The following is a 57,671-nucleotide window of genomic DNA, read 5'->3' on the forward strand; positions in this document are numbered from 1 at the left end:
GAGCATCAGCCCCGACAGCCCCTCCTGCGACTGCCAAACGGAAGTGATGTCGGAGGCAGCGCGCTCTCCCTTGAGGACCCCCACGAGGGTGTCGTAGAGACCGACCTTGTCGTAGAGGTAGTCCAGCCCCGCATCCAGATACTCCCTGTAGCGCCACGGCTGGTAGATCTCGCCGATAAAGAGCAACTGCGGGAAGTCGGGACGGAGCTTTCTGATGACCCAGCGCCAGAAGGGGACCGGCACCATCTCCGCCATATCGCAGCGGAAGCCATCGACACCGAGCACAGACCAGTAGTAGAGGATATGGTACATCTTGGTCCAAGTGTCAGGGACCGGCTCCTCGAAGTGTGTCTCACCGGTGTCGGGGTCGACGCCATAATTGAGCTTCACCGTATCGTACCAGTCGTCCCGAGTAGGCTGAGCGTGGAAGACATCGTTGCCCGTCGCCCGTGCGGGATACTCCGAGTAGGCGGTTGGCTCAGGTCCGTAGTCTGAGCCGATCACTAACATCTGATCGGTGAGGTAGTAGAAGTTGTTGTCCCGGTGGAATCGCATACCCCGATCGTCCTGCTCCCCGAAGTCCTCCTCCAGTGGTGGTCTGCAGTCCGAGTGGTACTGCCGAGCGACATGATTGGGGACAAAGTCGATGATCACTCCCAGTCCGGCAGCGTGCGTCCGATCCACCAGCCGGCGAAACTCGTCCCGCCTCGCAGCCGAGTCATCGGCCAAGTCGGGATCCACATCGTAGTAGTCCTTGATCGCATAGGGAGAACCGGCACGCCCCTTCACTACATCGGGGTGATCGTGCGTGATCCCAGGGTAAGGGGTGGTGGTGGCATGCTCGAGGATACCGGTGTACCAGATATGAGTAAAGCCCAGACCTCTGAGGTCCGCGAGTCGTTCGTGGGTGACGTGACTCAGCTTACCGCAACCGTTCTCCTCTATTGAACCACCGGGGCGATTTTTCCCGCTCACGTTGCCGTATAGCCGGGGTAGCACCTGATAGATCAGCAGCTTGCCATTATCTCCATTCATGACGATGTTGTCTTTGCGTACCACATATTATAGACTAACGCTTTATCACAATAGCCCAATACAGTGTCAAATGTAGCTATTTTCCCAATGATCCAAGGCAGTGACAGTGTCGTCTTGGCTGAGATAAGGGCACTTAACTTCTCCGAGAGCTTCAGTGACGCAAATATACCACCTCCACATAAGGGGATTGTCTCCTATGGTCTCTCCGGGTCTCTTTCTATCTATTAAGGACTAAAAATGTAGACTACGGAGACACTTTTTTTGAGTCCCCAGATAAGAAGAGAGGTCCCACAGGCAATCCTGTGAGACCTCTCGATAGATTAGTGAGTGTTCCCTAAGGGATCAGATCACTTGCTCTTCATGATGACTACGCGGTTCCAGGCGTTGATGTCATAGGGCTGTACGTCAGAGCCCTTGTAGTCGATCGTGATCAGCTCAGAAGGTACACCATACTCGTTGATGAGCTTGTCAGCAACGTTGCGGGCACGCTTCTCAGAGAGCTGCATGTTGTAGTCAGAGGTACCGGTCTGTACGTCTGCGTAGCCGGTAACGGTGATCGGGGTGTTGTTAGCCTTTACGTACTCAGCGGTGTTGTAGAGGTTGATCTCCTGATTCTTGTCGATCTTAGAGCTGTCGATACGGAAGTAAACGACATTCTCATAGCTCTGAGCTACAGCAGCGGGCTTTACCTCAGGGCACTCAGGGCAGCGTACGGGACGCTTGCTGAGCTCAGCATTCTGGCTGCGGAGGTCGTTGAGCTGGCTCTGGAGGCCATTAACGAGATCCCAGTCCATAGGCTGTACGCCATTGAACTCTACGTCACCTACGTTGAAGGTAAGACCACCGCGAACACCGGTGATGATGTCGCCATGACCAAAGCCAGGTACGAAAGTAGCCTGGGGAGCGATGGTCAGAGCCACACGCGGGGTGAAGTTGATATTGAAGTCAATACCGAGGTTGGCAGAGATAGCGTGATCGATCTCACCGAAGAACTGATCCTTAGCACCATTCACCTTAGTGTCAGTGAAGATAGCCTTGAAATTCTCATCAGATGCCTTCTGATCCACACCCATAATGTTGGAGCCAAAGTAACCCAGACCGAGGTAGGGCACTACGTGGAAGACACGATTGGCATCGTAGGGAGCAAAGTAATTGGTGATGTCGAAGAGGAAATCAAAGTGGGGGTTGATGGCGCGAAGCTCGATAGGCTTAGCGGCACCAAAGGCCTTGATGTTGTTGTAGTCGATAGCCAGACGGGTACCGAAGTAGGGGTTGTGCCACTGACCTACAGCGATGCCGGCGCTCCAGCTAAACTTGTCACCAAAGGCTGCGTCTCTCTGAGCCTTTACGACAGCACCATCCTTCCAGTGAGTGTAGAAGGGGACGTTGATGCCACCGAGAGCCTGGATGAACCAGTGGCTGCTGGTGGGCTCAAAAGCCACCTTGTTGGCGGGGGTCTCAGCGAGGTACTCCTCGTTGGACTTAACCTCCTGTGCGTTTACTGACATGCCGATGAGGCCTGCAGCAACTGCGGAGAGAGTAAGAAGAGTCTTTCTCATAATTTCCTAAGTTCGTTAGTGTATATTAATAATGTATGTTATCTATATTGGTTAGGCCTTCTCGCACCGCTCAGTCAAGAGCCAGCCTGAGGACTACCTGCCATTTCGATACAAAGGTAGTAAATAAAATCTTATTTCATCAAAATCGCTGTCCAATCGCTCAAATGAGAGACCAAATCAGGCTCTGGCACTCCTCCTACGAGACTTAAGCCCCTCTCCGTCTCAGGATCTCTGCTCTCAGGATCGCATCGCGGAGGGTCTGGCTCCTATCCTCAGTGTCGAAGAGTTTGCTCCCGAGACACTCCTCTGGTTCGTTAGCCACTGAGTGGGAGAGGTGCTCCATCTCATCCTGACGTCGCCGTAGGATATACTCGCTCGGCCTGAGCGTGCTGTGGTAGTCCCTCATCCGCATCGTCGTGTCGGTGGAGGCCGGGGTCATAGCAGGTCCTCTCATCTCGTCCACGACCGTAAGTACCGGTGGCATCTGCTTTGTCCGCTTCCTCCGATGAGGCTTCGCGGGCGCAGCTGCGGGCTTAAGGAGTTCGCTCAGCGTCTGCCAGAGACCACCCGACTCCACCTCCTTACCCTCCCCGGCCTTGCCCCTGACCTTTTCCTGAGTCGGCTTTCCCGTCCTCGTCCGATCGCGCTTCGGAGAGGAGAGGAGCTTACTCACTACGATGAAAGCGATGATGATCAGTAGCTTGTACATTGTCTCAGGCACGTCTATGTCAGTGATTACGATCCAAATTTAAGCAAAAGTAACACAATCCACAAAACTCTCCTATGCGTCTGATGCCAAAAGGGCGGAATGGTTTAAGCCCCCCACCCTTTTTCGTACCTTTGCGGTCGCTAAAGAGACGCTATAAGATGCAGACAACGAAATACCTATACTTAGAGACCTATGGTTGCCAGATGAATGTCGCTGACTCCGAGGTGATACGCGCTGTGATGCAGACCATAGGGTACGAGATGACTGAGGAGATCGACCAAACCGATGCGATCTTCCTCAATACCTGCTCTGTGCGAGAGAATGCGGAGCAGAAGATCTATACCCGCCTCTCCCAGCTGAGAGCTCTGCGGGAGAGGCTCGCCCGCCCTATCGTCATCGGTGTGCTGGGCTGTATGGCGGAGAATGTGAGGGAGGCACTCATCACCGAGCATCACGCTGACCTGGTCGCCGGGCCCGACTCCTACCAAGACCTACCCAATCTCGTCAGCGCCGCCGAGGCGGGTGAGCCGGCAGTCAATGTCACCCTCTCCCGCTCCGAGACCTACGCCGACATCGTGCCGGTAAAGCTCCCCGGGGTCCACATCTCAGGATACCTATCTATAATGAGAGGGTGCGACCAATTCTGCACCTACTGCATCGTCCCCTACACTCGGGGGCGGGAGCGGAGCCGGGAGGTGGAGAGCATCCTCACCGAGCTCGATATGATGCGGGAGATGGGCTATCGAGAGGTGGTGCTCCTCGGACAGACGGTTGACGCCTACTCCTACACGGACGAGGCAGGAGAGACGACCGACTTCCCACGTCTCCTCAGTATGGTTGCCGATCGGGCCCCTGAGATGCGGATCCGCTTCACGTCACCCAATCCCATGGACATGACCGATGAGACCCTCCACGCCATGGCAGCGCATCCCAATATCTGTCGCCATATCCACCTGCCCCTCCAGAGTGGATCCGACGCCGTACTCAAGCGGATGCGTCGCGGGTATGACGTCGCTCAGTACAAGAGGCGAGTCGAGGCGATCCACCGGATCCTCCCCGACTGCGCCATCACCACCGACATGATCACCGGATTCTGTGGCGAGACGGAGGAGGACTTCTGCGAGACCCTCGAGCTGATGGAGTGGGTCCCCTTCGACAGCGCCTACATGTTCTACTACTCGGAGCGCCCCGGCACCTACGCTGCCAAGTACCTCGCCGACGATGTGCCCGAGGAGGTCAAGATCGACCGGCTCAGCCGTATGATCGACCTGCAGCGCCGACTCTCTGAGGAGTCGAATAGGCGACAGGTCGGTCGGGATGTGGAGGTCCTCGTGGAGGGCTTCTCCAAGCGATCCAGAGCCCAGCTCTCCGGCCGCACCTCGCAGGACAAGGTGGTGGTCTTTGACAAAAAGGAGGGCATACACTTCGGTGACACGGTCCGCTGCCACATCGACGACGTCACCAGCGCCACCCTACTCGGACACCTCGTCTGACCGGCTGGTATACCATGTAATATAAGGAGATCTGATCCACGTGTGATCAGATCTCCTTTTTTTATGGATAAAAGAGGCTTGCCTCCTATCTTACTCCTCCGAGTCCTTCTCTCGGCGACGGGGGCGGAAAGAGCGGGGTCGCTCCTCACGGTCATCATAGCGTCGAGGCCGACGCTCCTGACGATCATCATCGCCTAATTTCGCGCGGAAGGCAGGCTGTCTGTCGTCTCTGCGGTCAGAGCGACGAGGGCGGAAGCCCTCCCCACCGGAGCGGCGCTCGAAGCGATGCGGACGATCCTCCGACTGCTCGCCATCCCGATCCCTATACGGGCGGCGCTCGAAGCGATGCGGACGACCCTCCGACTGCTCGCCATCCCGATCCCTATACGGACGGCGCTCGAAGCGACGCGGACGATCCTCCGACTGCTCACCGTCCCGGTCCCTATACGGGCGACGCTCGAAGCGACGCGGACGATCCTCCGACTGCTCGCCATCCCGACCCCTATACGGGCGACGCTCGAAGCGACGCGGACGATCCTCTGACTGCTCGCCATCACCAGCGGGACGCTTCCCATAGGGCTTGCCACTCCGGTGCGGACGACGCTCCCGGTCGCTGTCGAAGGTCTGATCATCCTTACGGTAACCAGTCATCGATCGACGGAAGTCCTCCTGCTCTCTATAGAATGAACCACGCTCCTCGAGAGGCTCCAGCTCTCCCGCATCCGACAGCTCCTGCAGATGCTCGTCACGCTTCCCTGCAAAGAGCTCGTAGCCACGCAGCTCACACGGGAGGGAGCCATTGTACAGCTCCTGCCTTACGGACTGCTTCAGCCCCACAGCGTCAAATCCCTCCTGACCCGAGGAGATGATCCACGCCTTCCAGCCCGAGAAGGCGTGCTTAAGCGTCGAGCCGATGGAGCCATACAGCCCCTCGACCGACTCAGGGCGCATACGCTCCCCATAAGGCGGATTCATCACGATGAGCCCGGTGTCGGCAGGTCGGTTGTCGAGCGTATAGGCATCGACAGGGCAGACATTGAGGTCAATGTACTTCTGCACGCCTGCACGCTGGATATTCGTCCGGGCGATGGCGATCGCCTTAGGATTGATGTCCGAGCCATAGATCTTATGCTTCGGCTCCACCTCATCCCAGTCCTCAAGCACCTCATCGAGTAGCGCCCGATCAAAGTCGAGCCACCGCTCAAAGGCAAAGTGATCCCTGAAGATACCCGGTGGCACATGCGCTGCCATCAGGGCCGCCTCAGTCAGGAACGTCCCCGAGCCACACATCGGGTCCAGCAGGACGCAGCTGTCATCCCATCCGGCACGCATCAGGATCCCCGCTGCCAGCACCTCGCTGATCGGTGCTGGTCCCTGCGCCACCCGGTAGCCCCGCTTATGGAGCGACTCCCCGGAGGCGTCGAGCGCCAGCGTGACCACCGTGTCAGCGATATGGACGTGGAAGCGCACGTCCGGATCCGTCACCGCGACATTGGGGCGACGATCGGCATGCTCCCGGAAGAAGTCCGACACCGCATCCTTGGCGCGGTAGGCGACAAACTTGCTGTGGGTGAAGACATCCGAGTAGACCACCGTGTCGAAGGCAAAAGAGCTATTGGGCTCTAGGAAGTCCCCCCAGTTCACATCATTATGCAGATGCTCGTAGAGCTCGTCCGCATTAGTAGCCTCAAATTGATCAATCGGGACCAGCACCCTCAGAGCGGTGCGCAGATGGACATTGGATTTGTAGAGAAGGCGCTTATCGCCCCTAAAAGCAACCATACGACGCCCCGGCTTAACATCAGACGCGCCCAGGGCTTCCAGCTCTTTACAGAGGATATCCTCCAGGCCCGCCATCGTCTTGGCGAGCATATCGAAGGTGCCCTCGGTATGACTTACACTCATCAAATAAGTATTCTTTGTTTATTATCCGGCAAAGGTACGAAGAATAAGACCGCTACAAAATGCCCCACAGCATAGCCCCTGCTGGGCACACACCGGGACCACCAGAGGACACCACTAGTCTAATGCCGGTAATAGATGCAGCTCTGACCGCTCTTAGACCGTTGTGTAAGAAAAGGACTTTCGGGTGCTAATTTCTATCATTTCATAAAGATTGGTAAGTTTGTGGGTGAGGGTGGAGGGAGTACTATCCGGGATATAAGTCAAAGACAACATACAACTTCGGTAATGAAAGATTTTCTCAAAATGGTGGGCGCATCCTGTCTGGGATTTGTGCTGGCCAATGTGGTAGTCATCATCCTCTCGATGCTGATCCTCGGGGCGATGATCGGTGGGATCACCGACCTGATCAAGAGCAATAAGGTCAAGACGGAGACGACCCTCTCCTCCGGCAGCGTCTTACTCCTCGACCCTGTGGGTGAGATAGCCGACACCTCCACGGACGATGCCTTCAGCTCGATCGTTGCTTTCGGTGGAGATGGCGACAAGAAGAGCTACACCCTCCCGGAGATCGTCCGCGCCATTGAGGAGGCACGGACGAGCTCTAAGGTGGACGCCATTGTGCTGAGGTTGGACCAGTGCTTCATGAGCTTCGACACCGCGCAGGCGATTCGTGATGCGCTGCTGCGCTTCAAGGAGGGAGGCAAGCCGATCTACGCTTACGGGAAGGCCTTTACCCTCGGTAATTACTACATCTCCTCCGTGGCAGATAAGATCTACGCTGGTCCGGAGGCGATGATGGCGCTGTCGGGACTGAGCTCGCAGATCCCCTTCTACACCGGTCTCCTGCAGAAGCTCGGGGTGAAGTTTCAGATCTTCAAGGTCGGCACCTTCAAGAGCGCTGTCGAGCCCTACATGCTCGACCATATGAGTGAGGCCAATAGGCTCCAGACGCAGACTTTCTTAGACGGTCTCTGGCAGGGGACCGTGAGCGAGATGGCCGAGGCACGTGGGATCGATGAGGCGGTCTTCCACCGCTATGCCGATGAGGGTCTCTTCATGAGCCGCATCGATACCGCCTTAGTGTACGGACTGGTCGACTCGCTCGTCTACGAGACCGACATCGAGCAAGTGCTCGCCTCCAAGATCTACGAGGATGAGGATGCGGACGAGCTGGACGAGGTGCGGGCAGACCTGGTGCTCAATGCACGCAAGCCGGTCAAGTCGATCAATAAGATCGCCATCGTCTACGCCGAGGGCAATATCGTGGATGGTCGCCCGTCCAATGACAACCCCTTCGCGACGCAATCCAAGCTGATCGACCAGCGCATCGCCGATAAGCTCCACGAGATCGCCGATGACGATGACATCGATGCGGTCGTCCTGCGCGTCAATTCCGGTGGTGGCTCCGCCGCACAGTCCGAGCTGATCTGCCGCGAGGTGATCCGGCTCAAGGAGCAGAAGCCGATCGTCGTCTCGATGGGTGGCATGGCCGCCTCGGGCGGGTACTACATCTCGTCCAATGCGAGCGAGATCATCGCCGGGCCCTACACGCTGACCGGATCGATCGGCATCTTCGGGATGTTCCCCACCTTCAAGGGCACGGCCGATAAGCTGGCGCTCACCTTTGACACCGTGAAGACAAATAAGATGTCAGACTTCGGAGACGCCACACGCGAGATGCGTCCGGAGGAGCAGGCGCTGATGCAGAAATATGTGGAGGAGGGGTACGACCAATTCCTCACCCGCGTCTCTGAGGGGCGTGATATGACGAAAGAGCAGGTCGACTCGATCGGTCAGGGTCGTGTATGGCTCGGGCAGGATGCCCTCCGTCTCGGCCTCATCGATAAGCTCGGCACCCTCGATACGGCTATTGAGGAAGCAGCCCGCCTCGCCGACCTCGACGACTACAAGGTGGTCGATATGGTGGAGAAGGAGGACTTCTGGGAGTCTCTCTTCGGCACCAGTCTGGAGACTCGCCTGCGGATGATGACCGCCAACCGGGAGGACCGCCTGATGGAGTACGCCGCACGGATGCTGGACAGCCAGGTAGGTGTCCGAGCTCAGGTGCCCTACGAGCTGCAGGAGGGTCTCTGGATCAGCAAGCCCCGGGAGAGCAGCCTGCTGCCGTCACTGCTGCGGTAAGGATAAGGAGAAGCATCGCTCATCGTGAGGATCGGAAGTCACAATATCCTACTCAAGGTCCCTGCCCTACTCTACGGGTGGGGCGTGGGAGTGCGCAACTTCCTCTACGATGAGGGTATGCTCAAGGGGTATAAGTCCTCTATCCCGGTCATATGCATCGGCAACGTCGCTGTAGGGGGGACCGGCAAGACACCGCACGTCGAGCGGGTGATCCGGATGCTCCGCGACGAGTATCGGATCGCAGTGCTGACGCGGGGTTATGGTCGCTCCGGCAAGGGTCCTGCGGTGGTCTCCGTAGACGATGATGCCTCCATGGTGGGGGATGAGCCGCTCCAGATCAAGCGGAAGTTCCCCGAGGTCATTGTCTATGTGGATGGGGATCGGAAGCGAGCCCTGCAGACCCTCGAGCAGATGCCGGAGGAGCTACGCCCCGAGGTGGTGGTGATGGACGACGGATTTCAGCACCGGGCGGTGATCCCCGCCTACAGCATCGTCCTCACAGCCTACGACCACCCATTCACGCGCGACAGCTTCATGCCCTACGGTACGCTTCGCGATGACCCCTCCTCTGCGGATCGGGCGGAGTCGATCATCGTCACCCACACCCCGGACGACTGCAAGCCGATCGACCTAAGGATGATGATGGGCGAGCTTCCGCTCAAGGACTACCAGGATGTCTACTTCAGCCGTCCCATGTATGGTGCGGCGACCCCCCTCTTTGACACCGATCAGCCCGGCCCGGCCCCGACCCCGGAGTCACGCATCTCCGCAGTCGCCGGTATCGCCGACCCGGAGCACTTCTTCGACAAGGTACGGGAGCTCTTCCCGGAGACGGAGGAGCTGATCGTGTACGACGACCACCATCCGTATGACGAGGATGATCTGGAGGAGCTCAGGGAGCTGATCCAGGATCCGGACTGCTTCCTCATCACCACGGAGAAGGATGGGATGCGGCTCCTGAGCCACGCTGACCAGCTCACGCCCGAGGAGCGCAGTCGGATCCTCTACCTCCCGATCGAGGTGAGCCTCTCACCCAAGCAGGAGCGGCGCTTCCGAGAGCGACTGCACCGGGCGATCAAGAATAATGGTCTCCACCTCTGACCCCACTCACCCTTTTTTACCCATGTCTACGACCATTCGGATAGTGAATAAGAGCGGACAACCGCTCCCCACCCACGCCACAGCCGGCTCAGCCGGGCTCGACCTCCGTGCCGCTCTCGAGGAGCCGATGACGCTGGAGCCACTCGACCGGGCGCTGATCCCGACCGGACTCTACTTCGCCATCCCGGCGGGGTACGAGGTGCAGATACGCCCCCGCAGTGGACTTGCGATGAAGCACGGCATCACGGTGCTCAATACCCCCGGCACCATCGACAGCGACTACCGCGGAGAGATCCGTGTGGCGCTGATCAACCTCTCCCGCGAGCCCTTCACGATCGAGCCGGGAGAGCGGATCTGCCAGATGGTCCTGGCGCGCTACGAGCAGGTGGAGTGGATCGAGACCGACCAGCTCGACGACACTGACAGGGGCGAGGGCGGCTTCGGTCATACCGGTCGTAACTGACAGCGTAAGACCTTTGCAAAAAGGTCTTTCGCCGAAAAAGCACCGCTTTTTCGGCAGGGACTTTGTAGAACACCCCAGATGCAAGGAACTGAGAGTGAGGGCGAAGGGAGTGTGCTTACGCACATGACCAAGCCCGAATCTCGAAAGTGACGCCGCAGATGGGGTATTATGCAAAGGTCTCAGAGTAGGAGATAGTCGGGCAGTCTGGTACCCTTTTTGCATACCAAAGGATGCCGACCGCCCCTCTTGTGTGCGGTCACGTAAGAGACAATAGTATTTTATCGAGATATGAAGGAGAATAAGAAGCATAAGAATGCCCCCCACCGGAAGGATCCGGAGGAGCAGGTAGAGGAGCAGGTAGAGCAGCAGGAGACCACCCCGACAGACGATGAGACCCCCACCCCGGAGCCCAAGGATGAGGAGGAGTCGAGGGTAGACGATCTGCTCGACAAGTACGCTGAGCTGCAGGACAGCTACCTGCGTCTGAGGGCGGAGTTTGACAACTACAAGAAGCGCACCCTCCGGGAGAAGTCTGACCTCATGAAGTATGGCGCCGAGCGGACCGTGGTGACGATGCTGGACGTGCTGGATGACTTTGACCGCGCCATCGAGAGCATGGACCAGGCGACGGATGTCGATGCTGTCAAGGAGGGCGTGCTGCTGGTGAGGGATAAGTTCATCAGCGCCCTCCGCTCCGAGGGCGTGCACGAGATGGAGGTACAGGGCGTCGACTTTGACCCCGAGCTGCATGAGGCTGTCGCCATGAGCGACGGCACGGAGGAGCAGAAGGGGAAGATCATCGACTGCGTCCTCAAGGGCTATGTGCTCAATGACAAGGTGATCCGCCATCCTAAAGTGGTGGTGGGCAAGTAAGAGATATGGCGACGAAGAGAGATTACTACGAGATACTGGGGCTCACCAAGGAGGCCTCAGCCGATGAAATCAAGAAGGCCTACCGCAAGACTGCCCTCAAGTATCACCCGGACCGCAATCCGGGCGACAAGAGTGCCGAGGAGAAGTTTAAGGAGGCTGCCGAGGCGTATAGTGTCCTGAGTGACCCGGAGAAGCGTCAGCGGTATGACCAGTTTGGCCACGCCGGTGTCGATGGTGCTGCCGGGGCGGGCGGCTTCAGTGGCGGAGGTATGTCTATGGAGGACATCTTCAGCCAGTTTGGCGATCTCTTTGGTGGCTTCGGCGGCTTCGGTGGCTTCGGTGGCTTCGGTGGAGGCGGCGGTGGCTACAGTCGTCAGATGCGCGGATCCGACCTGCGCATAAGGGTCCACCTGACCCTCGATGAGGTACTCAAGGGGACGACGAAGAAGCTTAAGATCAAGAAGCAGGTCCCCTGCGAGCACTGCCACGGCTCCGGAGCCGAGAGCCCGAGCGACGTCGTCACCTGCCCCACCTGCCACGGATCGGGCACCGTGATCCGGACCCAGGAGTCCTTCTTCGGTCAGATGCAGACCCAGAGCGTCTGCCCCACCTGCCACGGTACCGGCAAGGAGATCCGTAAGAAGTGCTCCCACTGCGCTGGTCAGGGGGTAAAGTCGGGCGAGGAGGTACAGGAGATCCACGTCCCCGCCGGCGTCGAGGACGGCATGCAGATGCGCGTCCGCGGTGGGGGCAATGCGGGCCCTAATGATGGTGTGAGTGGCGACCTGATCGTCGAGTTTGCCGTCCGCTCCGATGAGCGCTTCGTGCGCCACGGCAGCGACCTGCTCTACAGCCTCCTCCTGCCGATCGATGAGGCGATCCTCGGTGGCAAGGTGATCGTGCCGACCCTCGAGGGGGATGTCAAGGTGACGATCAAGCCGGGGACCCAGCCCGGTGAGATCCTGCGACTGCGCAATAAGGGACTACCCTCCGTCGATGATGCCCGGAGGGGGGACGAGCTGATCTCGATCCAGGTCCACATCCCCTCACGGCTCAGTGGCGACGACCGCAAGCTGGTGGAGCAGATGGCGACACGGTCGGCATTTCACCCCACGGAGGCGGACCGCAAAGCACACGCCTCCAAGCAGCGTAGCCGTATGGAGCTGTAAGGAAGGCCCCTCGCCAAGCGTCAGATAATCAGTACCCGGACTAATATCGGTAAAAGAAATTTCCCTCTCCCCGTAAGGCATCAGCGCATAGGGGAGTCGCTCCCTTTGGGGTCTGAAAAAGGTAGCTCTCGCTGCACGATAAAAGAATAAAGGCGGGCACCCTCCACACCGGAGGATGCCCGCCTTTTTCTTTTATCCTAATAGAGGGACTTTACTTCTCAATCGCTGCGATGCCGGGAAGTGTCTTGCCCTCGATAGCCTCGATGAGTGCACCACCACCGGTGGAGACGTAGCTCACCTCGTCAGCGAGGTGGTACTTATTGATCGCCGCTACGGAGTCGCCACCGCCGACGAGCGAGTAAGCACCGCCCTTCGTCGCCTCGGCAACCGCCTTAGCGACTGCCTCAGTACCCTTGCCAAACTTATCGAACTCGAAGACTCCCGCAGGACCATTCCACAGGATCGTCTTTGACTGGAGGATCACCTCACGGAAGAGCTCGATCGTCTTCGGACCGATGTCCAGCCCCTCGCGATCATCGGGGATGTCGTTGCAGGGGACCACCTCACTATCTGCATCGGGGGCAAAGTCGGTGGCTGCGACGCAGTCGGTGCCGAGTACGAGGCGGACACCATTCTTCTTCGCCGTCTCCTCGATCTCGCGTGCCACATCGAGCTTATCCTCCTCCAGGAGAGACTTGCCGACCTTACCGCCACGAGACTTCATGAAGGTGTAGGTCATACCACCAGTGAGGATCAGGTTGTCTACCTTGCCGAGGAGATTCATGATCACATCGATCTTTGTGGAGACCTTGGAGCCACCGAGGATGGCGGTGAAGGGGTGCTTGGCGTTATTCAGGATCTCATTGACCGCATTCACCTCCTTCTGCATCAGGTAGCCAAACATCTTGTGATCCGCATCGAAGTAGTCTGCGATCAGTGCTGTGGAGGCGTGAGCGCGGTGGGCAGTGCCGAAAGCATCATTCACATACACCTCGGCGAGGTCTGCCAGCTCCTTGACAAATCCCTTCTGGCTCGCCTTGACAGCCTTCTTGGCAGCAGCGGTCTCCTCCTCGGAGGCGTCCTTGGGGAGGCCCATCGGCTTGCCCTGCTCCTCAGCGTGGAAGCGAAGGTTCTCCAGGAGGAGCGCCTCGCCGTCCTTGAGCTCCATCGCCATCCGCTTCGTCTCCTCGCCGACGCAATCGGGAGCGAGCTTCACGTCCACACCGAGCAGCTCAGAGACGTGGGAGAGGATGTTCTTCATGGAGAGCTTGGGGTCGGCACCGGTCTTGGGGCGACCGAGGTGGGAGGCGATGATGAGACGACCTCCGTCGCCGAGGATCTTCTTGAGGGTCGGGAGGGCGGCACGGATGCGGGTGTCGTCCGTGATCTGAAGATTATCGTCCAGAGGGACATTAAAGTCGACGCGCACGAAGACGCGCTTCCCGCCGAAGTTGTAGTCTTGAATCTTTGCCATTGCTAAAGGGTTTTATTAGTGTATTGATCTCTTTCTTACTCCACAAATTTAATAAATTCTTGGTGAATCATCCGCGATCGCCCCGAGCTGACAGAGGGGAAAAAACGAGGGATGGGCGTGCTGCCTCCGCGGAGACGGCACGCCCATCGCTGTCAGTGTGGGGAGAGAAGGATCAGAGACCGAGGTCGGCGATCTTGGCGCTCATCTCGTTGGCGTCATTTGTCTTAAGCTCGATGGTCCCCTTGGGATTGATTAGGATCATCGTCGGGATCGCCTGGATGCCGTAGGCATCGGCAAAGGCGCTCGTGGAGTCAAAGACAGTGGTCCAGGTCATACCGAGCTCCTTACGAGCCTGAGTATTTGCCTCGAAGGTCTCATTGATACCACCGATGCTCACCACCTTGATCGTGGAGGGATGACCCTTCACGATCTCAGCGAGGTGTGGCATAGCAGCACGGCAGGGACCGCACCAGGAGGCCCAGACGTCGATGAGGAGGTACTTGCCCTCCTCCCGCAGCTGGCTCACGCGGATTTCCTTACCGGTCTCGTCGGTCATCGTCACATCGACGTAGGGCTGACCGGCGCTGGTCTTCTGCTCCGCCAGCTGAAGCTCATAGAGCTTCTTGAGGTCCGAGTCCTCCTTCACCAGGTCTCCCGCCGACTCGTAGAGCTCGACGAAGCCCTTAGCATCAGAGGTGGGATAGAGGGAGAGAGCCATCCGCCCCAGCTCGTTATCCTTATTTTGCTCAAAGCACTTACGGGCAATCTCTGCCACCCGTGTGGAGAAGCGATCCGAGACCTCGGCTCCCTTCTCGGAGATCTCAGGGGTCACCTTATTTCCGGCAGCCTTGTACGCCTCCTGGAGGGCGATGCTCTCGCGGGCGTAGTCTCCGTAAGCACTATTGTACTCCTCGGTGAGGGTCGCCAGCTGGCGATTCATCGGTGTGGAGGTCTCGTCGTAGGTGTAGCTCTGGCTGACGCTATCGGTGACGATCGTCGAGGTCCCCTTCTCGGAGAAGTAGCCGATGGCTCGGTCCCCCAGCTGGAGGTCATATCGAGCGAGGGAGACGGTGTCGGGGAGGACAAGCTCAAAGGCTCCTGAGGTTACCTGAGCGGAGTCGATCCGCTCACCATCAGCGTTGATGAGCGTAGCGTACTGCCCCTCGAGGCTCTGGGGGAGGTTGCTTCCCCTAAGGCGGGGAGCGGTACCCTCCTTAGTGCAGGCGATAGTGCCGGCTGCCAGTAGCCCGGCAGAGAGGAGCAGGAGTAAGGACTTCTTCATATTGTGTTTCTTATTATATAGGTGAGTCATTGAGGTGCAAATCTACCACTTTCCTGATTTACCCGGGTCAGAAGAGGGACTTTAGGAAAATATAACTACCTTTGCCCCCGCAACGAGAGAAGTCCCGTTGCCTTCGCCTAGGGGTGCCTGTCCGCAAGGGGCAGGCTGAGAGCAGACCCTCCGAACCTGTCCGGATCATTCCGACGTAGGAAAGTGCGTGATACCGACTGCCTCCGTGTAGGTAGTCCCCCATCATCAAGATCTGCTCGCCCACACCCTGTGGGCTTCGTGCCCGAGTGCGACACTTACTTTATCATCTTTATATAGAGCAGATACATGAATAATCTTATCTCCAGACTTCTGTCTGTCGGAGCTCTCAGCGGAGCTCTCCTCCTCGGCGCCAGCGCCCAGGATGTCTCACAGGAGTACGATCTGGATGCCGTGGAGGTCCTCGGCATCCGCCCCGGACAGCTCACCCCGGTCACCAAGCAGACGATCAAGCTCCCCGAGCTGAAGCTCCATACCACGGCGTGGGACGTGCCTACGCTCCTCCGCGGCACGCCCTCCCTCATGATCACTCAGGATGCCGGTACGATGGGCGGCTACACCGGCTTCTCCATCCGTGGCGTCGACCCCTCGCGCGTCAATATCACTGTCAATGGTGTCCCGGTCAATGACTCCGAGAGTCAGGCGGTCTTCTGGGCCAATATGCCCGACTTCGGCAGCCGTCTCTCCGATATCGTCATCGTCCGTGGTGCCGGGTCGTCCACCTTCGGTGCCGGAGCCTTCGGTGCGACGATGGATATGCGCATCGCCATCCCCGAGGCCGAGGCCGGTGGTAGTGTCTCCACCTACTGGGGCTCCTACGGCATGCGCCGCGATATGGTGCACCTTGCGAGCGGCATCCTCGGCAGTGGCTGGCGGCTCAATGGCTCCCTCTCCCGCACCTCGAGCAATGGCTACATCGACCGAAGTGGCAGCAAGGGACTCTCTTACCTGATGCAGGCCTACTACGGTGGCGACAATTACTCCCTCCAGCTAATCCATCACCTCGGGGACCAGCAGACTCAGGTGGCGTGGAATGGTATCTCACCCGAGAATATGGAGAAGCTCGGACGCACCTACAATAGCGCCGGTCTGATGAACCCTGACGAAAAGGATGTAGCGAAGCAAAAGTTTTACCCCGACCAGAACGACAACTACAAGCAGGGTCACACCTACCTGATCTTCAAGCACCACCCCTCGGACCGCTTCAGCTACGATGTGACGCTCCACTACACGAGGGGCTTTGGCTACACCAGGGAGTTCCGCACCGGTCGGAAGTACAAGGAGTACTACCTCATCCAGCCAGGTGAGGACAATAAAGTCAGCCTGATCCGCGAGAAGTATCTCGACAACCACTTCCTCGGCGGGATCGTCAATGGACTCTGGACTCTAGACAAGGGTCGCATCAATGCAGGCCTCTCAGTTAACCGCTACTGGGGCGACCACTACGGCATCCTCCCCTGGGTCGATGGCTATAAGGTAGGTCAGGAGGCCGTCTTTGGTCCCTACTATCCCGATGCGGAGTACTACCGCAACTCGTCTGCCGTCCTCGACCTCTCTGCTTACGTCAAGGGCGAGTGGGACTTCACCTCCACCCTTATGGGCTACCTCGACCTGATGTACCGCTATGTAGGCACCACGATGACTGGACTCTCCGATAAGCCCTCCGATAAGACCGGTAAGATGGATATCCTCGACTACAATGGCGACAACGCTCCGAGATACAACTTTATCCTACCCAAGGTAGGGCTCAATTTCCACCCATCACGCCACCACTCCTACTACATCTCTTACGCCACCGCTGCCAAGGAGCCCAATCGTAAGATGTTCACCGAGAGCCGCACCTACGACAAGGACGGCAATCTTGTCCTCCCCCGTCCCGAGTATATGGGCGACCTCGAGATCGGCACCGAGCAGAGATGGGGAAGTGTCGGACTTTTCGTCAATGGCTACTTTATGCACTACAAGGATCAGATCGTGCCTAATGGTCAGAAGAGTGACGTGGGCGAAAACCTGATGATCAACGTCCCCAAGAGCTACCGTCTCGGTGTCGAGATGGGCGCCGACTGGCAGGCTCTCCCTCAGCTCCGTCTCGCCGCCAATATCACCCTCTCCCGCAATAGGATCCAGGACTACACCTTCTACGAGACGATGTACGACACGGAGTGGAATAAGACCCCCACAGAGGTACACGAGACCTCAGTGCCAATCGCTGACGCCCCCTCTATCATCTCCAATCAGTCGATCACTTGGACGCCGATCAAGAACCTTATGATCGACCTCACCGGTAACTACGTCGGCGACCGCTATCTCGACAACAGCGGCCTCGCCGAGCGCAAGATCAAGGGCTACTACCTCGCCAACCTGACCATTAACTACGGCATCGAGTTGCCCAAGGGACAGCGCATCGATCTGCAGGGGCAGGCGATCAACCTCCTCAATACTCAGTACTCCACCTACGGCGGAGCTGAGGGCTACTTCTCCAAGGACGAGCAGGGCAAGGTGACCCGCAGCGCTTGGACTTGGTTTTACCCCGCCGCACCGATCCACTTCGTAGCCGGCGCCACCTATACCTTCTGATAGGTCTATTTACTCCCAACTAAAGCGTGATGGGCTCCCCACTCTGATCTTCAGAGCGGGGAGCTTTTTTTTGCGCGGTCGCTCTCGGGTAAATCTAATACCGATATTAGTGTCGCCTAATATCGGTAAAAGACCTAATATCGGTAAAAGAAATTCCCTACTCCCAGCGACCCAGTAGAGGGTGATGAGAGGAGGGCTTTCGGTGACTGTAAGGTCCTCGTGCCACATTCCAATGATTTTTCTTGGTGTGGGGCTGTGAAGTCAAAGAATTTGGTAGCTTTGTGATGGGCTTTGCCGGAAGATCGCTCACCCGCCATCAGGCGAGCAGAACTGAGGGTGAGGTACCCGCTTCTATACATAAGAGAGACTGAGATATGATATCTTTTTTCCGCAACTTCGGTACGGTCTATGCCGTACAGCACACCGCACCCCTGTCCGATGAGGATCACAAGACCCTCGGCTGGCTCTTCGATGGAGCCACGGAGGTCAAGGCTCCACTTGCGGGCACCTTCATCGGTCCGCGCGCGGAGATGATCACCCCGTGGAGTACCAATGCGACCGAGATCGCCCACACTGTCGGCATCGACTCCGTCGAGCGGGTGGAGGCCTTCCTCGAGGCTGAGCCGGGCGTGCCCTATGACAGGATGCTGCTGCGGCAGTACGAGACGCTGGACGAGGGACTCTTCGATACCAAGATCGAGAAGGCTCCCCTCCTGCCGGTGGAGGATCTGCGGAAGTACAATAGCGAGGAGGGTCTCGCTCTCTCCGATGAGGAGATCGACTACCTCGAGGGGGTGGCACGAGAGCTGGGGCGTCCGCTCACGGATGCGGAGCTCTTCGGCTTCTCGCAGGTGAATAGCGAGCACTGCCGGCACAAGATCTTTGGCGGCACCTTTGTCATCGATGGGGAGGAGATGCCGGAGAGCCTCTTCGGGATGATCAAGAAGACGAGTAAGCTCAATCCCAATGGCATCGTCTCTGCTTATGCAGATAATGTCGCCTTTGTGGAGGGACCGGAGGCGGAGTTTTTCGCCCCGGAGCGGATGGACTGCCCCGACCTCTACCGCACCGAGGAGACCGAGACGGTGCTGGCGCTGAAGGCTGAGACGCACAACTTCCCCACCACCGTGGAGCCCTTCAATGGTGCAGCCACAGGCTCCGGTGGTGAGATCCGCGACCGACTCGCCGGGGGTAAGGCGTGCCTGCCCATCGCCGGTGCTGCGGTCTACATGACGCCCTACACCCGGCTCGACAAGTCGCGCCGCTGGGAGAGCGCCATCACAGCCCGCCCCTGGCTCTACCAGACGCCTCAGGAGATCCTGACGAAGGCGAGCAACGGGGCATCAGACTTCGGAAATAAGTTTGGCCAGCCCTTGATCGTCGGTTCGCTCCTCACCTTTGAGCACCAGGAGGGCAGCGAAGTATGGGGGTACGACAAGGTGATCATGCTCGCCGGCGGGGTCGGTCTCGCACGGAAGCGCGATGCCGAGAAGGGCAAAGCCGAGGAGGGCGATGCCATCGTCGTGATGGGGGGAGACAACTACCGGATCGGTATGGGTGGTGGCGCCGTCTCGTCGGTAAATACCGGCAGCTACGCCGACGCCATTGAGCTCAATGCGATCCAGCGCTCCAATCCTGAGATGCAGAAGCGGGTCGCCAACGTCGTCCGAGCCATGGCGGAGGGGAAGCGCAATCCGATCATCTCCATCCATGACCACGGTGCCGGAGGGCATCTCAATTGCCTCTCCGAGCTGGTGGAGGAGACTGGTGGAGAGATCGACATCGACCGCCTGCCGATCGGTGACCCGACGCTCTCTGACAAGGAGATCCTGAGCAATGAGTCGCAGGAGCGTATGGGCATCCTGATCCATAAGGAGGACCTCGAGGACGTGCGCGCTATTGCCGAGCGGGAGCGTGCCCCCTTCTACCCCGTAGGAGAGGCCAAGGCGAGCGGGAAGCTAGTCTTTGACCACCAGGAGACAGGCGCACCGACGGCGCTGGATCTGCGGCTGAGCCACCTCTTCGGCTCCGCCCCCAAGACAATCATGGAGGATGAGACAAGGGAGACCACCTTTGCCGATCCCGACAAGAACCCGCTCGCCGGGCGGAAGCTCGCTGATGTCATCGCCGACGTGCAGCGGCTCGAGAGCGTCGGCTCCAAGGACTGGCTGACGAATAAGGTGGACCGCTCCGTCACCGGCAAGGTGGCGCGCCAGCAGTGCTGCGGTCCGCTCCAGCTGCCCCTCTCTGACCTCGGTGCCGTGGCGCTCGACTATCGGGGTGTGGCGGGTATGGCGATGGCCCTCGGTCACGCACCGGTGGCAGCGATGATCTCCGCCGAGGCGGGCTCCCGTCTCGCCATCGCCGAGTCGCTGACCAATATCGTCGGCGCACCCCTACGGAAGGGGCTCGAGAGCGTCTCGCTCTCCGCCAACTGGATGTGGCCTTGTCGCAACCCCGGTGAGGATGCCCGGCTCTACGCTGCCGTCAGGGCGGCATCCGACTTTGCCATAGCCCTCGGGATCAATATCCCGACCGGCAAGGACTCCCTCTCGATGACCCAGACCTACCCAGACGGGCAGCGGGTCACCGCTCCCGGTACACTGATCGTCACTGCGGGAGCCGAGGTGACCGACGTCCGCCAGATCCCCGACCCGGTGATGAAGGATGCCCCGGGGAGTGCGGTGCTGTACGTCGACTTCTCCTTCTGCAATCGTCACCTCGGAGGCTCTGCTCTCTACCAGACGCTCGGCAAGGTGGGCTCCACCGCACCCGACATCGTGGACGTGGACTACTTTGCTGACGCCTTCGGTGCGATCCAGGAGCTGGTCAATGAGGGGAAGATCCTAGCGATCCACGACCTGTCCGCCGGCGGTCTCGTCACCGCTCTCCTCGAGATGTGCTATGCGCGCACCAAGGGTGGCCTGCAGCTCTCAGCCGATCTCCTAAGCGAGGGACCGCTGGAGGAGGTGCTCTTTGCCGAGAACCCCGGCGTGCTGATCCAGGTGGCTGACCCGGAGGGCGTGATGAAGTCACTCGAGGAGGCGGGTGTCGCCTCTGTCATCGCCGCCCTCCCGATCGAGGAGCGGCTGATGCGCATCGGCAAGGAGGAGATAGACATCGATGAGATGCGCCGTGCCTGGCAGACGCCGTCGCGCCTTATGGAGCCTGAGCAGGCATCCAAGGGGTGCGCCGAGTCGAGGGCAAGGGAGCAGTTCGCTCAGCCGCTGGACTACCGGCTACGCCCCGAGCAGAGACGCACGCTCGCCGACTACGGCAAGAGCCGGGATCGGAAGGAGCGGAGCGGCATCACCTGCGCCATCATCCGCGACAAGGGGACCAATGGCGAGCGAGAGATGGCCTACGCCCTCTGGCTGGCCGGCTTCGACGTGCGGGATGTCCACATGAGCGACCTGATGAGCGGTCGCGAGACGCTGGAGGAGTGCCGGATGATCGTCTTCTGTGGAGGCTTCTCCCACAGCGATGTGCTGGGGGCGGCGACCGGCTTTGCTGCAGGCTTCCGGTACAACGATCGGGCCAGCGAGGCGCTGCGGAAGTTTTACGCCCACCCCGACACCCTCTCTCTCGGCATCTGTAACGGCTGCCAGCTGATGGGGAAGCTGGACCTCCTCTACGGCGAGGAGCGGAGCTTCCGTCTGCTGCACAATGAGAGTGGAAAATTTGAGTCCACCTTCCTCACCCTCGAGATCCCCGAGACGAATAGCGTGATGCTCGGCAGCCTTGCCGGCACGAAGCTCGGTTGCTGGGTGGCACACGGCGAGGGGCGCTTTGACCTCTCGGCAGACCCCCACAGCTACTCGGTGGCCGTCCACTACGGCTACGAGGCCTACCCGGGCAATCCCAATGGCTCACCCGACCGCATCGCGGCGCTCGTGAGCGACGACGGGCGTCATCTCGCGATGATGCCCCACCCTGAGCGGTCCGTCTTCCCCTGGCAGTGTGGGTACTACCCTGAGGCAGGGGACGAGGTGACGCCATGGTTTGAGGCTTTTGTCAATGCCTACGAGTGGTGTCGGGCACACCGCTGAGCAGGCTTATATTATAGACTTCATCTATCATGAGTAAAACGAATCATCAACAGGCGGAGAAGCCGCGACCACATCAGTACGTCGATGAGGAGTACTCCGCACCGGCGATACAGGAGGAGCCTCGGAGCCTCTGGGGCTGGTTTGTCCGCTGCATCACGACCCGCTATGCCGACCTGAGTGGTCGAGCGCGTCGCTTTGCCTTTTGGAGCTTTGTCACTTTCTACGCCGTCTTCGTACTGCTGGCGGTGCTGATCTGCTGCGTGGAGACCTACTTCTCGATCAAGGGGTATGGACCCTCCGAGGTGGAGCTGAGCAATCCCGGCTTCTACCTCGACATGGCACAGGGGACCTGGACCTTCTGGCTCATACCGCTGGTGCTGGCGATCTTCTTCATCCCCATGGTGACGGTGACGGTGCGACGCTTCCACGACGTGGGCATATCGACCGGGGTCTTCCTGATCCTCTTTGCGGTGCAGTTCTTCTTCCTCGTCATGGGGCTGATCGACAGCGACATCGCTGAGGGCGAGCTGGAGGCGACGCTCAACTTCATCTCCGAGCTGGTGGTCTGTGGCTTCCATCTCTTTGTCGTCGTCGTGGCGCTGATGCCGGGGAAGAATGGGCCCAATAGGTATGGTCCCGACCCGAAGCGCCGCGGGGCACAGATGGACATCGAGATCGTCTGACCCGGTGGCTGACCTTATGGAGCAAGCTCCCCGCATACCGGGAGAGCGACACCTGACGCTGTGGAGCTACTTCTGGACTGCGCTCACGCGCCGGTATGGTAGCTTCGACGGGCGGTCGAGGAGGCTGGAGTTTTGGAGCTACTACCTCTTCATCGTCCTCTTTTACCTCCTCATCCTTGCAGCGCAGGCACTACTGGACGGGGTGGAAGTGACGAGGGCGACACTGATCACCCCCTTCGGCATAGAGGGGATCCTCTCCGGCTACGGCGACCGACCCTACTTCGATGCGCCGATGCTGGTGTGGGTGATCCGGCTGCTCTCCGTCGTGCTCTTTGTCCCGACGCTCGCCGTGAGCTGTAGGCGGTACCACGATGTGGGTCTGCCGGCGTGGCTCTTTTGGATACTCCGCGGGACGGCACTCGCCTGGGCGACAGTCGTGGCGCTGAAGTACGGGGCAGCGGACCTCGGGAACTCACTCTTCCGCATACTCTCCATTGTCGTCGGCATCGTCGCCCTCGCTGACCTCGTGATCCACCTCCTGCCGGGGCAGAAGGGCGCCAATAGGTATGGCCCCGATCCCCGTCAGAGCCTGCCACCGAAGCCGGAGGTGGTTTTGCGGTAGAAATAAATTGGTATCTTTATCCTGTCTCTCAGCTAAGGGAGGCAGGATATTTTTTTGCACTCAACTATTATGATACCAAGCAAGCAAGTAGAGGAGCAGGAGTCACTCTTCCGGATCTTTATCTCATGTATGACTCGCAAGTGTGTCACCTTTACAGGCAGGGCACGGAGGAGGGAATTTTGGGGGTATATGCTCTTTGCGATCCTCTTCGGGGGATTGCTGTGCGGCATCGTCGCCGGGGCGTCCTCTCTCGGATGGATAGACGTCACGGACCCGCTCGCCGGCTCAGGCGTCATCATCACCTGTATCGTCGGGCTGCTCGCCCTCTGGCTCCTCCTCGCCGGGATGGCAGTGGCGGTGCGTCGCTTCCATGACTGCAACCTGCCTGCCTGGCCTGTCCTGCTGGGTATGCTGCTCATCCTGCTGCCGATCCCGCTCTTCTTTACCCCCTATGGCGGTCTCGGGGGTCCGGGATTCTTTGTCCTGTCGATGCTCCTCGCCGCCTGTGCGCTGATCTTCATCCTCGGCGTTGCGATCATCCCCGGGGGTAAGAAAAAGAATAAGTACGGTCTCGCTCCCAAGGGCGAGTGATATACTCATAACCTCTAACCTCTAAATACAAACTTGAAAATGGAAGTGATCCAAAACAACAACACCGCCCCGCAGGGCGAAAATCTCTCTGTCTGGGGCTACTTCGTCCGCTGCATCACGAAGAAGTACTCTGACTTCTCCGGACGGGCGCGCCGCAAAGAGTGGTGGAGCTTTGCCCTCTTTGAGTTACTCATTACCTCGCTCCTGTCCATCCCCATGGGGATGACCTTCGGTGAAGAATTCGCAGCCGATCCGGAGATGGTGCAGTATATGGCACAGAACCCCAGCGATATGCAGCAGTACATCTACTCGCTTATGGGTGGCAACGTATTCTTCTGGGCTTTGACGATCGTGGGGATCCTACTACTGGTGCCGACGCTGGCGGTAGGCTGTCGTCGCTTCCACGATGTGGGACTCTCCACCGGTCTCTTCTGGGTGGTCGGCGGGCTGTCGGTCCTCAGTACCATTATCAGCCTGCTTATGGTGATCGCTCCGGGAGTCATCCCCCAAGCTTTGACAGGTATTGTCTCTTTCCTTTCAATGCTCGCCGGACTGGCTATGCTGGTTGTCGCCTTTATCCCCGGCAAGACCGGTCCCAACGCCTATGGGCCCGATCCCAAGCCCGCCCCCACCTATGAGGGCTACGGTCAGATCTGATCGGTAAGGAGAAAAGCAAAAGAGAGGCTGTGTCAGGACTGGCGACACATCCTCTCTTTGGTATAGCGGGGTAGCTTGCTTCTCCTGACCTCGCTCAAAACGCTTACATACAAACTTTTACAATGGAAGTGATCCAAAACAACAACACCGCCCCGCAGGGCGAAAATCTCTCCCTCTGGGGCTACTTTGTCCGCTGCATCACGAAGAAGTACTCCGACTTCTCCGGTAGGGCGCGCCGCAAGGAGTGGTGGAGCTATATCCTCTTTCAGCTACTCATCTTCATTGTGCCGGTGGTCCTTTTTGTGGCGACCTCTGTTGGAGAAATGATGTCCGATCCCGACACAATGCAGTATATGTCACAAAATCCCGATGATGAGGAGTACATCTTCTCGCTTATGTCCGGGAACGTTTACTTCTGGGCTATGATGATCGTGGGGCTGTTGCTTTTCGTTCCTTGGCTTGCGGTTACTTGTCGCCGCTTTCACGATGTGGGACTCTCCACCGGACTCTTCTGGGTAGTCGGTGGACTGACGATCCTCAATAACGTCATCGCTTTGCTTGTCATGATCGAACCAGGAGTCGTCCCCCATGCAGTGACAAGTATCAGTAAAATCCTTTCTTACCTAACAGGACTGGTGGTGCTGGTCATCGCCTTTATCCCCGGCAAGATCGGTCCCAATGCCTATGGACCTGATCCCAAGCCCGCCCCCACCTATGAGGGCTACGGTCAGATCTGATCGGTAATAGGGAAAAGCCAAAGAGAGGCTGTGCCGCAAGTTGCGACACAGCCTCTCTTTTGGTATAAGTGGGGAAGCTTACTTCTTAGCCTTGCCCTGGTTGGCAACGGCATCCATCAGCTTCTTGATCGTCTCCGGATCGCCGAGGAAGTAGTCCTTGATCACGCGATAGTTGTCGGTCTCGTCGAGCTCAAAGACGTAGGGGATGCCGGTCGGGAGGTTCAGCGCGGGGATATCCTCGTCAGAGATCCCCTTCAGCACCTTGACGATACCGCGGAGGGAGTTGCCGTGAGCGGCGACGATGACATCCTCATTGTCCTTCAGCGATGGCAGGATCTCCTCGTGGAGGTAGGGGAGGATCCGCTCCACGGTCTCCTTGAGGCTCTCCGTGAGAGGCAGGTCCTTCGGGTCCACGTGAGCGTAGCGCGTGTCCTGGAAGGGGCTGCGAGGATCGTCCTTCTCCAGCTCCGTGGGCGGTACGTCGTAGCTACGGCGCCAGACGTGCACCTGCTCGTCGCCATACTTCTCTGCAGTCTCAGCCTTATTGAGACCCTGCAGCATGCCATAGTGCTTCTCATTGAGGCGCCAGGTCTTGCGGACGGGGATCCAGTCGAGATCCATCTTATCGAGGATGATATTGAGGGTCTTGATGGCACGCTTGAGGTAGCTGGTGTAGGCGAGGGTGAAGTGAAATCCATTCTCCTTCAGCGTCTTGCCTGCAGCGGCAGCCTCCTGGATACCCTTATCGGTCAGGTCCACATCGGTCCATCCGGTAAAGCGATTCTCCAGGTTCCACTCACTCTGTCCGTGGCGTACCAGTACTAATCTTCTCATACTTTGTCTCTAATTATTTTGTGAAAAAATAGGCCGTTTACTTCTCTCGCTCTGCAATGTAGTCGCACAGCCGGTAGAGCAGGTCGAGACTACGCCCCTCGGGGATCACCCGGGCGTAGTGCTCCTTCGCCTCGCTCAGGAGGCGATGCATCTGTTGCTCAGCGTAGTCGATCCCACCGTACTCTATGGCGAAGTCGGTCAGGGAGCGTATGTCCTCCTCACTCAGCTCGGTCTGTCGGAGCAGTCGTCGAGCGTGCTCCCCCTTGCGCCCGCTATGCTCCAGGGCGTAGATGAGAGGAAGGGTCACCTTATGCTCCCGCAGATCGTTGCCGGCGGGCTTGTCCAGTTCCGGCGTGGGGAGGTAGTCAAATAGGTCGTCCCGGATCTGGAAAGCCATACCCAGGCTCAGCGTCGCCTCGCTGATCTCGAGCGTAGTCTCCTCGTCCTTCCTGCCGGCGAGGATCGCCCCGAGGGTGGCAGAGGCGGCCAGTAGGGAGGCGGTCTTGCGACGGATGATGTCGTAGTACCACTCCTCACTCGTCTCGGCCAGCTGTGCGGCATCGTCCTGCATCAGCTCGCCCTCCGTGAGCGACTCACCCACGTGGCTCAGGATCTGTAGCACGAGTGGCTCCTCCAGCTCCACGGCAAGGAGGATCGCCCTGGAGAGCACATAGTCCCCCATCAGCACCGCCTTACGATTGCCGAAGAGCACATGGAGCGCCTGAGTCCCGCGACGTGTGTCGCTATCGTCGATCACATCGTCGTGGATCAGAGTGGCGATATGGATCATCTCGATAAATGTCCCGCCCCGGACCACCCGGTCCGAGATCTCGCCGTAAGCGGAGGCGACGACACCCATCAGCATCGACCGGAGTCTCTTGCCCGGGTGACGACGGAAAAGCTCCACCGCGTGGCGCAGCGAGGGGGAGTCACTCTCCAGCGTCTCCCCCATCAATTGGTCGATGCGGTCGGAGATGCTGGCGATATCCTCGGGGAGGTTGTCGAAGAAATTACTCATACTCATACTACACCACAAATTTACACAATTATTGCCGCTGACTAAAACACTCCCGCCCGTAATCAGGAGTGACGCATTAGAGCCTTACAGAAGTCATTCGAATGCGTCATCTCTGTCAATAAATTTAATCCATGGAAAAAGTATGCTTGCTAAAGATAATGCTTGTCGAACATAATAGGACCGACTCGAAGTCTGATGAGCCGGGAGGGGGGGGCGAGGAAACGGAGGAGGTGGATTGGTGGGGTGGGTGGTGACAAAAGTTTCCAAAGGCTCTAACTACTTCCTCATCCACTATCTATTGCCTTAGCTGTGGAGCCCATAAGGGAGGGGTGTCCCATGCCCGTGGATAGGCGCTCTATCTAATACCGATATTAGTGAAGTCTAATACCGATATTAGATTTCTCTAATATCGGTATTAGAGATTTCTCTGAGGAGCGGGCTGATCGGGCAGGGGGTGACGCACTCGGTGGGAAGGCTTGATGGTGCGACACCCTTGAGGGTGCTTCGTTTGCTAACCTTCAGAATGAGCTGCGTGGCTTCTGTACTACTCAAATGCGTCACCCCTGCCCGTGATTATCCCCTCCCCTACCGATTGGGGACCCCTCCTTCTCAATACCGGGCCAGGTGGATTCCGACTTAAAGAAAGGACTGGCTGTAGGGGCGAGACTTGCAAATGCGAATTGATTTTCCTACCTTTGTGATACAAAGAAATAAGAAGCGAGAGCGCTTCGCTACCTCCACAAGAGGTGGTATCTAAGTATAGACATTCGCGTCGGGCACACGGGAAACTCGTCAATATTAAAACAATTCCGAGACCCTTGGATCTTGCGATGGCGTGCCGCTGCTCTTTATGGGCGGGCGGATTACAAAGCACGATTCATCCTCAAATCCTTACTTTCGGAGTTATCCAAAGTCCCCGGCGCGATCTTATAAGGGCTCGCAGAGTGGTCATCCATCCTGCGAGCCCTTTCTCTGTCCGTATGAGACAGGTATCAATTGAGAATGTTGCACGAAGTGCCATTCTCGCACATTTGTTTCAAATGTGCTGAGACTTTGCACGAAGGATGAGATGCAAGGCGCTGAGGATGAGGCCGAAGGGAGCGTACTCACGTACGTGACCGAGGCCGAATTCCGAAAGCAACGCAGCGGATCGCCTTCGTGCAACAGTCTCAATTGGTCTTGTACCTGTAGTCCTTCACCTCAGCGAGGTCGGCATTAGCCTTGACGATTTTCTGCTTCAGCCCCTCCTTGTAGGCGCGGTAGCGCTCGGCGAGCTCCCTATCGGCGACGGCGAGGATCTGCACGGCGAGGAGTGCGGCATTGAGCGAGCCATTGATGCCCACGGTGGCGACGGGGATGCCGCCGGGCATCTGGACGATGGCGAGGAGCGCATCCATACCGGAGAGGGTGGAGGCGATCGGGACGCCGATCACCGGGACGGTGGTCTGCGCAGCGATGACACCACAGAGGTGTGCCGCCATGCCGGCTGCAGCGATGATGACGCGGATGCCGCGCTCCTCAGCGTGGGTGGCGAAGTCGGTCACCTCCTCGGGAGTGCGGTGGGCGGAGAGCGCCAGGAGCTCAAAGGGGATCTCCATCTGCTCGAGGAGGTCGAGCGCTTTCTTCATCACCGGCAGGTCGCTGGTGCTGCCCATGATGACGCTGACGATGGGCTTACTCTTATCAGCCATAGCTTAGTAGTCTCTTTATATGTAAAAAAATAGGGGAGAGAGCACGACACAAGTCGCCTCTCTCCCCTTGTATTGTCATGATCTCCGAAGTAGATTACTTCTCCACCAGAGCCTTGTAGTCAGCGGCAGAGAGGAGTCCCTCTATGGCACCGGCATCAGCGACCTTGCCCTTGATGATCCAGCCCTTGCCGTAGGGGTCCTGATTGACCAGCTCGGGTGCATCCTCGAGCTCAGCATTGGCCTCCTCGACGTCAATGGTGCAGGGAGCGATCAGGTCAGAGACCGTCTTGACCGCCTCGATGGAGCCGAATGCCTCACCGCCCTCTACGGTGCTGCCCTCGCTGTCGACGTCGACGAATACGATGTCTCCCAGCTCCTGCTGAGCGAAGTCGGTGATGCCGACGGTTACTTGATCACCCTCTACGAGGATCCACTCGTGGTCCTGGGTGTACTTCAGGTTTTCAGGAAAGTTCATAGTGTTGTCTATTGTTTTGGTTGGCAAATATTTCCAGTACAAATTTAGAATTCTTTTCTCAATCTTGCAACAGGGATTCCCATCCCATCCCTATACTTGGCGACGGTGCGGCGCGCCACATCGTAGCCGCGCTCGTCGAGTGCCCTGCTGAGCGCCTCATCGGAGAGCGGGCGACGCTTGTCCTCCTCGTCGATGATCTCTCGGAGGATCTGCCGCACATGGCGGGTAGAGATCTCCTCGCCATCGTTGCGCATCGTACCCTCGCTGAAGAAGTGGCGTAGCGGGAAGGTGCCAAAGTCGGTCTGCACATACTTGGTCGAGGTGACCCGAGAGATCGTGCTGATGTCGTACCCGATGCGGTCAGCGACGTCCTTGAGGATCATCGGTCGCAGGGTCGACATATCACCGCTGAGAAAGTACTCGCGCTGCATATCCACGATACACATCATCGTGGACATAAGGGTTTCACGCCTCTGGCGGATCATATCGACGAAGGTGCGGGCGGCGTCGAGCTTACCCTTGACAAACTTCCCGGTCTCGCGCTGCTCCCTCGGCAGGCTCCTCAGGTCACCGGTATAGGCGCTCATCTCGTCCTCAAACTGGCGATTGACCCTCACCTCGGGTATGTCGCCATTATTCAGCGTCACCACGAGGTCGCCATTGCTCTCCGTGACGACGAAGTCGGGGATGACCGTCTGGGCATTTCCCTCCATCCGGGTGCCAAAGTCGAGCCCGGGGGTGGGATTGAGCGAGACGATCAGCCGGATCGCCTCGCGGATCTGGTCGTCATCGGCATCGCACGCCTCGCTGAGGGCGCTGTAGTGCCGCTTGGAGAGATCATCGAAGTGATCGGTGAGGAGTCGCTTGGCAAGGCTGATGGTCGTCGTCTCAGGGGTACGCCGCTCCAGCTGCAGGAGGAGACAGTCCCTCAGATCCCTCGCACCCACACCGGGCGGGTCGAGAGCCCGTATCGCCCGTACGACTGCCTCCACCTCCTCCGTACTGCAGTAGATCCCCTGATAGATGGCGAGATCGTCCGTCAGCCCCTCCGTCGTCTGCCTCAGGTAGCCGTCGTCCTCGAGACTGCCGATGACGAAGGCGGCTATCTGTCGCTGCTCCTCATCGAGATCGGTCATGTAGAGCTGCCGGCGGAGGTACTCCGTGAGCGTCGGTGTGTCGGCAAAGGGGATCTCTGTCGCCGAGGCACCCTCCGAGCGGGCGGTATGCTTGTAGGCAGAGCCGGGGATCTCATCCACATCGGTGTAGTCATCGGCATCGATGCTCTCCACGACGTCCCCCTCACCATCAGGCAAGTCCTCGTAGTCTCCCGGCTCATCGCTCCCCTCCTCAAGTGCGGGGTTGCGCTCTAGCTCCTGCTTGATGCGCTGTGAGAGCTCCGTCTGCGGGAGCATCACCATCTGCATCAGCTGGATCTGCCGAGCGGAGAGCTTCTGCCGCTGCTTTAGTTTCTGCTTATTACCTCCGTTTCCGGTCATACACTGTCACTCTTATGGGACAAATGTACGAAGAAAAGGCGGGTCGCCTCAGTTAAGAGACGACCCGCCTGTATTAAATAAGGCTCTAACCTATGGATCAGAAGCGGTAGCCGACAGTAACGAAGAAGTTGCTGTTGCGGATAGCCTTATCCTTATCGGCCTTCTTCCAGTTGTCGTTACGGATGTCACCGATACCGAACTGAGTACCCACACCTACCTGGAAGTGGTTGTACTCCACACCGGCACCGACCTGAGCACCCCAGTCGAGACGATTAAGCATGCCGTTATCCTTGTCGAAGGGCTTGATATCCTTCTCGGACTTACCCTCGAGACCAAAGAGCTTACCCTCGCCGGTCACCTTACCACCGACACCTACACCGAGATAGGGACCGGCATTGACGAAGACGCCGAGGTCATTGCCAAGGTCAAAAGAGAAGTTGGCGAGGACGGGGATGTCCACGTAGTAGAGGCTGGTGGTGGTGCTGAGACCAGCCTTGTCGTTCTTCTTGATCTCACCCACCTTGTAGCCCTTCATAGCGAAGTCTACACCGGGCTGGATGGAGATGCGGCTCATACCACCATCGTAGACGGTGATGTCGGCAGCGGCACCTACACGGGCTCCGTGAGTGATCTTGGTGTCGATAGAGCTACCGGTGATGTTGGCAGCCTGGTAGCCACCACGTACGATGAAGCCGATCTGAGCGTTGGCAGTTGCACCGAGGGCAAATACTCCGAGGAGTGAGCCGAGGATTACGTTTCTTAGTTTCATAATCTTGTAATGATTGTTTAGTGTCAAACTTAATGTCCGGGTGACCGAGCCCGAGAGCCAGTCTCCCTTCGTGTAGGGCAAAGTTAGTGATAAATAGTGTGATTGCAAAATGTCCCCTCCCGATTTGGCGCAGTTTTTACCAAAAAAGACCAAGACCTTGACCGATACAATGTATCAGTCAAGGTCTGTAGATCACTTAGGTCACCGGTAGGGCTTAGCGAGCGGAAAACTCGTCCGAGACGCTCAGCTTGGCGCGCCCCTTAGCGCGACGTGCAGCCAGCACGCGACGACCGCCGGCAGATGCCATACGAGCGCGGAAGCCGTGCTTATTCTTTCTCTTGGTGACGTGAGGTTGGTATGTTCTCTTCATATCGCTATTAACTCATATGCTCCTCCCTTCCATCGGAGCCGATGGTCAAGATCGCAGATTATTGTATCCGAAAAGTGGTGCAAAGGTACTACTATTATTCCGCTAATGCAATGGGGATTACAGCTTTTCTCCCAGCGATCCCATTTGCTCGGCACTCGGATTTTCGATAAGTTTGAGCTCAAAAGAGCACTTTACACCACAAAAAACCAAGACTAACCATGAAAAAAGACCCGATGAAGAAAAACGGCCTCAAGGACGATCCCTCAAGCCGCAACGCCACCGTCCACCCCGGGCGGATGACCCGCGCAGGCGGAGTGCCTGTGCCTAATAACGATGACTCGCAGAGCGCCGGAGCGAGAGGTCCTCTCACGATGGAGGACCATTGGCTCTTTGAGAAGCATGCGCACTTCAATCGCGAGGTGATCCCCGAGCGGCGTATGCACGCCAAGGGCTGGGGCGCCTGGGGGACCTTCCGCGTCACCCACGACATCACTAAGTACACCAAGGCTAAGATCTTCAGTAAGGTCGGCAACGAGTGTCAGATGATCGCCCGCTTCTCCACCGTAGCAGGCGAGAGAGGCGCTGCCGATGCTGAGAGAGACATCCGAGGCTTCGCCGTACGCTTCTACACCGAGGAGGGCAATTGGGACATTGTGGGGAATAACACCCCGGTCTTCTTCTTCCGCGACCCGAAGCTCTTCATCGACCTCAATCATGCCGTCCACCGCGACCCGAAGAGCCACCTCCGGAGCCCTAATATCAATTGGGACTTTTGGAGCTCACTCCCTGAGTCTCTCCTCCAGGTGACGATCACGATGTCCGACCGAGGGATCCCCTCCAGCTTCCGCTTCATGCACGGCTTCAGCAGCCACACCTACAGCCTGATCAATGCGGACGACGAGCGGGTGTGGGTAAAGTTCCACTTCCGCAGCCAGCAGGGCATCCAAAACCTCACGGACCAGGAGGCGGAGAAGGTGGTCTCCAAGGACCGCGAGAGCAACGGCCGAGACCTGCAGGAGGCGATCAATGAGGGGCAGTACCCCCGCTGGAAAATGTACATCCAGGTGATGACCGAGGAGCAGGCGCGGGAGATGAAGAATAACCCCTTTGACCTCACGAAGATGTGGCCCAAGAAGGACTACCCCCTCATGGAGGTGGGTGAGTTTGAGCTCAATCGCAACCCTGAGAATTACTTCCAGGACATCGAGCAGCTCGCTATGGACCCCTCCAATCAGGTGCCCGGCATAGGCATCTCCCCCGACCGGATGCTGCAGTTCCGCACCTTTGCCTACGCCGATGCTCAGCGCTACCGGCTTGGGGTCAATTACCACCAGATACCGGTCAACTCCCCTCTCGGGGTCAAGGATCCCCACTCCTACCACCGCGACGGGCGTATGCGCGTCGATGGGAATAACGGTGGCGAGCTCCACTACTACCCCAATAGCTATGGCGACTGGGAGAGCAACCCCGAGGTGCAAAATCCTGCCCAGGAGGGCGGTCGCGTCGACTACTACGACTTCCGTGAGGACGACCACGACTACTTCACCCAGCCGGGACAGCTCTTCAGGGCGATGACGCCGGAGCAGCAGCTCGTCTTAGCGGAGAATACCGCACGCAATATGGGCGACTCCACGATGCAGATCAAGCACCGTCACATCCGCCACTGCTACCAGGCCGACCCGAAGTACGGGGAGATGGTGGCTGAGGCGCTCGGCATCGACATCTCCACCGTCGACACCTCCTCCAATGGCGAGACCTCCCGTGAGGACTGGCAGGCGGAGCGTGCCCGGGATAAGGAGCTCGACCACCCGACGAAGCCGGCAGAGCCCAAGAGCGCCGAGGATCTGCCCCCCGAGGGGAGAGACACCAATGTCGCCGACCCCACCACGCTGACCCCGTGGGAGGACGACCCCTACCTCCTCTGATAGGTACCCCCCTACTCCACTGAGCGTAAAGCCCTCTCTCCGACATCGGAGTGAGGGCTTTACCCTTTACGCCCTACGCGGTCACCATCCTAGGCAGAGAGCCATCGCCGGGGATCGATCTCACCTTAGGGGGAGGGGGAGAAAAAAAGGAAAGGGGCAGCACTTGATCATACTCAGGTGCTGCCCCTTTCCATTAGGATGTGCAATAGTCCTCTATCGCCTCATCACGCCTCTACCTCCTCGGGCTTATCCTCGGTCACGCGCTCGAGGCGACCCATGATGGCGAAGATGAAGACAGCGGCGATACCGCAGCAGGCGATCAGAATGATGAAGAAGGTGGGCATCGAGATCTTGTCCCAGAGGTTGCCCATCACGCCGACAAGCATATTGCCGACGGCGGTGGCGGCAAGCCATCCTCCCTGCATCAGACCGGAGTACTGAGGTGGAGCCACCTTGGAGACAAAGGAGAGACCCATCGGGCTGAGGAAGAGCTCGGCCACCGTCAGTGTCAGGTAAGTACCGATGAGCCACTCAGGTTGCACGAGGATCGGGCTGGTACCGCCATTAAGCGAGCCGGGGGCAGGCAGCTGATTGGTCAGGGCGCAGATCAGCATCACGAGGAAGCCGGCTCCCGCCATGATCATACCGATACCGATCTTGCGCGGAGCGCTTGGCTCCTTTCCCTTAGCGGCCAGTGCGGCAAAGATACCGACCGTGATAGGCGTCAGGAGGACGATGAAGAAGGGGTTGAATTGCTGGAAGATCTGAGGAGTGATATTCTGCATACCCTCGAGCGGCTTGATCTGTGTCAGGTAGACTGCCGCAAGACCGACGATACCGGCGACAAGCAGGCCGAGACCGAGCTTCTTATTCTTCTCCGATCCCAGGAGACCCATCGTCATGGAGTAGATACCGTACATAAAGACGATGAAGGCCACCAGCATACCGATATTGAAGAGACCGTAGGTGGTCGGGTCTACCTGACTCACCGTGTAGTCACGAGCGAAGAAGGTCAGCGTGAGGCCATTCTGGTGGAAGGCCATCCAGAAGAAGATCACCACGATAAAGACGAGGATGAGGGCAAACATACGCTCCCGGACCTCCTTCTTGGGCATTGGCTTCACCTTCTTTCCCTGCTCGGCGGCGTTACTCATCGCCTGCTTGGCGGTCACGTCAGCAAATTTCCAGGTCTTGCGTCCCAGGACGAAGATCAGGATCGAGATCACCAGCGAGATACAAGCGACGAAGAAGGCGTAGCTGTACGAGGTGGAGAGAGCGGTCTGGACATACTCGTAGCCAAAGTCGCGAGCAAAGCCCTTAGACTCCACGCCCTCCTCGAGGGTCACGAGATCAGCAGGCACCTCTGCCGCTGCGACGCGGTCGAGGATAGCCTGGCGGGCAGCCTGCTGCTCCGGCACGCGAGACTTAGCGAGGCGATAATCCTCGTCGGTCACCATCAGTGCGGGATCGGTGATCTTGCCGGTGACGGTGTACTGGTTGAGCCCGGCGAGCTTGAGATTAAACTCTGCCTCACGAGCATCCTCCTGGAAGAGGACACCCTCATCGGACTTCGCCTTCTTGATCGCCTTGCTCTGATCCTCAGCGGTCATCGTTGCCCAGTCGCCATGCTTATCCTGGACAGCCTGGATGAAGGAGGTCTCCTCGTCAGCAGAGAGGAGACGGTCGTTGAAGCGGTTGTAGTTGGCTGGGATGTCGGCGTTGTAGTAGGCGAAGTGGTGCTCCTTGAGGACATTATTCGTGATCGCCTGTCCCATACTGGGGGCGAAGAGGGAGCCGACGTTGATGAAGAGGTAGAAGATCGAGAAAGCGATGTCGCGGCCCTTCGCATACTTCGGGTCATCGTAGATCTTACCTACGAGAGCCTGGAGGTTTCCCTTGAAGAGTCCCGTACCGAGCGAGATCAGCAGGAGCGCTCCCAGCATGATGGCGAGACCCGCCTGACCGGCGCCGAAGGGCATACCGAGCAGCAGGTAACCACCAAACATGACGACCACTCCGATCAAGATCGTGCGACCGTAGCCGAGCCACTTATCTGCTACCACACCACCAAAGACGGGGAGGAAGTAGATCAGGGCGAGGAAGATCGAGTAGATCCAGCTCGTAGTAGCCGATGATAGTCCAAACTTTGCCTGCAAGTACAGGGTCAGGATGGCCAGCATTGTGTAGTAGCCGAAGCGCTCGCCCATGTTTGCCAAGGCGAGCACCAGCAGCCCTTTAGGATGACGTTGTGCCATGTGGTTAGTTGGTTTATAGGTTGTAAGTTGTTATAGTCTTATCTCTCCTCAGCCCGTCACGGACCGGCAGGAGGCTCTCCGTGAGATCAGGCGTGTGGAGACCCCTGATGGCAAAAATACCTTTTTTACCGTTAAGTACAAAGAAGCGACCGCCCTCCTCATCACCGAGAGGGGCGGTCGCCTCGTAGAGCGTTACTGCCGTCACGCGCAGAAGAGCAGCACCAGCAGCTGCGCCATCAGGATCCTCATAAACATCGCCAGAGGATAGACGGTCGCGTAGCCGATCAGCGGCTTATTGCGGGACGTGAGCGTCTGAGCATAGCCCAGCGCCGGCGGGTCGGTGGTCATACCGGCGATCATACCGGCGAGGGTGAAGTAGTCAAAGCGGTAGAACTTATGCCCGATAAATGCCACGACGACCAGCGGCAGGAGTGTGATCAGGAGCCCGTACCCGAGCCAAGCGTAGCCTCCCTGGGCGAGCGTTTCTATGAAGCCCTGACCGGCACCGAGACCGACGCAGGCGAGGAAGGCGCAGAGGCCGATCTCGCGGATCATCAGGTTGGCACTCGTAGTGGTGTAGGTCGGCAGGCCAAACTCTGCACCCCAGCGGCCGACGATGATGGCCACGATCAGTGGACCACCGGCGAGACCCAGCTTGAGCGGGGCGGAGAGTCCGGGGATCACGATCGGCAGCATGCCGAGGATGATACCGAGGATCAGCCCGAGGAAGATGGCAAAGAGATTGGGCTTATTGAGCGCCTTGGAGGAGTCCCCGAAGGAGTGTGCCGCAGCGCTGACACTCTTCTCTCCGCCGACGCAGAGGAGCTTATCGCCCTGCTGCAGCTTCAGGTAAGGGACGGCCACCAGCTTCACGCCGGCGCGATCGACGCGCGTCACGCTGACGTTGAAGTGCTCCCTCAGCTTCAGGTCCTTGAGCGTCTTACCATTGAGCTTACTATCCGAGAGCAGCACCCAGCGGGCGATCACGTCCTGAGACTTCTCCACCCAGGTCACGTGATCCGATGTGTCGAGCTTACCGACAGCCGAGATGATATCCTGCTCGTTGGTCGTATTGAGGATCACAAAGAGCTTGTCTCCCTCCTCAAATCGTGTCAGACCATTCACGAGGACAGTCTCGCCGGTATCCTTCTTCAGCACACGAGAGACGACGAAGCCGGTGTCCGGCACCAGCTTCTTCAGCTCCACGACCGTCTTCCCAAATAGCTCCGGATTGGTCACTTCGACAGAGACACCCTCCGTCTCGCTGGTCTCCGCGTCAGACTGTGCGGTAAGCCGCTTCTCCAGCTCATCGGTATTAATCTTGGCCACCACCTTCGTCATCACGATAGTCATGATGATGCCGACCACGGCGAGCGGATAGGCGACGGCGTAGCCCTGAGCGATCGACTGATCAGCGACACCGGTGATGTCCTGATAGGTCTGCTGGGCAGCGGCAAGTCCCGGGGTATTGGTCACCGCACCACTCATCACACCCACCAGCGTCTGCATCGGGATGTCGGTGATGTAGAAGAGTGCCACCGTCACCACCGCTGCCAGCGAGGCACCGATGGCGGCGAGGACATTCAGCTTGGCGCCCTTAGACTTGAGGTTTGAGAAGAAGCTGGGCCCCACCTCCAGACCGATGGAGTAGACGAAGATCGCCAGTCCAAAGTCCTTGAAGAAGCTATTGATCATTGGATCGATGGAGAGCCCCAGCTGACCGAAGAGGATGCCGACGAAGAGGATAAACGCGGTGCCGAGGGAGATGCCCCAGAACTTTATCCTCCCCAGCAGCAGCCCCACGGCGATCGTGAGGGACAGGACGACGATCGCCTGTGCGACGCCGTGCTGCAGAAAGAGATTGGTTAGCCAGTCCATAAATAATAGAGAAGAGCGAGACCCCATCCGCCAAGCAGACTAAGCCTCACCGATAAATTATTTCAAAAACAAAGCAAAGATAATAAAATAACACGACCCTGCCCCCTCACCTGCGGCGTGCCACCTCACCTCACGGCGCGCTACCTTGTCGGACGAGTCGGGCGGGGTCGAGGGGGCTAAAATCTAATACCGATATTAGTGTCCTCTAATACCGATATTAGGCTTCTCTAATATCGGTATTAGAGTTGCCTCAGAGCGCTTAGAGATGTCGAGGCTGGGGGACAGGTCATTACGCAAGAGACCTGGAGTGGATGGGTGGAGCGGGCAGCCTTTTGGCAAAAAGAGGTACATTTACCACCGAGTAAGGATAGTAAGCCATGACCGGACCCGATAGCCTCATACCGCTAAGTGCTTGCCCTCAGGAGGTGAGGCGGAGCGGAGGGGAACTTCGATCGAGGCGTATACCGGCGCGGCTACCTGTCACAGACTACCAGCGAGAGATAAGAGTCCACAGCATGAGACGATCGAGACGGCGGGGAGAGAGGATCCGGCAGGAGCCACATACGGTGCGGGTGACGGTGCTCTTCTCCGAGAGCCAGATGGAGATCATCGAGCGGTACCTCAGGCGCCATCCCTGTCGGTCAAGGGCCGACTTCGTGCGACGATGCGTCATGGAGCGGATCGTGGGCGATGCGACGAAGCACCGCCCTACTCTCTTCGACAACGGTGAGGAGGAGCAGCGCCGGTAGAGGCCTTCGTCTCCTCCTGCTGGTTGGGCTGACCTGCCTATGCATGCGGGTAGTCGCTCAGGAGAGCCTCTCCTCGGAGGCTATCCTAGCGCTCATCGAGGACGATGAGGCGCGCGAGAGGGCGGCCGAGGAGCTGGAGCGGCTGGAGCTTCATCCGCTGGACCTCAATACCGCCACGGCGGACGAGCTGGCGCGCGTCCCGCTCTTGGACCCATTCTTTATCCGAAACTTTCTCCTCTACCGCTCACAGAGCGGGCGGCTAAGTTCGGTCTACGACCTCAAGGAGGTGCAGGGCGCCGAGCTTCGTCTCCTCTCCCTGCTCTATCCTTACCTCACGGTGGGTGCTGTGGACAACCGCCCTCCCCGACCTCGGCGAGAGCATGCGGTGGGATCGCTCTACAGGGAGGGGTCCGCCTCGCTGCTGATCCGCTCCGTGGGGGACAATGGGAAGCACCTCGACTGGGCATTAGTGGGGGAGACGGACCGGGGAGAGCCCTTCCGCCCGGTCCGCGAGGGATGGATGGACCACCTCAGTGGCACGATTCGGTACCGGGACCAGAGGAGAGCCATTCTCCTCGGTGACTTTCGCCTCACGACGGGTCGCGGACTGCTGATGGGGCAGGGACGCTCCTTCTTCTCCTCCTCGATCTACGGGACCGGCATCCCGGATCGGGTGACGCGCGACCTGCGTCCCCACCGGTCGGCGAGAGAGTACGACTACCTGCGAGGGCTGGCCGTGGCGCAGGGCCTCGGTCCGATGCAACTGGTGCTCCTCGGCGGGTACGAGCCGATCGATGCACGGATAGAGGGGCAGAGACTTCAGACACTCTACAGGACCGGGCTTCACCGCGACGCCCCCACCCTCCGCCACCGCCATACGGCGCGACGGGAGATGGTCGGGGGCTACCTATCGTACGAGAGCGACAGCGCCCACATCGGCGCCACCGGGCTGATCTACCGCCACCGCTCCCGCTCGGGGACTCTGCTCCTACCCCCGGCACGCTATCCCGCATCGCGGGTGCTGAGGGAGGGATCGATCGACGGCTACTGGATGGGGGAGAGGGTGATCGCCTCGGGAGAGGTGACCCTGGCACCGGGAGAGCGGCAAGCCGCTGAGGGAAGCCTCTCCTACATGGACGAGATGCTGGGGGCGCTCACCCTCTCGGGTCGCTACTTCGGCCGGGAGCGCTACTCCCCCTACGGCACGGGAGACGGGCACTACTCAACGGGGCGGGACGAGCGGGGGTATCGGCTACAGTGGAGCGGCGAGGTGGCACGATACGTCACCGGTACGGTGGTGGTCGACCGCTTTCGTCGTACTGCCGCCAGCTCGCCCTCCGGGACGATGCTCATGGCGAGAGTGGGCAAGAGCGACTACCACGGCTCCTCTCTCCTGACGCTCCGGTGGCTTGGTGTGCCGGATAAGCCCCGTCAGTGGACGATCCGGTACAGCAGCGACTATAAGCATGGGGCGAGGTGGATCACGCGACAGGAGGTTCGGCTGCTCCACACCGAGGGAGAGGGTCTCGGAGGCGGCGTGATGGGGAGGGTGCGCTACGACGATGGGACGTCTATGCTGGCAGAGGGCGAGGTGAGACTCTTCCGGCTCACAGTGGGGCAGGTGATGCACAGCACCCTGCTCTGGATGCCCTACCTCTATGGCGGGACGATGCTGCGTGGGCAGGGAGTGCAGCTGACCGGACGACTCCGGTGGCATCTCGGCAGACGCGTCGCGCTCCACAGTCGCATCGCCCTCACCCGCACCTCCGACCGTCCCCTCACCACCGACCTCGCCCTTGCCCTCACCTACAGGCTGTAGTTTTCCCCTTTTTTCTCTCCAAAAACTTGGGCAGAAGGAGCAGGTACGACTGTCGGGGAGACGGAGCGGTATGTGCAAATTGGGTACTTTTGCAGTCACAAAAGGATCAGATCATGGACGACTATAAGAATATACGCATCAGCGACTACAGCTACCCTCTGCCCGAGGAGCGCATCGCGAAGTACCCCCTCAGGGAGAGGGATCACTCCAAGCTACTCCACCTCAGTCCCGAGGGGACGATCAGCGAGCACCACTTCTACGACCTGCCGAGCCTGCTCTCACCGGAGGACCTGATGGTGATGAATGACACGCGCGTGATCAATGCCCGCGTCGTCTTCCACCGCTCCACCGGCGCACGCATCGAGGTCTTCTGCCTCGATCCCTACGAGCCGAAACTCTATGAGGAGTCCTTTGCCTCGCACCACAGCGTCACCTGGCACTGCATGATCGGTAATGCATCGAAGTGGAAGGAGGAGCGTCTCACGCGACCGATCTCGGGCGGCACGCTCTCCGTGGAGCGGGTGGGCGATGGACTGGTTCGCTTCTCGTGGGATACCGATGGCTCCTTTGCCGACATCCTCGAGGAGGTGGGCGAGCTGCCGATACCGCCTTACCTCAATCGCGACACCGAGGCCTCCGACCTCGTCACCTATCAGACCGTCTACGCACGGATCGAGGGGAGTGTCGCCGCTCCGACCGCCGGGCTGCACTTCACCGACCGGGTGCTACGGGAGCTGGAGGAGCGAGGGATCCGTCAGACGCGCGTGACGCTGCATGTGGGAGCGGGGACCTTTGCCCCCGTCAAGAGCAGCACCATGGGCGGTCACGAGATGCACAAGGAGGTGATCAAGGTGCCGGTGGAGGCACTCCGGACCATCGCCGAGCAGAAGCGGGCAGGGCGAAAGATCGTCTCCGTGGGCACCACCTCCACCCGCACGCTGGAGAGCCTATACTATATGGGGATCAACGTCCTGGAGGGTGTGGAGGAGCCGCTCCACGTCGGTCAGTGGATGCCCTACGAGCGGACCTATGAGGTGTCGGTGCCGGAGGCACTCGATGCGCTGATCGACTATCTGGAGCGAAGTGGGAGCCCGGCACTGATCGGCGACACGCAGATCATCATCGAGCCAGGCTTCAGCTACCGCCTGGTGGACAAGCTGATCACAAACTTCCACCAGCCGGTCTCGACGCTGATGCTCCTCGTGGCGGCCTTTGTCGGCGAGGAGTGGCGCGAGATCTACCGCTTTGCGCTTGACCACGACTTCCGCTTCCTCTCCTATGGGGACAGTAACCTCTTAGAGAAACCGCTCGCAAAGTAGTCCACCTATGTCGTCTGCCTCCGGTCGCTCCCTCGATCGCCGCATACTGAGGCTCGCCCTCCCCAATATTGTCTCCAATCTCACCGTGCCCCTCCTCGGGCTGGTGGATATGGGGCTGACGGGTCACCTGGAGGATGCGGCGCCGATCGCTGGCATATCGATAGCGACGACGCTCTTCAACCTCATCTACTGGGTCTTCTCCTTCCTCCGTATGGGGACCTCCGGTCTCACGGCACAGGCCTACGGGAGCCGCAGCCGGGAGCGCATGGGACGGACGCTGGCGCAGTCATTCCTCATAGGACTGGTCGGCGGACTACTGATCATCCTCCTGCAGACGCCCCTCTCGCGGATGATCCTCTCCGTGCTCGCTCCGGAGGCGGAGGTGGAGCGGTATGCGCTGATCTACTTCGCCATCGTGGTGATGGGGGCGCCAGCGATACTGACGACGAATGCGATGAATGGGTGGTTCATCGGGATGCAAAACAGCTGGTACCCGATGGCGGTCAGCATCATCACCAACCTCGTCAATATCGGGCTCTCGGCCTTCCTCGTGCTGAGCGAGGGGCGGGGGATAGAGGGCATCGCTATCGGTACTCTGGTAGCGCAGTGGCTCGGGATGCTCTTGCTCGCCGGCGGTGTCCTGCTGCTCTATGTGCGGAGGGGAAAGGTGACGCTGCCACACCGGCTGAGCGCCCTCGGGGAGGAGCTGGGGCGGTACTTCTCGACGAATGTCCACATATTTTTCCGCACCCTGCTGATGGCGTGCGTGAGCGTCTACTTTGTCTACGCCGGGACGCGTATGGGGACGCTGACCCTGGCGGGGAATGCGCTGCTGTACCAGTTCTTCACCCTTTTCTCCTACTTCATCGACGGCTTTGCCAATGCGGGCGAGGCGATCGTGGGAGACGCCTATGGGCAGCGGTCTCGGGAGGCAGTGCGCACAGCGGTGCGGCGACTGCTCGGCTGGGGGATCGGGCTCGGGCTGATCGTCACAGCGATCTATGCCATCGCGGGAGCGGAGCTGCTGGCACTCCTGACCGACCGGGAGGAGGTGCTGCAGCAGGCGCTCCTGTATCTGCCCTACGTGGTGGTGATCCCGCTGGCGGGCTGCATCGGCTTCGTGATGGACGGTGTCTTCATCGGCATGACGGCGACGCGGGAGATGATGTGGAGTATGCTGGTGGCGGTGGTGCTCTTCTTTGTGGTAGACTTCGGCCTGCCGCTTGAGGACGGAAATGCGCGGCTCATGACTGCCTTCCTCCTCTACCTCGCAGCGCGGGGCTTTGTCCAGCTACTCATCGGGCTTCGGCTGGAGGGGCTGGGAGTGCCCTTTTCGCATCACTATATCATCCTTGCCGGGACGACCTATGATGAGGATCGGGCAAGGTCTCTACGGGAGCTGATCCTCGCGGCGCTCCCCGGGGCGCGACTGACAGAGGCGATGACGTCGGAGGATGCCAAGGGTAGCGGACGGCTCTACCGAAATGCGCTACTGATCCTCGACACTCGGGAGGAGCCGGACGTGCTCGCCCGGCGGATGAAAGAGCTGGAGGAGAGAGCGGGGCGCGTCCGCACCCCGGGCGGAGAGGTGGCACTCGACCTCGATGTCGTCCTCTGCGACGACCAGGTCCTCCGCCCCGCCGACTACGCCGCCCCTTACTTCCAGTCCCTCTACCGCCGGCTCAATACGGACATGTAATGGAAAAAGGTCCTCGCAGTACACACAGCACTGCGAGGACCTTTTTTATTCCTTCCGGTGTCGAGCGAACTTACTGGCGGGGACGGGAGTCGACCTTGAGGATGGCGCCGGTGGCGTGGTCAAAGCGGACGGAGGTCTCCATCCGCTTGTCGGTGAAGAGTCCGCCCTCAAGCGCCTCGAGCGAACCGAGCTGCGCTATCGGGAAGCTGCCGCCGGCGATGCGGTTGCCACGGTAGAGGAGTCGGACGTCAGCAGAGCCGGGGACGACGTAGACGACGCCCTTGCGGAGCTGCTTCTCCTTCTTCTTCTGGTCCCGCTCTGCGAGCTCCGGTGCGCGCTCGGTGATCTTCGTATCCAGATAGATCGGTTCGCCTCTCAGGTCATCAGATGAGAGGAGTCCCTCCCGCTCCGAGAAGCGTAGTGCCACCTGCTGCCCCTCCACCACATCGAGTGGTCGGATGAGCCGGACGTAGGTGATGGTATCTGTCGTGCCGATGAAGCGCTCCGTGAGGCTTCGCTCAGCGGCATCCAGCCCCTGCACGGCGATACGGAGTGCCTGACCGTCCGCGAAGGGCTGGTCAGTCTCACCGGATAGCACCGCCGTGCGGCTGTCCCGGAGACGATAAATCTCCTGTGCCGCGATCTCAGCACGCTTGGAGGTGGTGGTGGCGCGGATGTAGTCCGAGGGGAGGCTCTTCAGGTCACCGAAGTCCTTATCATGGACCGCCTCGATCGTTTTCTCGACCGGCAGGGAGGGAAGCTCAATGGTAGAGTCGACATTGACCGCCACAAGCCGACCATCCTCCGTCAGGGCGACATTTGCAGCGCTGCTATTGCGGTGCATCTCCACGGCAAATCTCAGTGAGTCGCTCGGCACGCCATAGCTCCCGAGGTCGACACTCACCAACTGATAGGAGGTGGAGGGCTCCAGGATCGCATCCCGCACGCCGAGGTAGCGATCGGCGTAGAGCGCCAGCTCGCCCGGCTGCCGCACCACCTTCCGGTAGGTAACGGTCGCATAGAGGTGCGTCTCCGGCAGGGCATAGACGACGCTATTGTCCGGCAGGGTGGAGACATTATACTGCTGCACACGCACCTGAGCCGTGGCAGTACAGGCGGTCAGGAGGAGTGCGGCGAGGGATAGGAAGGATGATCTCATAAGCTTTTGTCTCATTTCGACAAAGATAACCAATTCGATCAAGAGCCTAAAGCTGCAGCCCAGCGACTAAGACAGGCACCGGCACCGCTCCGTCCAGCGTGTAAAGTATCTCCGTGCTGTAGGCGTAAGCGCCCCGGTAGAGGTGCTTCCCATCCCACGTGTAGAGGATACTCGTGCTGTAGGCATAAGCGCCCTGGTAGAGATGCTCCCCATCCCATGTGTAGAGGATCTCGGTGCTGTACGGGTACGCGCCCTGGTAGAGGTGCTTCCCGTCCCAGGTGCAGAGGATCTCGGTGCTGTAGGCATAAGCACCCCGGTAGAGGTGCTTCCCGTCCCACGTGTAGAGGATCTCGGTGCTGTAGGCGTAAGCTCCCTGATAGAGATGCTTTCCATCCCAGGTGTAGAGGATCTCGGTGCTGTACGGGTACGCGCCCTGGTAGATGTGGACTTGTGACATGGCGATGAGTGATGTGAGTAAAAAGAGGGTAGCCAAAAGCCCTCTAGCGAAAGTCTGACGCATAGTGAATGGTAGCTCAAGTGGTTTTCGGTTCTACGCAAATATAGCCAAAGTCCTCAGCAACAAGCCCCAGGTCGACGTGGGGAGATGCATTTGAGGGGTACTAAGTGATACAGAAAGCCCCTCAGCTCACTGTGAAGATGCGGATGCGAAGCGCCCTTTGCGGTACGACCCATCAGCCTATCGAAGTGCGCGCCTAAGAGTCTTCTCCTACAGCTCGAGATACCCGATAGAGGATGTAGAATGCGCGTAGCGGGAGTAGCAGAGGCTGCCCCCATCACCCCAAGCCACGATCACCTCACTTATCCGGAAGCGTCAGCGGTGCAAATATAGCACCCCGGCGAGAGGAGTTGTCTCTCCGTGTCTCTTCCTGCCTCTTCTTGACCAAAAATGCGTCTTCCGCGGTCATCGCCACCTCGTGTCTTGATGTACGATGATGCCTCTGAAGCTCCGCCCCCTGCTGGACCGGTAGGTAGGAGCATCACGAGGTCCACCGGTCAGCGGGATCGCACCTGGTATGGGTGATCGCTACTTAGCTGTAGCGCTCAAGTGCGTCAGCCCTGGGAGGGCGCTTCCGTGCGCAGGAGAGGTCTACCGGACTGTAATCAAGTACGAGGCTATGCCCACGAGCGCAGCCATCAGTAAGACAGCGAGGAGAACTGATCCAAGGGAGAGCGCCCAGCCCTGCTTTTTACCTAAGAAAAAGTAGACCGGGCCGACGATCACGATGGGCAGAATGGTGGTGATCAGGTCCACGAGGGCACTCTGATCCATCAGGTAGCGACTCACCAGCATCAGCAACACCGCCGAGGCGAGTATGACGACGAAGGGCGTCGGGTGGGATGACAGTCTTAGGGCTTTATGTCTTGACATAGAGGGTATAAAAACAAAAGGTCAGGGTTTTAGGCATCCTATCGGTACCACGATTACATCGTCTGCGTCACTGAGCGGGTAGGCGTAGCTACCCACTGCCGTAAGGATCATTTTGAAAGACGGCGCACTCATCTTATCCGTATCAATCTTCTCCGCCAGCTTGGTGAGCGTACTCACTCCCTCTTGGATCAGCTTGTCGCCTCCCAGCTTGATCTCGACCAGTCCGTAGGATCCGTTGCGGAGGTGTATGACAGCGTCGCACTCAAGGTCGTTCTTGTCCCGATAGTGGAAGACTTTCCCGTCCAAAGACTCAGCATAGACCCTGAGGTCTCTCACACAGAGGGTCTCGAAGAGTAAGCCCATCGTATTGGGATCCTTGACGAGATCGCCCGGACCGATGCCGATGGCTCCTGCTGCGATAGAGGGGTCCACGAAGTAGCGGGTGTCTGAGCTTCGGATAGCGGTCTTACTGCGGAGGTTGGGATTCCACGCCTCGACATCCTCTATGAGGAATATCTTGCGTAGTGCCTCAATGTAGTCCGAGACAGTCTTGTCACTCACCTCGTAGTTGCCACCGGCGGTGATGTCCGCCATTATGGTGCCGAGCGTAGCCTGACTTCCCTGATGACGTGCGTAGGAGCGTAGCAGCCTCCTTGTCGTCTCACTATTTCGCTGTACACCATCCACCCGAGAGAGATCGCTCTCCGCAACGCTGTCCACATAGTCCTTAGCCTGATCCAGAGATATATCCTTATCCATATCCACTGCCCTGGGCCAGCCACCACGGCAGATGAGATAAGCGATGTCGCCAAGGTTATACTCAGAGAATCCCCGCACCTGCCTCTCCCCATCAAATAGTGCCCTCAGGCTTACCTCTCCCGTAGAGTCGCCACTCTCCCAGAGGCTCATGGGGCGCATAGTCAGTCGGGCAAAGCGCCCGGTCCCACTATGGTCTATCTTGCTTACATCAGCGGGCACAGCACTTCCTGTGAGGATAAATTGCCCCGGCGCCTCACGATGGTCCACCTCATACCTGATTGCATCCCATAGCTGAGGAGCCAATTGCCACTCATCAATAAGGTGCGGCGTGTCTCCCTCAAGCAACTGCTCTATCCCTATCTCCGCTAAGCGAAGGTAGGTGGACTTCAGCTTCGGGTCGTCCATATAGATGACGCTCTTGGCAACCTGCTCGGCAGTTGTTGTCTTACCACACCATTTCGCTCCTCTGATCAGGACAGCCCCTTTGCCTCTCAGCTTTCTCTCCAGCAATTGGTCTGCAATCCTCGCTCTGTATTCCATAACCGTAAGTCGTTAGTAATGTGTGTACAAAGGTACGATAATTTGGCCCGTTTCCACTTTTGGCTGGTTTTCGTTTCCACTTTTGGCCGGTTTTCATTTCCGACTTTGGCCGATTTTCGTTTCCACTTTTGGCCGAGGTGGGAGGAAAAAGAGGAACCCCGGGGCGAGGGCTGTGCATCGTCCGGGGTTCCTGAGCCATTAAGAAAAGAGGGATCAGCGCTCTAAAGGGAGCGTGCGCTCGCGGAGCCACTTGGCGGTCTCCTCGTCCAGCTCGGGGCTGATCTCGCGATAGACACGCTCCTGGTAGTCGTTGTACCACCGGAGTTGCGCATCGTCGAGCATAGACGGGTCGACCATCCTATTGTCGAGCCAGCAGAGGGTCAGGCACTCGAAGCCGTAAAACTCCTCTCCTCCCCCTTCGCCGACCTTGATGCAGCGGATGAGGTTCTCGATGCGGATGCCGTACTCGCCCTCGGGGTAGTAGCCCGGCTCGTCCGAGGTGACGCTGTGGAGCCGGATGGGCGAGGGATTATTGTCGGTGCGGATGTTCTGAGGGCCCTCGTGGCAGCAGAGGAAGTGACCCACACCGTGGCCGGTGCCGTGGCCATAGTTCTTATGCTCCTGCCAGAGGTAGCGGTGCGCCAGTACGTCGAGCTGATTGCCACGGGTTCCCTTGGGGAAGACCGCCAGCTGCAAGTCGATGTGGCCCTTCAGCACCAGCGTGTAGTCGTGGCGCAGCTTCTCAGACGGCTTGCCGTCGAGGGAGACGGTGCGGGTGATGTCCGTGGTGCCGTCGTAGTACTGAGCGCCGGAGTCAAGGAGAAGGGACCCCTTGGGCTCGATCTTAGCACTGGTGTCGGGCATCGGGTGGTAGTGGACGATGGCGCCATTGGCATTATATCCGGTGATGGTGGTGAAGCTATCGTAGAGGTAGCGGTCACTCTCGGCACGGAATCCGGCAAGGATCGCATCGATCTCATACTCCGTGGGCGTCTCACCGCGGTCGAGCATCTCGTAGAAGTGCTTCCAAAACTTCGTCAGCGCCACGCCGTCCCGCAGCATAGCCCGGCGGCAGCCCTGGTACTCCGCCTCGGTCTTGATCGACTTGAGGATCGTGATCGGGCTCATCTGGTCGACGACGATGCAGCCCTTCGGCACACGGCGACCCAGCTCGGCATTGGTCCGGATCGGGTCGACCCAGACGATCGCCGTCTCCGGGAGAGCAGAGACGTCCTCATAGATCCGGTCGTAGGGGCGGACCTCCACCCCATTCTTCTCCAAGTGGCGGCGCACCTCGTCGGTCATCTTGCGGTCATCGACGTAGAAGAGAGCGCTCTCCGCCGTCACCATCGCATAGGCGACGCCGGTAGGGTTGTACTCCACGTCAGAGGAGCGGACGTTGTAGAGCCAGCACACCTCGTCCATCATCGTGACGATGAGGGTGTCGGCATTCTCCTCCCTCATCATCCGACGCACCTCCTCCACCTTCTCGTGGGGAGTCTTGCCGGCATCCTCATCCGGCTGTACGAAGAAGTCATTGAGCGGGATGTCGGGCATCTCCTTCCCGCGGATCTGCTTGATGAAGTCGTGCGACAGGTCGAGCTCGATCCGCCCGAGGCGCAGCTCCTTCTGCAGCTGTGCCGCATCGGCGACGCTCATGCACTCGCCATTGAGTGCCACGCGCTTCACCTCCGGGAGGCTGCGCAGCCACGCGGCTATCGTCGGGGTGCCGGGCATCCCCTCCTTCATCAGCTCATAGGTGGTTCCCCGGAGCACCTCCGTCGCCTCGAGGAAGTAGCGCGAGTCGGTCCAGAGGGCAGCATGCTCAGCGGTCACGACAGCGGTGCCGGCAGAGCCCATAAAGCCACTGATGTACTGCCGGGCCTGCCAGCAGCGGGGGGTGTACTCGTTGAGGTGCCGGTCAAAGCTCGGCACGATGACCGCATCGATGCCGGCCTCCTTGATGGCGCGACGCATCAACTCCAGTCTCTTGATGATCTCTTCTTTCATATATAAGTGTAGTGTAAAGTGATTCGGGTATTACTCCTCCACCGCCTGATGGATCGGGCGAAGGAGGTCATTGACAGTCTTCACGGGATTAAATGTATCGGCAGGCACCTCGACGAAGCAGGTGTTCCAGTAGGCCATGGCGCCATTCCAGAGTCCGGGACGCTCGAGTGCCTTGAGGGGCTGACCATTGCGGCTCTTGTGGGAGATGAAGCCGGTACTCTTGTCGACAAACCGGGTGAGGTCAAAGGAGTTGCCCCGGAAGTCGCGCGTGCAGCAGACGAGGTCTACGGGATTAAAGAAGCGGCTCTCCCTAAACTGCCGCTCCGCCTCCGGGTCGTCGTGATCGATCTGCGTGCTCTCCAGGATCTGCAGCGATGTCGTGCCATCCTCACTCCTGACGATATAGGGTCCACCGCCCGGCTCGCCCTCATTGCGCACCATACCGCAGACGCGGATCGGGCGATTGAGCAGGGAGCGGAGGGTCAGGATGGTGGACTCCTTCTCCTGATTACGCTCCAGCTCCGCCACCACATCGCTCTCCTCGGTGGAGTCGCTGTGCGTGGAGGTCTCTACGCAGAAAGCCGACCTCAGGAAGTCCTCCACCTCGCGTATCGTCGAGGCGCTCACGCGCGTCTCGTCCCGAAGTTCCTCCATGAGGCGGTACGCCTTGTCGCGCAGCTGCACCAGCACGCCACCGAGGATCTGCTTGTAGATGATGGTGCTGCTCTTCTCGCTGTCGGGGACGACGTTGTCGATATTCTTGATAAAGATGATGTCCGCATCCACCTCAGAGAGGTTCTCGATCAGCGAGCCGTGCCCACCGGGGCGGAAGATCAGCCGTCCCTCCTCATCGCGGATCGGCCTATTGTCCGGACCCACGGCGATCGTGTCGGTCGAGGGCTTCTGGGTGCTTGTCGTGATGTCGTACGCAGCGGAGAAGGTGTCCTCCAGGTCCGACTGACGTCGTGAGAGAAGGGTCTTGAAGGGGTGGATATGCTCCGGTGAGAGGGTGAAGTGGAGGTGGACCGTGCCACTGACCGGGCGGGCATACTTAGCCCCCTCGGCGAGATGCTCCTCGACAGCCGTGCGGGGGCGGTCGCGATATTTATGGAAGAGGATCAGCGCCTTAGGCAGACTGCCGTAGTGCAGTCCCTCCTCCGTCAGCAGGTAGCGGACCACCGTGCGGCCCTCACCGGCATCGATGAGGCGGCGCGCCCCCTTGCCTCGCTCACCCAGCATACAGGCCTTATTGAGGTCGTCGTAGAAGGCAAAGTCCTCCATCCGATCCAGCACCTGCTGCACCGACTCGGTCGGCTCACCGCCCTCCATATAGGCAAAGAGGTCGCGAAACATCCGCGATGCAGCGCCACTGGCAGGGACAAACTTGAGGACCCTCACCGATGGATCCCTCAGGGCTGAGGACCAGGTCTCCAGCGCCTCCCGCTGCTCCTCCTCCGTCAGCACACGGATACCATACTCCTCATCAGCTGCCTGCACGATGGTGGGGAAGGGGAAGCCCTCCTCGAAGAGCTCCAGCTGGTGCTCTACCTCCGCTCTCGTGATCCCATGATCACTGATCTGACGGAGATCCTCCTCCGTCCATTGGGTTTCTTGCATAATCTTCTCTCTCTTTTACTCAGGGGTTACCACACTCTCTCAGCGGCTATCCTACCGCATCCACACAAACCTACTTATTTTTTTTCACCCACCGCATCCCGGACAATAGGGACAAGGTACCAGACCGCCACACAAGCGACCCGAGACATACCCCGATCTGAGTATAAGTAGCTTAAGGGGTACTTACAAGGGGGTATATTTCTCCAAAAAGCTTCCTAAAGTGGGGAAGAGGACTTACCTTTGGACCATTGAATAAGCATATAAAACTGTCGTGAAGTTTCTTTGGGCTCCCAAGCGAAGACCCATAGGTCCTCTCCTTTAAGGGGGGAAAAAAGCTAAGCTGTAGAAGGTCGATAGGCACTGATCTTCATTTACAGACGAGGGAGTAAGAATAGAGCGGAGGGCAATGGATCGTGAGATTCGTTGCCCTCCCTTAGTATGCGCTCAGAGCCGAGGCACGCGATCTTGTCGGACGAGTCGGACGGCGCAGATCGCATGCACCCCGACAGGGGTGCCTTCTTCATAGCCCGGCGGTCGAGGCACGTAGTGCCGACGACCCCGGGTTACCGGTGATACGCCTTATATATACGACCCCGATAGGGTGTCGCTCCATCGGGCGACCCTCCATCACGACCGACCCCTGGCGGGGTCGAGGGGGAAGGGATCCGACAACTTTCCCGGGGTCGTCGGGGCTAACGCCCCTCCGACACCCGGGCTATGAAAAACGCACCTCTCCGAGGTGCCTCCCCTGCCCACAGCCCTTTCCGATAGAGCCCACCCCGTCCGATAGAGGTGAGACCCACCAGCGGAGCACCCCGACAGGGGTGCCTTCTTCATAGTCCGGCGGTCGAGGTACGAAGTGCCGAAGACCCCGGGTTACCGGTGATACGCCTTATATATACGACCCTGCCAGGGTGTCGCACCGGTTGCCTAACTGGTGGGTGCGTCTCCCCCGCTTATCGCCCTAAGCAGCCGAGAGGAATCACCCGGACTCCATCCGGTCTGGTATAGGCCATCTCACCGCCGGTGAGGAGGATAAGGAGATCCGGCTCACGGATAGGTACCTGAGTCTCTCTCTTATTGGCAGAGCTGATTAGATGCTTCAGCTCAAGCAAGTGCTCGGCACCCCTCTCGATCTCACTGCTTCCCAGCTTGCACTCAATGAGGGCATACCTCCCATCCTCGAGGTGCAAGACGACGTCTGCCTCGAGGCCATACCTGTCTCTATAGTAGGATACGTGACCACTCAGATCATTAGTGTATGCTCTGAGATCCCGTATACACATCTGCTCAAATAGGAAACCAAAAGTTTTTAACTGGGAGGATAACGCCTCGGGAGATAGCCCTAAGATCGCCACAGCGATAGAGGGATCAGCAAAACCTCTCTTGACCGAACTCCTAATGGCAGACTTGCTTCGGATCGCCGGACACCACGCCTCGATATTTTGAATCACGAAGAGCCTCTCAAGAGCCCTCTCATAGTCATTAAAGGTGTCTTGAGTGATCCCCTGATCTCCAGAGGCTGTGATGTCAGCAAGAAGCGTATTCTTCCGCGCAAGGGTAGAGATATTCCGGGCATAAGAGCGCAGGATCAGCTGAGCCACCTTAGGGTCCCTATTCTTACCATCTATTCTTGATATGTCATCAGAGCAGATCGTGTTGACATAGTTCTTCGCTACAAGTAGCTTCGCACGATCGGACGAAATATTCAGGACTGAAGGCCAGCCTCCGTGGCAAGCAGCAAATATCAGATCGGAGACGGACATGGGGGACTTTATGCCATCAATATCGTACTGTGGATCATCAAAAAGCTTCATCACCGAGATCTCTCCCGAGGACAAGCCCATCTCCCACAGGCTCATCGGCAACATAGTCATACGTGCGATTCGTCCTGTGCCAGAGTGCTGTATTTGAGATCTATCGATGGTATTGGAGCCTGTCAGTATAAACTGCCCCACTTGACCTCTTTGATCAACGGCGACCCTCACTGCATCCCACAGGACAGGTGCATCCTGCCACTCGTCTAACAGCCTGGGGGTGTCCCCTGCGAGTAGCAAGGATGGCTTTACATCTAAGGTCGCAAGGTACTCTGATCGCATATCAGGGTCTTGGAGACGGACGACACTCCTCGCATGCTGCATTGCAGTAGTAGTCTTACCACACCACTTGGGACCCTCTATGAGGACAGCCCCAAATGCCTGCAATAGGTCACTTAGCAAGTCGTCTGCTGCTCGATGATAATACTCCATAGCATAAATACCTCTATATTCCTGTCACAAAGGTACTAATTAAGGATCACAAAAGGACTATTTCGGCAATCCACTCGATGCTTTTGTGGCAATTCACTCGATACTTTTGTGGCAATTCACTCGATACTTTTGTGGCGATCCACTCGATACTTTTGTGGCTGTTTAGTCGGTGCTTTTGTGGTTGTTTAGTCGGTGCTTTTGTGGCAATTCGGTCGGTGCTTTTGTGGCAATTCGGTCGGTGCTTTTGTGGCAATTCGGTCGGTGCTTTTGTGGCGGCGGAGGGTCGGCGGTTACTCTTGAGCATCGAATAAGGGGACGGCAGGGGCACCTCCTAAGGGGTCGCCCGACCGGATGCCGGAGGAGGCGGATATCTAATACCGATATTAGGCGCGACTAATACCGATATTAGAGTTCACTAATATCGGTATTAGAGTTTTCTTTTACCGGTATTAGATTTCTCGCAGAGAAAGGGCGGTGGTGAGAGGGGGATGGAGCGTCTCGATATTTGTCGCTATATTTATCGTGCGATGAGAGCTCCACTATGGGGCCCTCGCGAGCGTATAGACAAGCAGCATGAGCGACCTGATACAGGATTTCGTCGACTACCTCACCTACGAACGTGGCGCCTCACCCCACACGATCGCCGCCTACCGGCGTGATCTGGAGATATGGAGTGAGACCTGCGGTGTGGAGCCGGTACCGGAGGCTCTTCGGGCGATCGACCTGAGGGACGCACGGCGACAGGCGATGCAGCTGATGGAGCGGGGGGACAGCCCCCGCACGGTCCACCGGCGGCTCTCCTCGCTGCGCACGTTCTTTACCTACCTCCTCAAGCAGGAGGTGGTGGAGAGCGACCCCTTTGCCGCCGTGCAGTTGCCCAAGATGGGGCGCAGCCTGCCGCCCTTCGTCGATGCTGACACTCTTGTCAGCCGGATCGATCGCCTCTACGGCGATGCCGAGACGGCAGAGCGGGAGGAGGATCGGGACCACCTCTTCCTGATCGCCTTTGTGACCGACCTGCTCTTCCAGACCGGCATGCGGTCAGCGGAGGTGCGCGGCCTGCAGCTCACCGACATCGATCGACCGGGGCAGAGGCTGCGCGTCATCGGCAAGCGAAATAAGGAGCGACATATCCCCTTCGGTCCTTTGCTTGATCAGAAAATAGCTCTATATTTGTCCTACAGGGACCGCAGAACGCGTCCGGAGGAGACGCACTTCCTCACCACCGAGCGAGGGATGCCGGTCAGCGCCAGCCAGCTCTACAGCTACGTCAGGGAGGCCCTCGAGCCCCTCTCCGGCTACTCCCGGAAGAGCCCTCACGTGCTGAGGCATAGCTTCGCCACGGCGCTTCTCAATGACGGCGCAGGACTGATGAGCGTCAAGGAGCTCCTCGGTCACGAGGAGGTCTCCACCACGTCGATATACGCCCACACCACCTTTGAGGAACTGCAGAGGATGTACCGCGCCCACCCCAGGGCGCACAAGCCTCACAAGGAATAACTCACCAACCAATCACTTACGATTATTATTATGAACGTAAAGATCCAAGACGTAGACTTCAAGGCCTCCAACGACCTGCAGAATTTTGTCACGACCAAGGTCGAAAAGCTGGAGCGCTACTATGCTGATATCTTAGATGCAGAGGTAGTCATGACCCTGGTCAAGCCGGAGACAAAGCGCAATAAGAAGGTCCGCATCACCCTCTCCGTCAAGGGACCTGACCTCTTCTCCGAGAAGACGGCTGATACCTTTGAGCAGGCTGCTGATGAGGCATGCGAGGCGCTCGAGATCCAGCTGAAGAAGCTGAAGGACCGCATCTCAGGTCGCTGATAGATCAATCACATACCATACATATAAGTAGAGGGCGGACCGCACGACTGTGCGATCCGCCCTCTGATGATATTGTGCCCTATGTCGGGGTGACTTACTCTGCAGCAGGTGCCTCAGGAGCAGCGGTCTCCTCTGCGGGTGCCTCCTCAGCTGCGGGAGCCTCCTCCTCAGCAGCCTTGGCAGCGGCAGCCTCCTCGGCAGCCTTCTTGGCCTCAGCCTCCTTCTCGGAGATGGCCTTGGCGCGAGCCTCGTTGATCTTACGCTCAGCATCGAGGAGCTTCTTGGCGCTGTCGCGCTTGGCGGCCTCGGCCTTCTCCTTCTCGCTCTCGTAGGTGCTCTTCTTAGCCTTCATCCAGTCGTCGAAGCGCTTCTGAGCCTCCTCCTCGCTGAATGCGCCCTTGCGGACACCTCCACGGAGGTGCTTCATCATCATCACGCCCTCGCGGGAGAGGATGCTGCGTACGGTATCTGAGGGCTGTGCACCCTGCTCGATCCAGTAGAGTGCGCGCTCAAAGTTGAGATCCACGACGGCGGGATCGTTATTGGGATTGTAGGTGCCGAGCTTCTCGATGAAACGACCATCGCGCGGTGCTCTACGGTGTGTGACGACGATCGAGTAAAAAGCATAGGCTCTGTGACCGTGTCTCTGCAGTCTGATAACTGTTGCCATAATCTATGGGTATAAAAAATAAGTGTACTGTGCGTCCCACGGTCTCTCCGAGAGGTTCACGACCTTGGAGGTGAAACGCGAGGGCAAAGGTACGACTTTTCGCCCTAGCGTCCAAGGTCCTCAGCGGGCGATGTCACTCCTCCGCCTGATCGATCCGCAGGTAGTAGTGCAGCTTAGCCGCCTCGAGGAAGAGCGGTAGCCGCGCGTCCTCCACCGCCACCTGCCAGATGTACCCCTCGAGATCGGAGGTGGAGTCGATCGTCTCTACCTCGTAATCCCGCAGGAGCATCATCACGGGATTGATCTTGTCGTAGGGGAAGCGGAGGGCGAGGTGAGTCGTGAGGATCGTCTCCTTATGAGGGGCATCGGCGAGGGCGAGCTCGGCGGCGGTGCGGTAGGCGACGATCAGGCCGGAGGTGCCGAGGAGCTTGCCACCGAAGTAGCGGACGACGGTGACCACCACCCCCGTCAGACCGAGTGCATGGATGCGCCCGAGGATCGGCTTTCCGGCTGTGGAGGAGGGCTCTCCGTCGTCGCTGCACCGCTCCTCGCGCTCCCGGATGCCCACCACATAAGCCCAGCAGCAGTGGCGCGCATCGTGGTACTTTGCCCGCTCCTCCTCGATCACCGCCATAGCCTCCTCGACCGTCTCCACAGGCACAGCGCGCGAGATGAAGCGACTGCGTAGCTCGGTGTAGAGACCGGCGCCCTCGGCCGTGAGGGAGCGGTAGGAGGTGATGGGGCTTGGCTCACTCATGGGACAGCAGTCTCTCCAGGGCGGGACGCCAGTCGGTCCCATTCGCCGGTCGTAGGGTGGTCAGCCCCAGCGCCCGGGCAGCAGTCACGTTTTCCTCCCGATCATCGATGTAGAGGGTCTCTCGGGGGTCGAGGTCGTTTTCGTCCAAGATAAGGTGGTAAAAGCGGGGGTCGGGCTTCTTGATGTGGAGGAGGTGGGAGGCGTAGCATCGCTCGAAGTAGCTCTCCAGCGACTCGCCCGAGGGGAGGAAGTGGGGCGAGAGGTAGAGGTCGTAGAGGAAGGCATTGGTATTCGTGGCGAGAAAGAGGCGGTAGCCACTCAGCTGAGTGCGGAGGTAATCCAGCTTGTAGAGCTCTACCTCACCCGCATAGCCGGCAAGGGCCCATGTGATCTCATCGATGGTGAGGTCGTGGCCGTAGGTGGTGCGGACGATGTCGCGGAACTGCTCCTTAGTGATCCGACCGACCTCTAAGTCGGGGAATAGCCCCTCCCGGGGATAGGGCGAGAGGAGCCCACGAGCCTCGACGAAGCCGAGCCGGTCGAAGCGCCGGACGCTCTCCGCAGGGCGGTCGATCAGGAGCACACCACCGAGGTCAAAGATGATGTTGTGGATACTCATACGGTCAGACGGCGAGAGACGATCTCGATGACATTATATATAGCCACTATATCCTCCACGTGGAGGTCAAAGTCGTGGTAGAAGGGATTGAGCGAGTGGAGCCTGAAGAGCCCCTGCCGAGGGTCTTGGCCGATCACCTGCTTGATGACGATCCCCTCAGAGCGGGTGACGAAGATGAAGTAGAGCCAGTCGCGCGTGTGGAGCCCATCGAGCCAGTAGTCCCTGTCGACACTGCGTGCCAGCACGCGGTCGCCCTCAGAGAGACCTTTGCTCGAGCCGTCGTCCATCGAGTCGCCCTGCACCGTAAATATCCGGTAGATGCCCCGGTAGTGCCGGTCCACCGGCACCTCGATCATCCGCACCCCATCCGGGTCGGGATCGCCAAAGCTGGTCAGCGTGCCGGCGACGGCGGGGTCCTCCACGAGAGGGAAGCGCATAGTCTGCGAGGGGTGGTATGGGAGAGCGGTGCTCTTGGCGAGGGCCTCCTCATCGAGGATCTCTATCGGGCTTGCCGGTGCCTCCTCAGCCGGCTCCGGGGTGCTGAGCATCGGCTCGATACCGGTATAGAGCCACTCCCTGCGGTACTTGGGGAAGCGCTCGAGGAT

Annotated in this window: 47 protein-coding genes and 1 riboswitch (2 of these 48 running past the window's edge); of the genes, 20 read left to right on the forward strand and 27 right to left on the reverse strand. The window is 58.8% G+C overall.

The window, feature by feature from the left end; all coding sequences use genetic code 11:
* From AC1EKE_RS03235 to AC1EKE_RS03245, 3 genes are all read right to left on the reverse strand, one after another.
* Positions 1–1,035, reverse strand: the 5' portion of a protein-coding gene (locus tag AC1EKE_RS03235; RefSeq protein WP_480308264.1) for an alpha-amylase family glycosyl hydrolase. 651 nt of this gene lie to the left of the window's left edge; only the first 1,035 of its 1,686 coding nucleotides appear in the window; the start codon lies at positions 1,033–1,035; its stop codon lies off the left edge, out of view.
* Between the two features lie 347 nt (positions 1,036–1,382).
* The gene (locus AC1EKE_RS03240) at positions 1,383–2,594 is read right to left on the reverse strand and encodes an OmpA family protein (RefSeq protein WP_480308169.1); all 1,212 of its coding nucleotides are present in this window, start codon (positions 2,592–2,594) and stop codon (positions 1,383–1,385) included.
* 205 nt (positions 2,595–2,799) lie between these two features.
* Positions 2,800–3,315: a hypothetical protein gene (locus AC1EKE_RS03245; protein WP_480308170.1), complete on the reverse strand. Its 516-nt coding sequence runs from the start codon at positions 3,313–3,315 to the stop codon at positions 2,800–2,802.
* 146 nt (positions 3,316–3,461) lie between these two features.
* Here AC1EKE_RS03245 and miaB point away from each other — a divergent pair, with 146 nt between their 5' ends.
* Positions 3,462–4,796 carry a tRNA (N6-isopentenyl adenosine(37)-C2)-methylthiotransferase MiaB gene (miaB, locus tag AC1EKE_RS03250; RefSeq protein ID WP_480308171.1) on the forward strand — a complete coding sequence of 445 codons (1,335 nt, stop codon included), beginning with the start codon at positions 3,462–3,464 and terminating at the stop codon, positions 4,794–4,796.
* A 90-nt stretch (positions 4,797–4,886) separates the two neighbouring features.
* Here the strand turns inward: miaB and AC1EKE_RS03255 are convergent, their stop codons facing one another.
* Positions 4,887–6,701 carry a THUMP domain-containing class I SAM-dependent RNA methyltransferase gene (locus AC1EKE_RS03255; RefSeq protein ID WP_480308173.1) on the reverse strand — a complete coding sequence of 605 codons (1,815 nt, stop codon included), beginning with the start codon at positions 6,699–6,701 and terminating at the stop codon, positions 4,887–4,889.
* A 285-nt stretch (positions 6,702–6,986) separates the two neighbouring features.
* Between AC1EKE_RS03255 and sppA the strand changes: the two genes are divergently transcribed.
* From sppA to dnaJ, 5 genes are all read left to right on the forward strand, one after another.
* Positions 6,987–8,843, forward strand: coding sequence for a signal peptide peptidase SppA (gene sppA, locus AC1EKE_RS03260; protein ID WP_480308174.1), 1,857 nt, complete (start codon positions 6,987–6,989; stop codon positions 8,841–8,843).
* Between the two features lie 24 nt (positions 8,844–8,867).
* Entirely contained in the window at positions 8,868–9,944 is a 1,077-nt protein-coding gene (lpxK, locus tag AC1EKE_RS03265) for a tetraacyldisaccharide 4'-kinase (protein ID WP_480308175.1), read from the forward strand.
* A 22-nt stretch (positions 9,945–9,966) separates the two neighbouring features.
* Positions 9,967–10,407, forward strand: coding sequence for a dUTP diphosphatase (dut, locus tag AC1EKE_RS03270; RefSeq protein ID WP_297128245.1), 441 nt, complete (start codon positions 9,967–9,969; stop codon positions 10,405–10,407).
* A 288-nt stretch (positions 10,408–10,695) separates the two neighbouring features.
* Entirely contained in the window at positions 10,696–11,280 is a 585-nt protein-coding gene (locus AC1EKE_RS03275) for a nucleotide exchange factor GrpE (protein WP_297128247.1), read from the forward strand.
* Positions 11,281–11,285: 5 nt separating this feature from the next.
* A complete protein-coding gene (gene dnaJ, locus AC1EKE_RS03280) occupies positions 11,286–12,449 on the forward strand; it encodes a molecular chaperone DnaJ (protein ID WP_296158740.1) in 1,164 nt (387 codons plus the stop codon).
* Between the two features lie 211 nt (positions 12,450–12,660).
* On the opposite strand, the gene AC1EKE_RS03285 is transcribed toward dnaJ, so the two are convergent.
* The gene (locus AC1EKE_RS03285; RefSeq protein ID WP_480308178.1) at positions 12,661–13,923 is read right to left on the reverse strand and encodes a phosphoglycerate kinase; all 1,263 of its coding nucleotides are present in this window, start codon (positions 13,921–13,923) and stop codon (positions 12,661–12,663) included.
* Positions 13,924–14,095: 172 nt separating this feature from the next.
* Positions 14,096–15,205, reverse strand: a complete 1,110-nt coding sequence (locus AC1EKE_RS03290; protein WP_480308179.1) for a TlpA family protein disulfide reductase — start codon at positions 15,203–15,205, stop codon at positions 14,096–14,098.
* A gap of 129 nt (positions 15,206–15,334) precedes the next feature.
* Positions 15,335–15,435, forward strand: a riboswitch (TPP riboswitch).
* Between the two features lie 106 nt (positions 15,436–15,541).
* Here AC1EKE_RS03290 and AC1EKE_RS03295 point away from each other — a divergent pair.
* The 7 genes from AC1EKE_RS03295 to AC1EKE_RS03325 all read left to right on the forward strand — a co-directional run bounded on the left by AC1EKE_RS03295 (position 15,542) and on the right by AC1EKE_RS03325 (position 25,169).
* Positions 15,542–17,830 carry a TonB-dependent receptor gene (locus AC1EKE_RS03295; RefSeq protein ID WP_480308181.1) on the forward strand — a complete coding sequence of 763 codons (2,289 nt, stop codon included), beginning with the start codon at positions 15,542–15,544 and terminating at the stop codon, positions 17,828–17,830.
* Positions 17,831–18,204: 374 nt separating this feature from the next.
* Positions 18,205–21,879 carry a phosphoribosylformylglycinamidine synthase gene (gene purL / locus AC1EKE_RS03300; protein WP_480308182.1) on the forward strand — a complete coding sequence of 1,225 codons (3,675 nt, stop codon included), beginning with the start codon at positions 18,205–18,207 and terminating at the stop codon, positions 21,877–21,879.
* Between the two features lie 29 nt (positions 21,880–21,908).
* Complete coding sequence (locus AC1EKE_RS03305) at positions 21,909–22,562, forward strand: DUF805 domain-containing protein (RefSeq protein ID WP_296164412.1); 654 nt, start codon at positions 21,909–21,911, stop codon at positions 22,560–22,562.
* Positions 22,563–22,578: 16 nt separating this feature from the next.
* Complete coding sequence (locus AC1EKE_RS03310; RefSeq protein ID WP_480308184.1) at positions 22,579–23,184, forward strand: DUF805 domain-containing protein; 606 nt, start codon at positions 22,579–22,581, stop codon at positions 23,182–23,184.
* A gap of 69 nt (positions 23,185–23,253) precedes the next feature.
* On the forward strand, positions 23,254–23,775 hold the full coding sequence (locus AC1EKE_RS03315; protein ID WP_480308185.1) for a DUF805 domain-containing protein: 522 nt from the start codon (positions 23,254–23,256) through the stop codon (positions 23,773–23,775).
* A 39-nt stretch (positions 23,776–23,814) separates the two neighbouring features.
* Positions 23,815–24,432: a DUF805 domain-containing protein gene (locus AC1EKE_RS03320; RefSeq protein ID WP_480308187.1), complete on the forward strand. Its 618-nt coding sequence runs from the start codon at positions 23,815–23,817 to the stop codon at positions 24,430–24,432.
* A gap of 122 nt (positions 24,433–24,554) precedes the next feature.
* Entirely contained in the window at positions 24,555–25,169 is a 615-nt protein-coding gene (locus AC1EKE_RS03325) for a DUF805 domain-containing protein (RefSeq protein WP_480308188.1), read from the forward strand.
* Positions 25,170–25,247: 78 nt separating this feature from the next.
* Here the strand turns inward: AC1EKE_RS03325 and gpmA are convergent, their stop codons facing one another.
* The 7 genes from gpmA to rpmH all read right to left on the reverse strand — a co-directional run bounded on the left by gpmA (position 25,248) and on the right by rpmH (position 31,822).
* Complete coding sequence (gene gpmA, locus AC1EKE_RS03330) at positions 25,248–26,003, reverse strand: 2,3-diphosphoglycerate-dependent phosphoglycerate mutase (protein ID WP_297128276.1); 756 nt, start codon at positions 26,001–26,003, stop codon at positions 25,248–25,250.
* A gap of 37 nt (positions 26,004–26,040) precedes the next feature.
* Complete coding sequence (locus AC1EKE_RS03335; RefSeq protein ID WP_480308189.1) at positions 26,041–27,021, reverse strand: polyprenyl synthetase family protein; 981 nt, start codon at positions 27,019–27,021, stop codon at positions 26,041–26,043.
* Between the two features lie 1,169 nt (positions 27,022–28,190).
* Positions 28,191–28,712: a 5-(carboxyamino)imidazole ribonucleotide mutase gene (purE, locus tag AC1EKE_RS03340; RefSeq protein WP_296165151.1), complete on the reverse strand. Its 522-nt coding sequence runs from the start codon at positions 28,710–28,712 to the stop codon at positions 28,191–28,193.
* A 94-nt stretch (positions 28,713–28,806) separates the two neighbouring features.
* Positions 28,807–29,187 (reverse strand): glycine cleavage system protein GcvH, encoded by a 381-nt coding sequence (gene gcvH / locus AC1EKE_RS03345; protein WP_070464182.1) that lies wholly within the window; start codon positions 29,185–29,187, stop codon positions 28,807–28,809.
* A 44-nt stretch (positions 29,188–29,231) separates the two neighbouring features.
* Positions 29,232–30,683, reverse strand: a complete 1,452-nt coding sequence (rpoN, locus tag AC1EKE_RS03350; protein ID WP_480308191.1) for an RNA polymerase factor sigma-54 — start codon at positions 30,681–30,683, stop codon at positions 29,232–29,234.
* Positions 30,684–30,780: 97 nt separating this feature from the next.
* Positions 30,781–31,452, reverse strand: a complete 672-nt coding sequence (locus AC1EKE_RS03355) for a porin family protein (RefSeq protein ID WP_480308193.1) — start codon at positions 31,450–31,452, stop codon at positions 30,781–30,783.
* Between the two features lie 214 nt (positions 31,453–31,666).
* Positions 31,667–31,822, reverse strand: a complete 156-nt coding sequence (rpmH, locus tag AC1EKE_RS03360; protein ID WP_083289720.1) for a 50S ribosomal protein L34 — start codon at positions 31,820–31,822, stop codon at positions 31,667–31,669.
* Positions 31,823–32,055: 233 nt separating this feature from the next.
* On the opposite strand from rpmH, the gene AC1EKE_RS03365 reads away from it, so the two are divergent.
* Positions 32,056–33,747, forward strand: coding sequence for a catalase (locus AC1EKE_RS03365; protein ID WP_480308265.1), 1,692 nt, complete (start codon positions 32,056–32,058; stop codon positions 33,745–33,747).
* Between the two features lie 224 nt (positions 33,748–33,971).
* Here the strand turns inward: AC1EKE_RS03365 and AC1EKE_RS03370 are convergent, their stop codons facing one another.
* The 3 genes from AC1EKE_RS03370 to AC1EKE_RS03380 are packed head-to-tail and all read right to left on the reverse strand — an operon-like array spanning position 33,972 to position 37,880.
* Positions 33,972–36,002 carry a peptide MFS transporter gene (locus tag AC1EKE_RS03370; protein WP_480308194.1) on the reverse strand — a complete coding sequence of 677 codons (2,031 nt, stop codon included), beginning with the start codon at positions 36,000–36,002 and terminating at the stop codon, positions 33,972–33,974.
* A 13-nt stretch (positions 36,003–36,015) separates the two neighbouring features.
* Positions 36,016–36,207 (reverse strand): hypothetical protein, encoded by a 192-nt coding sequence (locus AC1EKE_RS03375; protein ID WP_480308196.1) that lies wholly within the window; start codon positions 36,205–36,207, stop codon positions 36,016–36,018.
* Positions 36,204–37,880: a putative transporter gene (locus AC1EKE_RS03380; protein WP_480308197.1), complete on the reverse strand. Its 1,677-nt coding sequence runs from the start codon at positions 37,878–37,880 to the stop codon at positions 36,204–36,206. Before AC1EKE_RS03380 ends, AC1EKE_RS03375 begins: the two co-directional genes overlap by 4 nt.
* 515 nt (positions 37,881–38,395) lie before the next feature.
* On the opposite strand from AC1EKE_RS03380, the gene AC1EKE_RS03385 reads away from it, so the two are divergent.
* The 4 genes from AC1EKE_RS03385 to AC1EKE_RS03400 all read left to right on the forward strand — a co-directional run bounded on the left by AC1EKE_RS03385 (position 38,396) and on the right by AC1EKE_RS03400 (position 43,466).
* Complete coding sequence (locus AC1EKE_RS03385; RefSeq protein ID WP_480308199.1) at positions 38,396–38,629, forward strand: hypothetical protein; 234 nt, start codon at positions 38,396–38,398, stop codon at positions 38,627–38,629.
* Positions 38,571–40,448: a ComEA family DNA-binding protein gene (locus AC1EKE_RS03390; protein WP_480308200.1), complete on the forward strand. Its 1,878-nt coding sequence runs from the start codon at positions 38,571–38,573 to the stop codon at positions 40,446–40,448. Before AC1EKE_RS03385 ends, AC1EKE_RS03390 begins: the two co-directional genes overlap by 59 nt.
* Positions 40,449–40,561: 113 nt before the next feature.
* A complete protein-coding gene (locus tag AC1EKE_RS03395; RefSeq protein WP_480308202.1) occupies positions 40,562–41,767 on the forward strand; it encodes an S-adenosylmethionine:tRNA ribosyltransferase-isomerase in 1,206 nt (401 codons plus the stop codon).
* Positions 41,768–41,774: 7 nt separating this feature from the next.
* Entirely contained in the window at positions 41,775–43,466 is a 1,692-nt protein-coding gene (locus AC1EKE_RS03400; protein WP_480308203.1) for an MATE family efflux transporter, read from the forward strand.
* Positions 43,467–43,536: 70 nt separating this feature from the next.
* Here AC1EKE_RS03400 and AC1EKE_RS03405 read toward each other — a convergent pair whose 3' ends face one another.
* The 7 genes from AC1EKE_RS03405 to AC1EKE_RS03435 all read right to left on the reverse strand — a co-directional run bounded on the left by AC1EKE_RS03405 (position 43,537) and on the right by AC1EKE_RS03435 (position 53,190).
* Positions 43,537–44,625 (reverse strand): DUF4831 family protein, encoded by a 1,089-nt coding sequence (locus AC1EKE_RS03405; RefSeq protein ID WP_480308204.1) that lies wholly within the window; start codon positions 44,623–44,625, stop codon positions 43,537–43,539.
* 46 nt (positions 44,626–44,671) lie between these two features.
* Positions 44,672–45,082, reverse strand: coding sequence for a hypothetical protein (locus tag AC1EKE_RS03410; RefSeq protein ID WP_480308205.1), 411 nt, complete (start codon positions 45,080–45,082; stop codon positions 44,672–44,674).
* A 651-nt stretch (positions 45,083–45,733) separates the two neighbouring features.
* On the reverse strand, positions 45,734–46,015 hold the full coding sequence (locus AC1EKE_RS03415; protein ID WP_480308207.1) for a hypothetical protein: 282 nt from the start codon (positions 46,013–46,015) through the stop codon (positions 45,734–45,736).
* Between the two features lie 21 nt (positions 46,016–46,036).
* Positions 46,037–47,314: an ATP-binding protein gene (locus AC1EKE_RS03420; RefSeq protein WP_480308209.1), complete on the reverse strand. Its 1,278-nt coding sequence runs from the start codon at positions 47,312–47,314 to the stop codon at positions 46,037–46,039.
* Positions 47,315–47,527: 213 nt separating this feature from the next.
* Positions 47,528–49,324: an aminopeptidase P family N-terminal domain-containing protein gene (locus AC1EKE_RS03425; RefSeq protein ID WP_480308210.1), complete on the reverse strand. Its 1,797-nt coding sequence runs from the start codon at positions 49,322–49,324 to the stop codon at positions 47,528–47,530.
* Between the two features lie 30 nt (positions 49,325–49,354).
* Entirely contained in the window at positions 49,355–50,941 is a 1,587-nt protein-coding gene (locus AC1EKE_RS03430; RefSeq protein ID WP_480308211.1) for a DUF4301 family protein, read from the reverse strand.
* Between the two features lie 956 nt (positions 50,942–51,897).
* Positions 51,898–53,190, reverse strand: coding sequence for an ATP-binding protein (locus AC1EKE_RS03435; RefSeq protein WP_480308213.1), 1,293 nt, complete (start codon positions 53,188–53,190; stop codon positions 51,898–51,900).
* 573 nt (positions 53,191–53,763) lie between these two features.
* Here AC1EKE_RS03435 and AC1EKE_RS03440 point away from each other — a divergent pair.
* The gene (locus AC1EKE_RS03440) at positions 53,764–54,690 is read left to right on the forward strand and encodes a tyrosine-type recombinase/integrase (protein WP_480308215.1); all 927 of its coding nucleotides are present in this window, start codon (positions 53,764–53,766) and stop codon (positions 54,688–54,690) included.
* Between the two features lie 30 nt (positions 54,691–54,720).
* Entirely contained in the window at positions 54,721–55,020 is a 300-nt protein-coding gene (hpf, locus tag AC1EKE_RS03445; protein WP_296163961.1) for a ribosome hibernation-promoting factor, HPF/YfiA family, read from the forward strand.
* Between the two features lie 94 nt (positions 55,021–55,114).
* On the opposite strand, the gene AC1EKE_RS03450 is transcribed toward hpf, so the two are convergent.
* The 4 genes from AC1EKE_RS03450 to AC1EKE_RS03465 all read right to left on the reverse strand — a co-directional run.
* Positions 55,115–55,690 (reverse strand): 30S ribosomal protein S16, encoded by a 576-nt coding sequence (locus AC1EKE_RS03450; RefSeq protein WP_480308216.1) that lies wholly within the window; start codon positions 55,688–55,690, stop codon positions 55,115–55,117.
* 133 nt (positions 55,691–55,823) lie between these two features.
* Entirely contained in the window at positions 55,824–56,447 is a 624-nt protein-coding gene (locus AC1EKE_RS03455; RefSeq protein ID WP_480308218.1) for an IMPACT family protein, read from the reverse strand.
* The gene (locus AC1EKE_RS03460; protein WP_480308220.1) at positions 56,440–57,066 is read right to left on the reverse strand and encodes an HAD family hydrolase; all 627 of its coding nucleotides are present in this window, start codon (positions 57,064–57,066) and stop codon (positions 56,440–56,442) included. Before AC1EKE_RS03460 ends, AC1EKE_RS03455 begins: the two co-directional genes overlap by 8 nt.
* Positions 57,063–57,671: the 3' portion of a S24 family peptidase gene (locus AC1EKE_RS03465; RefSeq protein ID WP_480308222.1), read on the reverse strand. It continues 453 nt past the right edge of the window; only the last 609 of its 1,062 coding nucleotides appear in the window; the start codon falls outside the window, past its right edge; it ends in the stop codon at positions 57,063–57,065. Before AC1EKE_RS03465 ends, AC1EKE_RS03460 begins: the two co-directional genes overlap by 4 nt.

Source organism: Porphyromonas sp. C0041D3, assembly GCF_056590575.1.

What these genes read in the sequence shown, in the direction of transcription:
- AC1EKE_RS03240 (WP_480308169.1), bottom strand. Translation starts at nt 2,594, where the DNA reads ATGAGAAAGACTCTTCTTACTCTCTCCGCAGTTGCTGCAGGCCTCATC.
- miaB (WP_480308171.1), top strand. Translation starts at nt 3,462, where the DNA reads ATGCAGACAACGAAATACCTATACTTAGAGACCTATGGTTGCCAGATG.
- AC1EKE_RS03255 (WP_480308173.1), bottom strand. Translation starts at nt 6,701, where the DNA reads ATGAGTGTAAGTCATACCGAGGGCACCTTCGATATGCTCGCCAAGACG.
- sppA (WP_480308174.1), top strand. Translation starts at nt 6,987, where the DNA reads ATGAAAGATTTTCTCAAAATGGTGGGCGCATCCTGTCTGGGATTTGTG.
- dut (WP_297128245.1), top strand. Translation starts at nt 9,967, where the DNA reads ATGTCTACGACCATTCGGATAGTGAATAAGAGCGGACAACCGCTCCCC.
- AC1EKE_RS03275 (WP_297128247.1), top strand. Translation starts at nt 10,696, where the DNA reads ATGAAGGAGAATAAGAAGCATAAGAATGCCCCCCACCGGAAGGATCCG.
- dnaJ (WP_296158740.1), top strand. Translation starts at nt 11,286, where the DNA reads ATGGCGACGAAGAGAGATTACTACGAGATACTGGGGCTCACCAAGGAG.
- AC1EKE_RS03285 (WP_480308178.1), bottom strand. Translation starts at nt 13,923, where the DNA reads ATGGCAAAGATTCAAGACTACAACTTCGGCGGGAAGCGCGTCTTCGTG.
- AC1EKE_RS03290 (WP_480308179.1), bottom strand. Translation starts at nt 15,205, where the DNA reads ATGAAGAAGTCCTTACTCCTGCTCCTCTCTGCCGGGCTACTGGCAGCC.
- AC1EKE_RS03295 (WP_480308181.1), top strand. Translation starts at nt 15,542, where the DNA reads ATGAATAATCTTATCTCCAGACTTCTGTCTGTCGGAGCTCTCAGCGGA.
- purL (WP_480308182.1), top strand. Translation starts at nt 18,205, where the DNA reads ATGATATCTTTTTTCCGCAACTTCGGTACGGTCTATGCCGTACAGCAC.
- AC1EKE_RS03305 (WP_296164412.1), top strand. Translation starts at nt 21,909, where the DNA reads ATGAGTAAAACGAATCATCAACAGGCGGAGAAGCCGCGACCACATCAG.
- AC1EKE_RS03310 (WP_480308184.1), top strand. Translation starts at nt 22,579, where the DNA reads ATGGAGCAAGCTCCCCGCATACCGGGAGAGCGACACCTGACGCTGTGG.
- AC1EKE_RS03315 (WP_480308185.1), top strand. Translation starts at nt 23,254, where the DNA reads ATGATACCAAGCAAGCAAGTAGAGGAGCAGGAGTCACTCTTCCGGATC.
- AC1EKE_RS03320 (WP_480308187.1), top strand. Translation starts at nt 23,815, where the DNA reads ATGGAAGTGATCCAAAACAACAACACCGCCCCGCAGGGCGAAAATCTC.
- AC1EKE_RS03325 (WP_480308188.1), top strand. Translation starts at nt 24,555, where the DNA reads ATGGAAGTGATCCAAAACAACAACACCGCCCCGCAGGGCGAAAATCTC.
- gpmA (WP_297128276.1), bottom strand. Translation starts at nt 26,003, where the DNA reads ATGAGAAGATTAGTACTGGTACGCCACGGACAGAGTGAGTGGAACCTG.
- AC1EKE_RS03335 (WP_480308189.1), bottom strand. Translation starts at nt 27,021, where the DNA reads ATGAGTAATTTCTTCGACAACCTCCCCGAGGATATCGCCAGCATCTCC.
- purE (WP_296165151.1), bottom strand. Translation starts at nt 28,712, where the DNA reads ATGGCTGATAAGAGTAAGCCCATCGTCAGCGTCATCATGGGCAGCACC.
- gcvH (WP_070464182.1), bottom strand. Translation starts at nt 29,187, where the DNA reads ATGAACTTTCCTGAAAACCTGAAGTACACCCAGGACCACGAGTGGATC.
- rpoN (WP_480308191.1), bottom strand. Translation starts at nt 30,683, where the DNA reads ATGACCGGAAACGGAGGTAATAAGCAGAAACTAAAGCAGCGGCAGAAG.
- AC1EKE_RS03355 (WP_480308193.1), bottom strand. Translation starts at nt 31,452, where the DNA reads ATGAAACTAAGAAACGTAATCCTCGGCTCACTCCTCGGAGTATTTGCC.
- rpmH (WP_083289720.1), bottom strand. Translation starts at nt 31,822, where the DNA reads ATGAAGAGAACATACCAACCTCACGTCACCAAGAGAAAGAATAAGCAC.
- AC1EKE_RS03365 (WP_480308265.1), top strand. Translation starts at nt 32,056, where the DNA reads ATGAAGAAAAACGGCCTCAAGGACGATCCCTCAAGCCGCAACGCCACC.
- AC1EKE_RS03370 (WP_480308194.1), bottom strand. Translation starts at nt 36,002, where the DNA reads ATGGCACAACGTCATCCTAAAGGGCTGCTGGTGCTCGCCTTGGCAAAC.
- AC1EKE_RS03380 (WP_480308197.1), bottom strand. Translation starts at nt 37,880, where the DNA reads ATGGACTGGCTAACCAATCTCTTTCTGCAGCACGGCGTCGCACAGGCG.
- AC1EKE_RS03385 (WP_480308199.1), top strand. Translation starts at nt 38,396, where the DNA reads ATGAGACGATCGAGACGGCGGGGAGAGAGGATCCGGCAGGAGCCACAT.
- AC1EKE_RS03390 (WP_480308200.1), top strand. Translation starts at nt 38,571, where the DNA reads ATGCGACGAAGCACCGCCCTACTCTCTTCGACAACGGTGAGGAGGAGC.
- AC1EKE_RS03395 (WP_480308202.1), top strand. Translation starts at nt 40,562, where the DNA reads ATGGACGACTATAAGAATATACGCATCAGCGACTACAGCTACCCTCTG.
- AC1EKE_RS03400 (WP_480308203.1), top strand. Translation starts at nt 41,775, where the DNA reads ATGTCGTCTGCCTCCGGTCGCTCCCTCGATCGCCGCATACTGAGGCTC.
- AC1EKE_RS03405 (WP_480308204.1), bottom strand. Translation starts at nt 44,625, where the DNA reads ATGAGATCATCCTTCCTATCCCTCGCCGCACTCCTCCTGACCGCCTGT.
- AC1EKE_RS03410 (WP_480308205.1), bottom strand. Translation starts at nt 45,082, where the DNA reads ATGTCACAAGTCCACATCTACCAGGGCGCGTACCCGTACAGCACCGAG.
- AC1EKE_RS03415 (WP_480308207.1), bottom strand. Translation starts at nt 46,015, where the DNA reads ATGTCAAGACATAAAGCCCTAAGACTGTCATCCCACCCGACGCCCTTC.
- AC1EKE_RS03420 (WP_480308209.1), bottom strand. Translation starts at nt 47,314, where the DNA reads ATGGAATACAGAGCGAGGATTGCAGACCAATTGCTGGAGAGAAAGCTG.
- AC1EKE_RS03425 (WP_480308210.1), bottom strand. Translation starts at nt 49,324, where the DNA reads ATGAAAGAAGAGATCATCAAGAGACTGGAGTTGATGCGTCGCGCCATC.
- AC1EKE_RS03430 (WP_480308211.1), bottom strand. Translation starts at nt 50,941, where the DNA reads ATGCAAGAAACCCAATGGACGGAGGAGGATCTCCGTCAGATCAGTGAT.
- AC1EKE_RS03435 (WP_480308213.1), bottom strand. Translation starts at nt 53,190, where the DNA reads ATGGAGTATTATCATCGAGCAGCAGACGACTTGCTAAGTGACCTATTG.
- AC1EKE_RS03440 (WP_480308215.1), top strand. Translation starts at nt 53,764, where the DNA reads ATGAGCGACCTGATACAGGATTTCGTCGACTACCTCACCTACGAACGT.
- hpf (WP_296163961.1), top strand. Translation starts at nt 54,721, where the DNA reads ATGAACGTAAAGATCCAAGACGTAGACTTCAAGGCCTCCAACGACCTG.
- AC1EKE_RS03450 (WP_480308216.1), bottom strand. Translation starts at nt 55,690, where the DNA reads ATGGCAACAGTTATCAGACTGCAGAGACACGGTCACAGAGCCTATGCT.
- AC1EKE_RS03455 (WP_480308218.1), bottom strand. Translation starts at nt 56,447, where the DNA reads ATGAGTGAGCCAAGCCCCATCACCTCCTACCGCTCCCTCACGGCCGAG.
- AC1EKE_RS03460 (WP_480308220.1), bottom strand. Translation starts at nt 57,066, where the DNA reads ATGAGTATCCACAACATCATCTTTGACCTCGGTGGTGTGCTCCTGATC.